61 protein-coding genes and 4 tRNA genes (1 of these 65 cut by a window edge) are annotated in these 53,871 nt (G+C 68.4%); 52 read left to right on the top strand and 13 right to left on the bottom strand.

Going from position 1 to position 53,871, the window contains the following annotated elements; translation table 11 throughout:
• Positions 1-549, top strand: partial view of a zinc metalloprotease HtpX gene (htpX, locus tag ACFV8T_RS06845; protein WP_385325273.1) — the 3' portion only. It extends 315 nt beyond the left edge of the window; only the last 549 of its 864 coding nucleotides appear in the window; its start codon lies beyond the left edge, outside the window; the stop codon is at positions 547-549.
• Positions 550-787: 238 nt separating this feature from the next.
• Here htpX and ACFV8T_RS06840 read toward each other — a convergent pair whose 3' ends face one another.
• On the bottom strand, positions 788-1,189 hold the full coding sequence (locus ACFV8T_RS06840; protein ID WP_072485811.1) for a YccF domain-containing protein: 402 nt from the start codon (positions 1,187-1,189) through the stop codon (positions 788-790).
• Positions 1,190-1,361: 172 nt separating this feature from the next.
• Between ACFV8T_RS06840 and ACFV8T_RS06835 the strand changes: the two genes are divergently transcribed.
• Both ACFV8T_RS06835 and ACFV8T_RS06830 read left to right on the top strand, forming a co-directional pair.
• The gene (locus ACFV8T_RS06835; protein ID WP_385325271.1) at positions 1,362-1,601 is read left to right on the top strand and encodes a hypothetical protein; all 240 of its coding nucleotides are present in this window, start codon (positions 1,362-1,364) and stop codon (positions 1,599-1,601) included.
• A 106-nt stretch (positions 1,602-1,707) separates the two neighbouring features.
• Positions 1,708-1,980 carry a GlsB/YeaQ/YmgE family stress response membrane protein gene (locus ACFV8T_RS06830; protein ID WP_266415556.1) on the top strand — a complete coding sequence of 91 codons (273 nt, stop codon included), beginning with the start codon at positions 1,708-1,710 and terminating at the stop codon, positions 1,978-1,980.
• On the opposite strand, the gene ACFV8T_RS06825 is transcribed toward ACFV8T_RS06830, so the two are convergent.
• From ACFV8T_RS06825 to ACFV8T_RS06815, 3 genes are all read right to left on the bottom strand, one after another.
• A complete protein-coding gene (locus ACFV8T_RS06825) occupies positions 1,941-2,654 on the bottom strand; it encodes an alpha-ketoglutarate-dependent dioxygenase AlkB family protein (protein WP_385325270.1) in 714 nt (237 codons plus the stop codon). The two genes, ACFV8T_RS06830 and ACFV8T_RS06825, sit on opposite strands and share 40 nt — an antisense overlap.
• Before the next feature lies 1 nt (position 2,655).
• On the bottom strand, positions 2,656-3,156 hold the full coding sequence (locus ACFV8T_RS06820; protein ID WP_385325269.1) for a methylated-DNA--[protein]-cysteine S-methyltransferase: 501 nt from the start codon (positions 3,154-3,156) through the stop codon (positions 2,656-2,658).
• A gap of 159 nt (positions 3,157-3,315) precedes the next feature.
• Positions 3,316-3,804 carry a YajQ family cyclic di-GMP-binding protein gene (locus ACFV8T_RS06815; protein WP_030926258.1) on the bottom strand — a complete coding sequence of 163 codons (489 nt, stop codon included), beginning with the start codon at positions 3,802-3,804 and terminating at the stop codon, positions 3,316-3,318.
• Between the two features lie 212 nt (positions 3,805-4,016).
• Between ACFV8T_RS06815 and ACFV8T_RS06810 the strand changes: the two genes are divergently transcribed.
• Together ACFV8T_RS06810 and ACFV8T_RS06805 are read left to right on the top strand one after the other, a co-directional pair.
• A tRNA-Tyr gene (locus ACFV8T_RS06810) sits at positions 4,017-4,098 on the top strand.
• A 101-nt stretch (positions 4,099-4,199) separates the two neighbouring features.
• Positions 4,200-4,649 (top strand): DUF523 domain-containing protein, encoded by a 450-nt coding sequence (locus ACFV8T_RS06805; protein ID WP_266415545.1) that lies wholly within the window; start codon positions 4,200-4,202, stop codon positions 4,647-4,649.
• Between the two features lie 67 nt (positions 4,650-4,716).
• Here ACFV8T_RS06805 and ACFV8T_RS06800 read toward each other — a convergent pair whose 3' ends face one another.
• Both ACFV8T_RS06800 and ACFV8T_RS06795 read right to left on the bottom strand, forming a co-directional pair.
• Positions 4,717-5,373, bottom strand: coding sequence for an SDR family oxidoreductase (locus ACFV8T_RS06800; RefSeq protein ID WP_385325267.1), 657 nt, complete (start codon positions 5,371-5,373; stop codon positions 4,717-4,719).
• Between the two features lie 34 nt (positions 5,374-5,407).
• On the bottom strand, positions 5,408-6,709 hold the full coding sequence (locus ACFV8T_RS06795) for an amidohydrolase family protein (protein WP_385325265.1): 1,302 nt from the start codon (positions 6,707-6,709) through the stop codon (positions 5,408-5,410).
• A 302-nt stretch (positions 6,710-7,011) separates the two neighbouring features.
• Between ACFV8T_RS06795 and ACFV8T_RS06790 the strand changes: the two genes are divergently transcribed.
• The 8 genes from ACFV8T_RS06790 to ACFV8T_RS06755 all read left to right on the top strand — a co-directional run bounded on the left by ACFV8T_RS06790 (position 7,012) and on the right by ACFV8T_RS06755 (position 11,750).
• Positions 7,012-7,084: transfer RNA gene (locus tag ACFV8T_RS06790), tRNA-Thr, on the top strand.
• 45 nt (positions 7,085-7,129) lie between these two features.
• Positions 7,130-7,202 (top strand) — tRNA-Met (locus ACFV8T_RS06785).
• 89 nt (positions 7,203-7,291) lie between these two features.
• The gene (rpmG, locus tag ACFV8T_RS06780) at positions 7,292-7,456 is read left to right on the top strand and encodes a 50S ribosomal protein L33 (protein WP_003956487.1); all 165 of its coding nucleotides are present in this window, start codon (positions 7,292-7,294) and stop codon (positions 7,454-7,456) included.
• A gap of 103 nt (positions 7,457-7,559) precedes the next feature.
• Positions 7,560-8,012: a MaoC family dehydratase N-terminal domain-containing protein gene (locus ACFV8T_RS06775; RefSeq protein WP_266415539.1), complete on the top strand. Its 453-nt coding sequence runs from the start codon at positions 7,560-7,562 to the stop codon at positions 8,010-8,012.
• Positions 8,012-8,440 (top strand): MaoC family dehydratase, encoded by a 429-nt coding sequence (locus ACFV8T_RS06770; RefSeq protein ID WP_385325264.1) that lies wholly within the window; start codon positions 8,012-8,014, stop codon positions 8,438-8,440. The genes ACFV8T_RS06775 and ACFV8T_RS06770 overlap by 1 nt, the downstream gene beginning before the upstream one ends.
• A gap of 129 nt (positions 8,441-8,569) precedes the next feature.
• On the top strand, positions 8,570-9,118 hold the full coding sequence (locus ACFV8T_RS06765) for a TetR/AcrR family transcriptional regulator (protein ID WP_385325262.1): 549 nt from the start codon (positions 8,570-8,572) through the stop codon (positions 9,116-9,118).
• A 75-nt stretch (positions 9,119-9,193) separates the two neighbouring features.
• Positions 9,194-10,624: an MFS transporter gene (locus ACFV8T_RS06760; protein WP_385325260.1), complete on the top strand. Its 1,431-nt coding sequence runs from the start codon at positions 9,194-9,196 to the stop codon at positions 10,622-10,624.
• 70 nt (positions 10,625-10,694) lie between these two features.
• The gene (locus tag ACFV8T_RS06755; protein ID WP_385325259.1) at positions 10,695-11,750 is read left to right on the top strand and encodes a UDP-N-acetylmuramate dehydrogenase; all 1,056 of its coding nucleotides are present in this window, start codon (positions 10,695-10,697) and stop codon (positions 11,748-11,750) included.
• Between the two features lie 21 nt (positions 11,751-11,771).
• Here ACFV8T_RS06755 and ACFV8T_RS06750 read toward each other — a convergent pair whose 3' ends face one another.
• Positions 11,772-12,407, bottom strand: coding sequence for an NAD(P)-dependent oxidoreductase (locus ACFV8T_RS06750; RefSeq protein ID WP_385325258.1), 636 nt, complete (start codon positions 12,405-12,407; stop codon positions 11,772-11,774).
• An 87-nt stretch (positions 12,408-12,494) separates the two neighbouring features.
• Here ACFV8T_RS06750 and ACFV8T_RS06745 point away from each other — a divergent pair, with 87 nt between their 5' ends.
• Positions 12,495-13,100 (top strand): TetR/AcrR family transcriptional regulator, encoded by a 606-nt coding sequence (locus tag ACFV8T_RS06745; RefSeq protein WP_385325257.1) that lies wholly within the window; start codon positions 12,495-12,497, stop codon positions 13,098-13,100.
• 23 nt (positions 13,101-13,123) lie between these two features.
• On the opposite strand, the gene ACFV8T_RS06740 is transcribed toward ACFV8T_RS06745, so the two are convergent.
• Positions 13,124-14,146: an adenosine deaminase gene (locus ACFV8T_RS06740; RefSeq protein ID WP_385325255.1), complete on the bottom strand. Its 1,023-nt coding sequence runs from the start codon at positions 14,144-14,146 to the stop codon at positions 13,124-13,126.
• 121 nt (positions 14,147-14,267) lie between these two features.
• A complete protein-coding gene (locus ACFV8T_RS06735) occupies positions 14,268-15,494 on the bottom strand; it encodes a pyridoxal phosphate-dependent aminotransferase (protein WP_385325254.1) in 1,227 nt (408 codons plus the stop codon).
• Between the two features lie 225 nt (positions 15,495-15,719).
• Here ACFV8T_RS06735 and ACFV8T_RS06730 point away from each other — a divergent pair.
• The 15 genes from ACFV8T_RS06730 (at position 15,720) to tuf (ending at position 34,342) form a co-directional block, all read left to right on the top strand.
• A tRNA-Trp gene (locus ACFV8T_RS06730) sits at positions 15,720-15,792 on the top strand.
• A gap of 106 nt (positions 15,793-15,898) precedes the next feature.
• Entirely contained in the window at positions 15,899-16,186 is a 288-nt protein-coding gene (gene secE / locus ACFV8T_RS06725) for a preprotein translocase subunit SecE (RefSeq protein ID WP_093540775.1), read from the top strand.
• 73 nt (positions 16,187-16,259) lie between these two features.
• Positions 16,260-17,129 (top strand): transcription termination/antitermination protein NusG, encoded by an 870-nt coding sequence (gene nusG / locus ACFV8T_RS06720; RefSeq protein ID WP_385325253.1) that lies wholly within the window; start codon positions 16,260-16,262, stop codon positions 17,127-17,129.
• A gap of 176 nt (positions 17,130-17,305) precedes the next feature.
• Positions 17,306-17,740, top strand: coding sequence for a 50S ribosomal protein L11 (gene rplK, locus ACFV8T_RS06715; RefSeq protein ID WP_006126872.1), 435 nt, complete (start codon positions 17,306-17,308; stop codon positions 17,738-17,740).
• Between the two features lie 82 nt (positions 17,741-17,822).
• A complete protein-coding gene (gene rplA, locus ACFV8T_RS06710; RefSeq protein WP_266415520.1) occupies positions 17,823-18,545 on the top strand; it encodes a 50S ribosomal protein L1 in 723 nt (240 codons plus the stop codon).
• A gap of 162 nt (positions 18,546-18,707) precedes the next feature.
• Complete coding sequence (locus ACFV8T_RS06705) at positions 18,708-19,601, top strand: hypothetical protein (protein ID WP_385325251.1); 894 nt, start codon at positions 18,708-18,710, stop codon at positions 19,599-19,601.
• 275 nt (positions 19,602-19,876) lie between these two features.
• Positions 19,877-20,407 (top strand): 50S ribosomal protein L10, encoded by a 531-nt coding sequence (rplJ, locus tag ACFV8T_RS06700; RefSeq protein ID WP_385325249.1) that lies wholly within the window; start codon positions 19,877-19,879, stop codon positions 20,405-20,407.
• 111 nt (positions 20,408-20,518) lie between these two features.
• Positions 20,519-20,902 (top strand): 50S ribosomal protein L7/L12, encoded by a 384-nt coding sequence (gene rplL / locus ACFV8T_RS06695; protein ID WP_114246089.1) that lies wholly within the window; start codon positions 20,519-20,521, stop codon positions 20,900-20,902.
• A 619-nt stretch (positions 20,903-21,521) separates the two neighbouring features.
• Positions 21,522-25,007 (top strand): DNA-directed RNA polymerase subunit beta, encoded by a 3,486-nt coding sequence (gene rpoB / locus ACFV8T_RS06690; protein ID WP_266415513.1) that lies wholly within the window; start codon positions 21,522-21,524, stop codon positions 25,005-25,007.
• A gap of 129 nt (positions 25,008-25,136) precedes the next feature.
• On the top strand, positions 25,137-29,036 hold the full coding sequence (locus tag ACFV8T_RS06685; protein WP_093540768.1) for a DNA-directed RNA polymerase subunit beta': 3,900 nt from the start codon (positions 25,137-25,139) through the stop codon (positions 29,034-29,036).
• Between the two features lie 199 nt (positions 29,037-29,235).
• On the top strand, positions 29,236-29,712 hold the full coding sequence (locus tag ACFV8T_RS06680) for a DUF1707 and DUF4190 domain-containing protein (RefSeq protein ID WP_385325247.1): 477 nt from the start codon (positions 29,236-29,238) through the stop codon (positions 29,710-29,712).
• Between the two features lie 263 nt (positions 29,713-29,975).
• Entirely contained in the window at positions 29,976-30,347 is a 372-nt protein-coding gene (rpsL, locus tag ACFV8T_RS06675) for a 30S ribosomal protein S12 (protein ID WP_003948652.1), read from the top strand.
• Positions 30,348-30,349: 2 nt separating this feature from the next.
• A complete protein-coding gene (gene rpsG / locus ACFV8T_RS06670) occupies positions 30,350-30,820 on the top strand; it encodes a 30S ribosomal protein S7 (protein WP_007445917.1) in 471 nt (156 codons plus the stop codon).
• Between the two features lie 38 nt (positions 30,821-30,858).
• Positions 30,859-32,988, top strand: coding sequence for an elongation factor G (gene fusA / locus ACFV8T_RS06665; protein ID WP_385325246.1), 2,130 nt, complete (start codon positions 30,859-30,861; stop codon positions 32,986-32,988).
• A gap of 160 nt (positions 32,989-33,148) precedes the next feature.
• Positions 33,149-34,342: an elongation factor Tu gene (gene tuf, locus ACFV8T_RS06660; RefSeq protein WP_266415496.1), complete on the top strand. Its 1,194-nt coding sequence runs from the start codon at positions 33,149-33,151 to the stop codon at positions 34,340-34,342.
• A 147-nt stretch (positions 34,343-34,489) separates the two neighbouring features.
• On the opposite strand, the gene ACFV8T_RS06655 is transcribed toward tuf, so the two are convergent.
• From ACFV8T_RS06655 to ACFV8T_RS06640, 4 genes are all read right to left on the bottom strand, one after another.
• Positions 34,490-36,538 (bottom strand): PIG-L family deacetylase, encoded by a 2,049-nt coding sequence (locus ACFV8T_RS06655; RefSeq protein WP_385325556.1) that lies wholly within the window; start codon positions 36,536-36,538, stop codon positions 34,490-34,492.
• 220 nt (positions 36,539-36,758) lie between these two features.
• A complete protein-coding gene (locus ACFV8T_RS06650; protein WP_385325244.1) occupies positions 36,759-37,217 on the bottom strand; it encodes a GNAT family N-acetyltransferase in 459 nt (152 codons plus the stop codon).
• A 23-nt stretch (positions 37,218-37,240) separates the two neighbouring features.
• The gene (locus ACFV8T_RS06645; RefSeq protein ID WP_385325242.1) at positions 37,241-39,484 is read right to left on the bottom strand and encodes a poly(A) polymerase; all 2,244 of its coding nucleotides are present in this window, start codon (positions 39,482-39,484) and stop codon (positions 37,241-37,243) included.
• A gap of 200 nt (positions 39,485-39,684) precedes the next feature.
• Entirely contained in the window at positions 39,685-41,355 is a 1,671-nt protein-coding gene (locus tag ACFV8T_RS06640; protein ID WP_385325240.1) for an RNA ligase family protein, read from the bottom strand.
• Positions 41,356-41,864: 509 nt separating this feature from the next.
• Between ACFV8T_RS06640 and rpsJ the strand changes: the two genes are divergently transcribed.
• The 23 genes from rpsJ to ACFV8T_RS06525 all read left to right on the top strand — a co-directional run bounded on the left by rpsJ (position 41,865) and on the right by ACFV8T_RS06525 (position 53,743).
• Positions 41,865-42,173 (top strand): 30S ribosomal protein S10, encoded by a 309-nt coding sequence (rpsJ, locus tag ACFV8T_RS06635; protein WP_003948644.1) that lies wholly within the window; start codon positions 41,865-41,867, stop codon positions 42,171-42,173.
• 13 nt (positions 42,174-42,186) lie between these two features.
• Positions 42,187-42,831 (top strand): 50S ribosomal protein L3, encoded by a 645-nt coding sequence (rplC, locus tag ACFV8T_RS06630; protein ID WP_072485542.1) that lies wholly within the window; start codon positions 42,187-42,189, stop codon positions 42,829-42,831.
• A 4-nt stretch (positions 42,832-42,835) separates the two neighbouring features.
• Positions 42,836-43,486, top strand: a complete 651-nt coding sequence (gene rplD / locus ACFV8T_RS06625) for a 50S ribosomal protein L4 (RefSeq protein ID WP_093540763.1) — start codon at positions 42,836-42,838, stop codon at positions 43,484-43,486.
• Positions 43,486-43,809 (top strand): 50S ribosomal protein L23, encoded by a 324-nt coding sequence (gene rplW / locus ACFV8T_RS06620; RefSeq protein ID WP_014154589.1) that lies wholly within the window; start codon positions 43,486-43,488, stop codon positions 43,807-43,809. Before rplD ends, rplW begins: the two co-directional genes overlap by 1 nt.
• A 39-nt stretch (positions 43,810-43,848) precedes the next feature.
• Positions 43,849-44,685 carry a 50S ribosomal protein L2 gene (gene rplB / locus ACFV8T_RS06615; protein ID WP_266415473.1) on the top strand — a complete coding sequence of 279 codons (837 nt, stop codon included), beginning with the start codon at positions 43,849-43,851 and terminating at the stop codon, positions 44,683-44,685.
• A gap of 12 nt (positions 44,686-44,697) precedes the next feature.
• Positions 44,698-44,979, top strand: coding sequence for a 30S ribosomal protein S19 (rpsS, locus tag ACFV8T_RS06610; RefSeq protein ID WP_003966956.1), 282 nt, complete (start codon positions 44,698-44,700; stop codon positions 44,977-44,979).
• A gap of 43 nt (positions 44,980-45,022) precedes the next feature.
• The gene (gene rplV / locus ACFV8T_RS06605) at positions 45,023-45,370 is read left to right on the top strand and encodes a 50S ribosomal protein L22 (protein ID WP_004571827.1); all 348 of its coding nucleotides are present in this window, start codon (positions 45,023-45,025) and stop codon (positions 45,368-45,370) included.
• Positions 45,370-46,212, top strand: a complete 843-nt coding sequence (gene rpsC, locus ACFV8T_RS06600; RefSeq protein ID WP_093540760.1) for a 30S ribosomal protein S3 — start codon at positions 45,370-45,372, stop codon at positions 46,210-46,212. The genes rplV and rpsC overlap by 1 nt, the downstream gene beginning before the upstream one ends.
• Positions 46,213-46,217: 5 nt before the next feature.
• A complete protein-coding gene (rplP, locus tag ACFV8T_RS06595) occupies positions 46,218-46,637 on the top strand; it encodes a 50S ribosomal protein L16 (protein ID WP_014047785.1) in 420 nt (139 codons plus the stop codon).
• Positions 46,637-46,861 carry a 50S ribosomal protein L29 gene (rpmC, locus tag ACFV8T_RS06590; RefSeq protein ID WP_124716937.1) on the top strand — a complete coding sequence of 75 codons (225 nt, stop codon included), beginning with the start codon at positions 46,637-46,639 and terminating at the stop codon, positions 46,859-46,861. The genes rplP and rpmC overlap by 1 nt, the downstream gene beginning before the upstream one ends.
• The gene (gene rpsQ / locus ACFV8T_RS06585; protein ID WP_030977953.1) at positions 46,861-47,145 is read left to right on the top strand and encodes a 30S ribosomal protein S17; all 285 of its coding nucleotides are present in this window, start codon (positions 46,861-46,863) and stop codon (positions 47,143-47,145) included. The genes rpmC and rpsQ overlap by 1 nt, the downstream gene beginning before the upstream one ends.
• A 107-nt stretch (positions 47,146-47,252) precedes the next feature.
• Positions 47,253-47,621: a 50S ribosomal protein L14 gene (gene rplN, locus ACFV8T_RS06580; RefSeq protein ID WP_003966950.1), complete on the top strand. Its 369-nt coding sequence runs from the start codon at positions 47,253-47,255 to the stop codon at positions 47,619-47,621.
• A 2-nt stretch (positions 47,622-47,623) separates the two neighbouring features.
• Positions 47,624-47,947, top strand: coding sequence for a 50S ribosomal protein L24 (rplX, locus tag ACFV8T_RS06575; protein ID WP_003966949.1), 324 nt, complete (start codon positions 47,624-47,626; stop codon positions 47,945-47,947).
• Positions 47,947-48,504 carry a 50S ribosomal protein L5 gene (gene rplE, locus ACFV8T_RS06570; RefSeq protein ID WP_093897251.1) on the top strand — a complete coding sequence of 186 codons (558 nt, stop codon included), beginning with the start codon at positions 47,947-47,949 and terminating at the stop codon, positions 48,502-48,504. Before rplX ends, rplE begins: the two co-directional genes overlap by 1 nt.
• A gap of 2 nt (positions 48,505-48,506) precedes the next feature.
• Positions 48,507-48,692: a type Z 30S ribosomal protein S14 gene (locus ACFV8T_RS06565; protein ID WP_003948630.1), complete on the top strand. Its 186-nt coding sequence runs from the start codon at positions 48,507-48,509 to the stop codon at positions 48,690-48,692.
• Between the two features lie 224 nt (positions 48,693-48,916).
• The gene (rpsH, locus tag ACFV8T_RS06560) at positions 48,917-49,315 is read left to right on the top strand and encodes a 30S ribosomal protein S8 (RefSeq protein WP_124716936.1); all 399 of its coding nucleotides are present in this window, start codon (positions 48,917-48,919) and stop codon (positions 49,313-49,315) included.
• Positions 49,316-49,336: 21 nt separating this feature from the next.
• Positions 49,337-49,876 (top strand): 50S ribosomal protein L6, encoded by a 540-nt coding sequence (gene rplF / locus ACFV8T_RS06555; protein WP_093540757.1) that lies wholly within the window; start codon positions 49,337-49,339, stop codon positions 49,874-49,876.
• 2 nt (positions 49,877-49,878) lie between these two features.
• A complete protein-coding gene (gene rplR / locus ACFV8T_RS06550; protein WP_093540756.1) occupies positions 49,879-50,262 on the top strand; it encodes a 50S ribosomal protein L18 in 384 nt (127 codons plus the stop codon).
• A 46-nt stretch (positions 50,263-50,308) separates the two neighbouring features.
• The gene (gene rpsE, locus ACFV8T_RS06545; protein ID WP_030914151.1) at positions 50,309-50,914 is read left to right on the top strand and encodes a 30S ribosomal protein S5; all 606 of its coding nucleotides are present in this window, start codon (positions 50,309-50,311) and stop codon (positions 50,912-50,914) included.
• Positions 50,914-51,096 (top strand): 50S ribosomal protein L30, encoded by a 183-nt coding sequence (gene rpmD, locus ACFV8T_RS06540; protein ID WP_018550611.1) that lies wholly within the window; start codon positions 50,914-50,916, stop codon positions 51,094-51,096. The genes rpsE and rpmD overlap by 1 nt, the downstream gene beginning before the upstream one ends.
• A gap of 1 nt (position 51,097) precedes the next feature.
• Positions 51,098-51,553 carry a 50S ribosomal protein L15 gene (rplO, locus tag ACFV8T_RS06535; protein WP_018550610.1) on the top strand — a complete coding sequence of 152 codons (456 nt, stop codon included), beginning with the start codon at positions 51,098-51,100 and terminating at the stop codon, positions 51,551-51,553.
• Between the two features lie 214 nt (positions 51,554-51,767).
• The gene (secY, locus tag ACFV8T_RS06530) at positions 51,768-53,087 is read left to right on the top strand and encodes a preprotein translocase subunit SecY (RefSeq protein ID WP_093540755.1); all 1,320 of its coding nucleotides are present in this window, start codon (positions 51,768-51,770) and stop codon (positions 53,085-53,087) included.
• Positions 53,087-53,743, top strand: a complete 657-nt coding sequence (locus ACFV8T_RS06525; RefSeq protein ID WP_385325237.1) for an adenylate kinase — start codon at positions 53,087-53,089, stop codon at positions 53,741-53,743. Before secY ends, ACFV8T_RS06525 begins: the two co-directional genes overlap by 1 nt.
• Positions 53,744-53,871 lie beyond the last annotated feature (128 nt).

Below are 53,871 nucleotides of genomic sequence, written 5' to 3'. Positions count from 1 at the left end.
AATCCGCGCAACGCCGCGGTCTGCTGCACCGAAGGCATCCTGCAGATCCTGGACGAGCGGGAGCTGCGCGGCGTACTGGGACACGAGCTGAGCCATGTCTACAACCGCGACATCCTGATCTCGTCCGTCGCCGGAGCGCTCGCCTCCGTCGTCATGTTCCTGGTCAACTTCGCCTGGCTGATCCCGGTGGGCCGGTCCAACGACGACGACGGACCCGGAATCCTCGGGATGCTGATGATCATGATCCTCGGCCCCATCGCGGCGTCCGTCATCCAGCTGGCCGTCAGCCGCTCCCGCGAGTACGAGGCGGACGCCTCCGGTGCCCAGCTGACCGGCGACCCGCTGGCCCTGGCCAGCGCCCTGCGCAAGCTCGACGCAGGAACGAAACAGCTCCCGCTCCCCCCGGAGCCGAGGATCGAGACCGCGAGCCACATGATGATCGCGAATCCGTTCCGCCCCGGCCAGGGCATGTCCAAGCTCTTCTCGACGCATCCGCCCATGGCGGAGCGCATCGCCCGGCTGGAGCAGATGGCGGGCCCCCGCCCCTGAGAGCCTGTCGGGTGACCTCCGACCGGGCGGACGCGGCCTGGTGCGCACGCTTCCCGCGTTGTCGTCGGTCGCCAACGCTCCGCGTCGACTCCCTCCTCCGCCTTGGAATCGCACGCACCAGGCCGCGTCCGCTATCCGATCTGAGGTCACCCGACAGGCTCTGAGGGCTCGGGACCCCATCGCCGCGCCGGCTCGTGCGAGCGGCCCCGGACGAGAAGTCCGGGGCCGCTCGGGGCGATCAGCGGGCGCCGAAGGCCTCGTCGCTCGGAACCACCTCGCGGCCCAGCGGCATCAGCGAGATGGGGATCATCTTCAGGTTCGCCCAGCCGAAGGGGATACCGATGATCGACACGAACAGCGGGATGCTGGTGATCAGGTGCCCCAGCGCGAGCCACCACCCGGCGAAGACGAGCCAGATCACATTGCCGACGCAGGACGGCGCACCCGCGTCGGGCCGCTCCACGGTCGTCCGCCCGAACGGCCACAGCACGTAACCGGCGATCCTCAGGGACGCGATGCCGAACGGGATCGTCACGATCAGCACGAAGCAGATGATCGCGGCGACGAGGTAGCCGAGGGCCATCCAGAACCCGCAGAACACCACCCACAGGATGTTCAGGATCAGCTGTATGAGCTTCATGGTCACTCGCCTTCCGAGGGTTTTGCCCGCCGTCGCTTTGCATGATCAGTATCAGCCCCGGTCACGGACAGCAGTAACCGGAACGGGCCCGTGGAGTGACGAGGAGCACAGGCGGACGGCCCGAGCCCCGCGGCCCCGCCCCACTGTCAGTGCCGTCATTCACCATGAACGCATGAACGACACCGAGCAGTTGCTCGCAGCCGCGGAGAAGACCGCCCGCACCGCCCCGCGCCGGGAGAGGCACCTCCTCCTGCTGGACGCCGATGCGCCGGGGCACGCCTGGTACGCGGATCAGCCCGACCTCGCCCGGCGGCTCGGCAGCTGGCTGGACGGCACCGCGTGGTACTCCGAGGAGTCCGAGGACGAGACGGCCGATCCGGCGCCCTGGCCGGAATTCAGCGCCCGCACCTGACCCATGGGCGGCCGGGGCGCCGCCCGCTCATGGAGCGCGCAGGCAACCACGTCACAGCCACGGGCGTCTTGGATTCCAGGAACGAGTGACGGGTAGGTTCGCACGCATGAGCATTATCGGATGGATCATTCTCGGACTGGTGGCCGGAGTCATCGCCAAGGTCCTGCTGCCGGGCCGCGACCCGGGCGGCCTGGTCGGCACCACCCTCATAGGCATCGTCGGCGCCTTCCTCGGCGGCTGGATATCGTCGCGCTTCCTCGACCGCCCCATTGCCAACGACTTCTTCGACACGGCCACGTGGATCGCCGCCATCGGTGGTTCGCTGGTCCTGCTGATCCTCTACCGGCTGCTGTTCGGGAACTCCCGCGAACGCCGCTGACGCCCGTCCGTGCCGAAGGCGCCCAACCCGGTCTCGCGCAGGGTCACATTGAGCCGACCGCGGCTCATCCCCGTCGCAGGGTCGGCGGTCCCGGGGCAGACCTTCGGCACGCCGTGGAACGCGAAACGTGACGGCCCGCCGAACACGAACAGATCGCCCGAGGCCAACTCCACGTCCGTGTAGGGCTTTCCGCGGTTCTCCGTGTTGCCGAAGCGGAAGACGCAGGTGTCGCCGATGCTGAGCGACACCACCGGAGCGCCGGACCGCTCCTCCTTGTCCTGGTGCATGCCCATCCGCGCCGCCCCGTCGTAGAAGTTGATGAGCGCGGTGTCCGGCGTGTACGTCCGTACCGGACTCTCGTCCCCGTACGCCGCGGTCAGCGCCTCGCGCCCCAACGCCGCCAGCCAGTCGGGGAATTCGGCCACCCGCGCGCCGTTCACATCGTCGGCCGTGCGCGCATACCGGTACGGCTGCCAGTGCCACCCCACGCAGACCGTCTGCACGGACATCACCCCGCCGCCCGGCAGGACCGTGTGCCGCAGGGGCACGGGTCCGCGCGCCCATTCCCGGCAGGCCGCCACCAGCTTCCGCCGGCGCTCCGGCGACAGCCACTCCGGCACATGCACGGCTCCCGGCGCGACGACGGTACGAGGCCTCGGGAAGAGTCCGGACATCTCAACGCACCGCCAAGGCGCCTTCCAGCCCCAGGAGCCGCTCCTTGCGCTCCACGCCGCCCGCGTAACCCCGCAGCGCCCCGTCCGCGCCGATCACCCGATGGCACGGCCGCACGACCAGCAGCGGATTGCGCCCGATCGCCGTCCCCACGGCCCGTACCCCCGCGCCCGGGGTGCCGACGTGTTCGGCGATCTGCCCGTAGGACACGGTCTCCCCGTACGGGACGGTGTCCAGGGCGGCCCACACCCGGCGCTGGAAGTCGGTGCCCACGCCGTCCGCGTACACGATGTCGAAGCGGGTCAGCCGCCCCGCGAAGTACTCCCGCAGCTGAGCGGCGATCCCCGCGAAGGCCTCCGGGGCGTGGATCCACCCGTCCTGGACGACCGCGGCGCCCTTCTGGCCGGGCAGCGAGAGCGAGGCGAGCGCCACCCCGCCGGTGATCTCCTCGCCGACCAGCAGCAGTTCACCCAGCGGGCTGTCGACCGTTGCGTACATGGTCATGACTCGTCCCTTTCCTGCACGTCATGCCGGGATTCGACTGGATCGTCGCCCGACATGGACAAGTCTGCGTTCCCTGCTCCGACATGACCGGCGGTTTTCGGACATCGCACCCCGGGTGCGGAGCGGAGTGTCCCACTCCGCACCCCGAAGGGGCGGGACTTACCGGTAGTTCACGAACTGCACGGCGAAGTCGAAGTCCTGGCCCTTCAGCAGCGCCTGCACGGCCTGCAGATCGTCCCGGCTCTTCGAGCTGACCCGCAGCTCATCGCCCTGGACCTGCGCCTTGACGCCCTTCGGGCCCTCGTCGCGAATGATCTTCGCCACCTTCTTGGCGTTCTCCTGGGAGATGCCCTCCTCGATCGTGGCGAAGATCTTGTACTCCTTGCCGGACAGCTGCGGCTCGCCCGCGTCCAGCGACTTCAGCGAGATGCCGCGCTTGATCAGCTTGGACTGGAAGATGTCGAGGATCGCCTTGACCCGCTCCTCGCCGTTCGCCTCCATCAGGATCTTCTCGCCGGACCAGGAGATCGAGGCGCCGGTGCCCTTGAAGTCGTAACGCTGCGAGATTTCCTTGGCGGCCTGGTTGAGGGCGTTGTCGACCTCCTGCCGCTCGACCTTCGAGACGATGTCGAAACTGGAGTCGGCCATGACGTGTGGCTCCTTGTATCGGGGGTTCGGAAACGGGGTGCATACGGGCGGCGGCGGGCCTGCCGGCCCCGCGTCGCCGATCAAAGCCTAGCCACCCGCGCCCGATCGGGCCGCTGATCAATCCGGTGGCGAAGCACCCCCGGGCATCGGGTATCGTTTACGTCGTTGCCAGGGAGCACCGCCGAAAAGCGGTTCTCACGGCAGCAATCCCTGGCGGTGTGCCCGAGTGGCCAAAGGGAGCAGACTGTAAATCTGCCGGCTCAGCCTACCCAGGTTCGAACCCTGGCGCCGCCACATGGTAAGGCCCCTGTCTCAGACAGGGGCCTTCTTTGTTTGCTGCCTTTGTTTGCTGCTGCGAGGCCGCGAGACCGTAGGACCACGAAAGGGCCGTGAACATGGAATCCGTACTGGTCAGCGCCTGCCTGCAGGGCGTGCCCTGCCGCTTCGACGGCCGCGGCAAGGCCTCTGCCGCGGTGACCGCGGCCATCGGTGACCGACGCCCTGTGGCCTTCTGCCCCGAGGTCTCCGCCGGACTGCCCACCCCGCGCCGCCCCGCCGAGATCACCGGCGGCGACGGCCACGACGTGCTGGACGGCCGCGCCCGCGTCGTCGACGACACCGGGCACGATGTGACGGAAGAGTTCGTGGACGGCGCGGAAAGGGCGCTGGAGGCCGCGCGCCGGACCGGGTGCACCGAGGCGCTGCTGATGGCGCGCAGCCCTTCCTGCGGGCGCGGAACGGTCTATGACGGTACGTTCACGGGCGAGCTCCGCGAGGGCGACGGCGTCACCGCCGCGCTGCTGGAGCGCCATGGCATCGCCGTCCGCCCGGCACCGGGCGCCTGAGTCCGAAAAGCCCGCGCGGCCGGGTCCGACGCCCCGCGGCGCCGGACGGCCGCCCCGGACGGCCCGGTCAGTTCCCCGCGATGTCCTTGACCGCGACCGCCACCGGCACGTTCCCCGAGATGAGCTCCAGCGTCAGCCCCGCCGTCGCCGGGGTCTCCAGCAGCTCCAGCAGCGCCGCCGCCACGTCGTCGCGCGGCACCGGCCCGCGACCGGTCGACGCGGTCAGCAGGACCGTCCCCTTGCCCGCGTCGTTCGTCAGCATGCCGGGGCGCAGGATCGTCCAGTCGAGCGCGGTCCTGGAGCGCACGTACGCGTCCGCCGCGCCCTTGGCCCGCAGATACGCGTCGAAGACCTCGTCGCCCCGGTGGTCGGGGTCGGCGCCCATCGACGAGACCACGACATAGCGCCGTACGCCCGCCCGTTCCGCCGCGTCCGCGAACAGCACCGCCGCCCCGCGATCCACCGTCTCCTTGCGTGCCGAGCCGCTGTCCGGGCCCGCACCGGCCGCGAATACCGCCGCGTCGGCGCCGCGCAGCACCTGCGCCACCTCCTCCACGGAGGCGGATTCGAGATCCAGGACGACCGGCTCGGCACCCGCCGCCCGGAGGTCCTCGCTCTGGTCCGGATTGCGGATGACGCCCACGGCTTCGTCCCCGCGCGCGGCGAGCAGCCGCTCCAGCCGCAGCGCGATCTGACCATGTCCACCTGCGATGACAATGCGCATGGTCACGACCGTACGCCGCGACGGCCCGCCGCGCTCAGGGCCCGCCGCAAGGACCGGAATCCGGTCTCTCCTGGTGGGGCAGACCGAGGGCGACGACGGTCTCGGAGTCGCCGTACTCGCGCACCGCGCTCGTCCGCGCCACCACCCGCCCGCGATGCACCACGATCCGGCTGTAGGCGAGCGAGAGCACGCCCGGGAGCTGCTCCCCGCGCACGGCGAGCAGCTCGGCCGGGAAGCCCGCCTCGACCCTGACGCCGGGCAGCCCCGTCGCCGCCCTGGCCACCGAGGACACCGCCTCGTACGCCTCCGTGGCCGGCAGTCCGTGCTGCGAGGCCAGCAGATAGGCGGCCTCCAGCGGATCGCCGCGGCCCACGGGGTTCGCGATGTCCCGCAGCGCCCCGCTGCCGGCCGCGACCCGCACTCCGGCCGCCCGCAGCAGCCGTACGGGCGCGGTGCCCCGGCCCTCCGTGCCGCAGCAGCCGCCCTGGGGGAGGCAGATCACCGTCACCCCGGCCGCGGCCAGCTGGTCGGCGGCGCGGGCGGCGGCCTGCGAGGGGAGCAGGGAGAGGCCGGCGCACGGGCCGAGGGAGACGCCGGGCCGCAGCCCGCCGGCCATGGCGGCCAGCCGGCCGAGCCGGGCCGGATCGTCGCCGTCGGTGTGCAGATCGACGGGGCAGCCCTGTTCGGCGGCGACCTCCAGGACGGCTTCCGCGTACCCCGCCGGGTCCGGATCGAGGTCCGGGCAGCCGCCGACCGCACCGACCCCCATCTTCACCGCGTCGCGCAGCATGGCCAGGTTGTCGGCTCCCGCGACGCCGGTGAGCAGCCGGGGCACGGCGACCGGGGTCAGGTCGGCCAGTCCGCTCAGCGAACGGCGTGCCTGCAGTACGGCTCCGAGCGAGGTGAGGCCCTGGACGTCCCCGATCCGCACGTGCGAGCGCAGCGCCGTGGCGCCGTGGCCGAGCTGCAGCAGGGCGGCCTCGATGGTGCGGCGCCGGATGTCCTCCGGGCGGTGCGACACCGGGCCCGGGGTGCCGGGGCCCGCGCCGTCGGCGGTGAGCGCGGTGTCGCTGTGGGCGTGGGGTTCGGCGGGGGCGGGGAGCAGCAGATAGCCGCGCAGGTCCATCCGGGGGCCGGGTGCGGTCAGGCTGCCCGCGGTGCCGACGGCCTCGATGCGGCCGCCGCCGAGCCGTACGTCCACGACGCGGCCGTCGGTGAGACGGGCGCCGCAGAGCACCAGGCCGGCCCCGGCCGAGGTGACGGTGTCGGGGCTGCTGGACGCATCGGCCGCGTCGGCGGCGTCGTCGTCCGGTTGCCACGGCTGGCTGTCGGGCATCGCGCTCCTGGGAAATGGGGACAAGATCACGCAGAGTGAATCGAGCCTAGGGGCGTGTTCGGCCGGGTTCGAGGAGGAGCGAAATAGTCGTACCGGTGTGGCCCTGGGGATGCGTGGGGCGCGGGTGCACGGTTGCGGCGGAGGGCGCCTCACGGGGAGGCCGAGGCGCTGCTCAGGCGGCCGGCGGACGGTCTCCAGGGCTGTCGGTCACGGGATCGGCGGGGTGTCGACCAAGGCTGCCGGATGGGCCTTCGAAACGGATTTGGGCGATCGGCGACAGCCGTGTAATGTCTTCATCGCTCGCCCCAATAGCTCAGTCGGTAGAGCGTCTCCATGGTAAGGAGAAGGTCTGCGGTTCGATTCCGCATTGGGGCTCTGGTGATCGGGAAACCCCGCTTCGGCGGGGGGACTCGTCATCAAAGCGGTGTAGCTCAGTCGGTAGAGCAAGCGGCTCATAATCGCTGTGTCACCGGTTCAAGTCCGGTCACCGCTACTTACGGTAGCCGATTGTGGGGTCGGTCCTTCGATCGGCTACTCTTTTTTGCGTTCATCCGTCCATCCGTCCGTCCAAGGAGCACTCACGTGGCTGCCACCGACGTCCGCCCGAAGATCACGCTGGCCTGCGTGGAGTGCAAGGAGCGGAACTACATCACCAAGAAGAACCGGCGTAACAACCCGGACCGTCTTGAGATGAAGAAGCACTGCCCGCGCTGCAACTCGCACACTGCGCACCGCGAAACGCGCTGAAACAGGCTCGTACACGAGGCCGTCCCCACTGGGGGCGGCCTCGTGTCGTTGTATGAAGGCTGTTCTTCGGCCTGTTCATCTTTCATCAGGAGGTAGCGAGCTCATGGCGCTCGACCAGTCCTTCGTGGGGCGGACCTATCCGCCCACCCCGCCGTACGAGGTCGGCCGGGAGAAGATCCGCGAGTTCGCCGAGGCGGTGGGCGACGCGAATCCGGTGTACGTCGACCCCGAGGCCGCCAAGGCGTTCGGCCACAGCGATGTGATCGCCCCGCCGACCTTCGTGTTCTCGATCACCTTCAAGGCCGCCGGGCAGGTGGTGCAGGATCCGCAGCTGGGCCTGGACTACAGCCGGGTGGTGCACGGCGACCAGAAGTTCGCCTATGTGCGCCCCGTCCGGGCGGGGGACCGGCTGACGGTCACCTCGACCATCGAGGGCATCAAGTCCTTGGCGGGCAACGACATCCTGGACATCCGTGGCGAGGTCCACGACGAGTCCGGTGAGCATGTGGTGACCGCGTGGACGAAGCTGGTGGCGCGCGCCGCCGAGGAGGCGTGATGACGGCGAAGGTCGCATACGAGTCGGTCGAGGTCGGTACGGAGCTGCCGGCGCATTCCTTCCCGGTGACCCGGGCGACGCTGGTGCAGTACGCGGGCGCTTCCGGCGACTTCAACCCGATCCACTGGAACGAGAAGTTCGCCCGCGAGGTCGGGCTGCCGGATGTGATCGCGCACGGCATGTTCACCATGGCCGAGGCGATCCGGGTGGTCACGGACTGGGTCGGCGACCCGGGCGCGGTCGTCGAGTACGGGGTGCGGTTCACCAAGCCGGTCGTCGTGCCGAACGACGACGACGGCGCCCTGATCGAGGTCAGCGCCAAGGTCGCCGCCCTGCTGGACGACAAGCAGGTGCGGGTGGATCTGACGGCCATGAGTGAGGGCAAGAAGGTGCTGGGCATGTCCCGCGCGGTGGTGCGGCTCGGCTGAGGCCGCACCGCGCGACGCAAGTAACGCGACATCAGTAAGGGCACGGTCCACGGGGCCGTGCCCTTGCTCGTGGGCGCGGACCGGTTGACCAAGTTAGTGATTGAGTACTAACTTTCTCGCATGGCAAGGATGAGTGCAGAAGAGCGGCGTGAGAGCGTCATCCACGCGGCGATCATCGAGTTCGCCCGCGGTGGGTACAGCGCCACCTCCACCGAGGCGATCGCCAAGCGCGTCGGTGTCTCGCAGCCGTACCTCTTCCGTCTTTTCCCCAACAAGCAGGCCATGTTCCTCGCGGCCGTCGAGCGGTGCTTCGCGGACACCCGCAAGGTCTTCGCCGAGGCCGCGGAGGGGCTTGAGGGTGACGCGGCGGTGACGGCGATGGCCGCCGCGTACCAGCGGCTCATCGTCGACGACCCCGAAAAGCTCCAGATGCAGATGCAGACGTACGCGGCCGTGGCGAGTGCCAGGGCCGCGGGGGATCATGAGTTCGGAGAGACGGTGCGCGCCGCCTGGGCCGAGATGTGGGGCGACGTCCACCTCGCACTCGGTGCCGACGTCGAGGAGACGACGACGTTCTTCGCGTACGGAATGCTCATCAACACGCTGGCCTCGCTCGGCTTCCCGGCCGAGCACCGGGTCTGGTCGGGGTTCTATGGCGCGGCCAGGCCGATCGCCTGAACAGTGCGACCCGGGTTCCGCCCGGTTTTCTGCCCAGAGAAGTTAGTCATTGATAACTAACCCCCAGGGGGAGCAGTGAACCAGCACACAGCAGGCCGCTCGGGAGCGGTCTGGGCCCTTGTCATCACCAGCGTCGCCGGATTCATGGCGGCCCTCGACAACCTCGTGGTCACCACCGCCCTGCCGTCCATCCGCAAGAGCCTCGGCGGCGAGCTCGCCGAGCTGGAATGGACGGTGAACGCCTACACCCTCACCTTCGCCGTCCTGCTGATGCTCGGGGCGGCCCTCGGCGACAGGTTCGGCCGCCGCCGGCTGTTCCTCGCCGGGCTCACCGTCTTCACCGGCGCCTCCGCCGCGGCCGCCCTCTCGCCGGGGATCAACGAACTGATCGCCTTCCGGGCGGTCCAGGGCGTGGGCGCCGCGATCATGATGCCGCTGACGCTCACCCTGCTCACGGCCGCCGTGCCGCCCGCCCGCCGCGGCGCCGCGCTCGGCATCTTCAGCGCGGTCACCGGACTGGCCGTGGCCAGCGGACCCCTGATCGGCGGCAGCCTCACCGAGCACCTGTCCTGGCAGTGGATCTTCTGGCTGAACGTCCCGGTGGGTCTGGCCCTGCTGCCGCTGGCACGGCTGCGCCTGACGGAGTCGTACGCGCCGGACGCGCGGCTCGACATCCCCGGCACGCTCCTGGTCAGCGGCGGACTGTTCGGCATCGTCTACGGCCTGGTCAACGCCAACTCCGACGGCTGGACCAGCCCCACCGTCCTCGGCGCGCTGATCGCGGGTGGAGCGCTCATAGCCGGCTTCATCCGCCACGGGTTCCGCGCGAAGCGCCCCATGCTGCCCATGCGGCTCTTCCGTGACCGCGCGTTCCTCGGGATCAACATGGCGAGCATGCTGATGTTCCTGGGCATGTTCGGTTCGATCTTCCTGCTCAGCCAGTACTTCCAGGGCGTGCTGGGCTACTCGCCCACCGAGGCCGGCCTGCGGATGCTGCCCTGGACCGGAATGCCGATGCTGGTCGCGCCCGTCGCGGGGATGCTCTCCGACCGGTTCGGCGGCCGTCCGGTGGTCGTGGCCGGACTCGTCCTCCAGGCGGTCGGCCTCGCATTCTTCGCGGCGATCATCGCGCCCGACGCCTCGTACGTCTCGCAGCTGCCCGGCCTGATCGTCGGCGGGGTCGGCATGGCCCTGTACTTCGCACCCGCGGCCAGTCTCGTGATGTCCAGCGTCCGCCCCGCGGAGCAGGGCATCGCCTCCGGCGCCAACAACGCCCTGCGCGAGGTCGGCGGAGCCCTCGGGGTCGCCGTGCTCGCCACGGTCTTCTCCTCGCAGGGCGGTTACGAGTCCGCCCAATCCTTCACGGACGGGACCGTTCCGGCAGTGTGGATCGGTGCCTCGGCGGTGGCTCTGGCCGCCCTCGCCGCCCTGCTGATCCCGGGCCGCCGCGGCACCTCGGCCCCGGAGTCCGCGGTGGTCGAGAAGCGTGCCGCCGTCGCCGCCTGAGCCGCGCTTCCGCGCGCACGGTCCGTGGCCCCGCCCGAGCGGCGGGGGCACGGACCGTACCCTTGTCCCCGTGCAGGAACTCCATGACGCCCCCCTCGCCCCCCTGACCACCTTCCGGCTGGGCGGCCCCGCCGCCCGCCTCCTCACGGCGACGACCGACGCCGAGGTGATCGAAGCCGTGCGTGAGGCCGACGGGAGCGGCACCCCGCTGCTCGTCATCGGCGGCGGCAGCAATCTGGTCATCGGCGACAAGGGCTTCGAAGGCACCGCCCTGCGCATCGCGACCAAGGGCTTCGCACTGAACGGCACGGCACTGGAACTCGCCGCCGGTGAGATCTGGACGGACGCCGTGGCCCGCACCGTCCAAGCCGGTCTCGCGGGCATCGAGTGCCTGGCCGGAATCCCGGGCTCCGCCGGTGCGACCCCGATCCAGAACGTCGGCGCGTACGGCCAGGAGGTCTCCTCCACCATCACGGAGGTCGTCGCCTACGACCGGTACACCCGGGAAACGGTCACCATCCCGAACGTCGACTGCGCGTTCTCGTACCGGCACAGCCGCTTCAAGGCCGAACCCGACCGTTTCGTGGTGCTGCGTGTCCGCTTCGAGCTGGAGGACGCGGGCGGCCTGTCCGCGCCGCTGCGGTACGCCGAGACGGCCCGCGCCATGGGCGTCGAACAGGGCGAGCGCGTGCCCGCGGCGGCCGCCCGGGAAACGGTGCTCGGGCTCCGCGCCGGCAAGGGCATGGTGCTGGACCCGGAGGACCACGACTCCTGGTCGGCGGGCTCCTTCTTCACCAACCCGATCCTGGAGGAGGCGGAGTACGAGGCGTTCCTCGCCCGCGCCAAGGACCGGCTCGGCCCCGAGGTGACGCCCCCCGCCTTCCCCGCGGACGGGGGACGCATCAAGACCTCGGCGGCCTGGCTCATCGACAAGGCCGGATTCACCAAGGGGTACGGCACCGGGCCGGCCCGTATCTCCACCAAGCACACCCTCGCCCTCACCAACCGCGGGGAGGCGACCACCGAGGACCTCCTCGCGCTCGCCCGCGAGGTCGTCTCCGGAGTCCGCGAGGCATTCGGCGTCACGCTCGTCAACGAACCCGTGACGGTCGGCGTGAGCCTCTAGGGTCTCCCGCGGCCGCGCCGCTCAGTACGCCAGGCCCACGCCCTGCTTCACCGACGCCGGATCGTCGACCAGCGCCAGCATCGCGTGTGCCACATCGGCGCGCGAGATGGTCCGGCCGCTGCGCGGAGTGCTGCCGACGGCCGTGCGGTACTTCCCCGTCAGCGGCCCGTTGGTGAGCTTCGGCGGCCGTACGGACGTCCAGTCCGTCGCGCTCCGGGCCAGCGCGGCCTCCATCCGCGTCAGATCCGCGTAGACCTCCTTGAGGATCGCTCCGACCACCTTGCGGACCAGCCGGTCCAGCAGCGGGTCGTCGGCCGGCCGGGGGCCGACCGGGGCCGCGCTGACCACCAGCAGCCGCCGCGCCCCCTCGGCCTCCATCGCCGTCAGGACCGACCCGGTGAGCCGCTCGGCGACCCCGTCCGCCTTCCGGCCGCGCGAACCGAGCGCGGAGAGCACCGCGTCCCGGCCCGCGACCGCCTCGCGCAGCGCCTCCGGCTCGTCCATGCGCGCGGCCGTGTGGACCTGTACGTCGGAGAGCAGGACGGGCAGCCGCGCCGGGTCACGGACCACCGCCGTCACCTCGTGGCCCGCCGCCACCGCCTGGCGGACGATCTCCTGACCGACGCCACCCGTCGCGCCGAACACCGTGATCCTCATTGCGCACCCTCCCAGGGTGGGTAAGTACTCACTCACCCATAGAGTGAGTGGATACTCACCAACTCGTCAAGCTTCGCTGGAGTGCACATGGAGCAGAAGCCGGCCCGCGTCCGCATCATCGACGCCGCCCACCAGCTGATGCTCACCATCGGCCTGGCCCGCGCCACCACCAAGGAGATCGCCAGAGCCGCGGGCTGCTCCGAGGCCGCGCTCTACAAGCACTTCGCGAGCAAGGAAGAGCTGTTCGTGGCCGTGCTCAAGGAACGGCTGCCCAGGCTCAACCCGCTGCTGAAGCGGCTCATCGCCTCCCCGGGATCGGGGGAGCGCACCGTCGAGCAGAACCTCACCGAGATCGCCCGCCAGGCCGCACTCTTCTACGAGCAGAGCTTCCCGATCGCCGCCTCGCTGTACGCCGAGCCCAGGCTCAAGGAACGCCACAACGAGGCGATGAGAGAACTCGGCACCGGCCCGCACATGCCCATCCGCGGCCTGGACGCCTACCTCCGCTCCGAGCAGGCGGCCGGCCGGGTGCGGGCCGACGCGGACACCTACGCGGCCGCCTCGCTGCTGCTGGGGGCCTGCGTGCAGCGGGCGTTCGCCTACGAGGCCACGGCGGGCGGTGCGCCGCCGCAGTCCCTCGACGCGTTCGCCGCGTCCGTGGCGAGCGTGCTGATGCGGGGCGTCGGGGTCTGAACTCCCCGGGGGCCGGACCGGTCCTATCCCGCGGGCTTCGCCAGCCAGTCGTCGACGCCCGCCAGGAGCTCCGCCCGTACCGGGGCGGGCGCGGCGGAGCCCCGTACCGACTGGCGGGCCAGCTCCGCGAGCTCCTCGTCCGTGAACGCGTGATGGCGTCGCACGAGGTCGTACTGCGCGGCCAGCCGGGAACCGAAGAGCAGCGGATCGTCCGCGCTCAGCGCCATCGGCACCCCGGCGTCGAACAGTTTGCGCAGGGGTACGTCGGCGGGCTTCTCGTAGACGCCCAGCGCCACGTTCGACGCCGGGCAGACCTCGCAGGTCACTCCGCGCTCCGCCAGCCTGCTCAGCAGCCGCGGGTCCTCGGCGGCCCGTACGCCGTGCCCGATCCGGGCCGCGTCGAGATCGTCCAGGCAGTCCCGCACACTGGCGGGGCCGGACAGCTCACCGCCGTGCGGCGCCGCCAGCAGACCGCCCTCGCGGGCGATGGCGAAGGCCCGGTCGAAGTCCCGGGCCATCCCGCGGCGCTCGTCGTTGGAGAGCCCGAACCCGACCACGCCCCGGTCCGCGTACCGCACCGCGAGCCGGGCGAGGGTGCGGGCGTCCAGCGGATGCTTCATCCGGTTGGCCGCGATCACCACCCGGATCGGCAGACCAGTCGCGCGCGACGCGCTGTCCACCGCGTCCAGGATGATCTCGATCGCCGGGATCAGCCCGCCGAGCAGCGGGGCGTACGAGGTGGGGTCGACCTGGATCTCCAGCCAGCCGGAGCCGTCCGCGACGTCCTCCTGGGCCGCCTCGCGCACCAGCCGCTGAATGTCCTCGGGGGACCTGAGGCAGGACCGGGCGATGTCGTAGAGCCGCTGGAAGCGGAACCACCCGCGCTCGTCCGTGGCCCGCAGTTTCGGCGGCTCGCCGCCGGTCAGGGCATCCGGCAGATGCACGCCGTACTTGTCGGCGAGTTCGAGCAGGGTCGTCGGCCGCATCGACCCGGTGAAATGCAGGTGCAGGTGGGCCTTGGGCAACAGCCGTACATCACGCTCCATCCCAAGATCCTGCCGCACACGTGGGGTCGAGCGGTAGCCGCTTTCCCCATCGAGTTGACGCCCGAACGGAGAAGCGACCCCCGGCGGGAGCGGGGGTTCGCCACCGAATGTGCGGGACGCGCTACGCCTTGGCCTCGGCCAGCAGCTTCTGGAGCCGCGAGACGCCCTCGACGAGGTCGTCGTCACCCAGCGCGTACGAGAGCCGCAGGTAGCCCGGCGTACCGAAGGCCTCGCCCGGTACGACCGCGACCTCGGCCTCGTCCAGGATCAGCGCCGCCAGCTCCACCGAGGTGGCCGGACGCTTTCCGCGGATCTCCTTGCCGAGCAGCTCCTTCACCGAGGGGTACGCGTAGAACGCGCCCTCGGGCTCCGGGCACAGCACCCCGTCGATCTCGTTGAGCATCCGGACGATGGTCTGCCGGCGCCGGTCGAAGGCGGTACGCATCTCGGCGACCGCGTCCAGGTTCCCGGAGACGGCGGCCAGCGCGGCGACCTGGGCCACGTTGGAGACGTTGGACGTGGCGTGCGACTGGAGGTTGGTCGCGGCCTTGACGACGTCCTTCGGGCCGATGATCCAGCCCACCCGCCAGCCGGTCATCGCGTACGTCTTGGCGACACCGTTGACCACGATGCACTTGTCGCGCAGCTCGGGCACGATCGCGGGCAGCGAGGTGAACTTCGCGTCGCCGTAGACCAGGTGCTCGTAGATCTCGTCGGTCAGCACCCACAGGCCGTGCTCGACGGCCCAGCGGCCGATCGCCTCGGCGTCGGCCTCGCTGTACACGGCGCCGGTGGGGTTCGACGGCGAGACGAACAGGACGACCTTCGTGCGCTCGGTGCGCGCCGCCTCCAGCTGCTCGACGGAGACCCGGTAGCCGGTGGTCTCGTCGGCCACGACCTCCACCGGGACGCCGCCGGCCAGCCGGATCGACTCGGGGTAGGTGGTCCAGTACGGAGCGGGGACGATGACCTCGTCGCCCGGGTCGAGGATCGCGGCGAACGCCTCGTAGATGGCCTGCTTGCCACCGTTGGTCACCAGGATCTGCGAGGCGTCGACCTCGTAGCCGGAGTCGCGCAGCGTCTTCTCGGCGATGGCGGCCTTGAGCTCCGGGAGCCCTCCTGCCGGGGTGTAGCGGTGGTACTTCGGGGTGCGGCAGGCCTCGACCGCGGCGTCGACGATGTAGCCGGGGGTGGGGAAGTCGGGCTCACCGGCACCGAAGCCGATCACCGGACGGCCGGCGGCCTTGAGGGCCTTGGCCTTGGCGTCGACGGCGAGGGTGGCGGATTCGGAGATCGCACCGATGCGGGCGGAGACCCGGCGCTCGGAGGGGGAAGTTGCAGCGCTCATGGCCCCCATGGTCCCAGACCGTGATCCCTGTCGGCACAGGGGTTTCAGGGACCGGACACCACTCGGACAGCATGCGGACAAGATGCGACCAGGAGCGGTCGGGAGCTATCTGTTCGACGCCGGGCCGCTGAACACGTACACTCACCTGTCGTTGGCCTTCACCAGCCGCACCGTTTCCGCATCGGAACCATCCGGGGAGATGCGGTAGGTTGGTGGAAACCACAAAGGGTCGTAGCTCAATTGGTAGAGCACTGGTCTCCAAAACCAGCGGTTGGGGGTTCAAGTCCCTCCGGCCCTGCTACACACTCCTTCGCCAGGATGTGTGCGCATGTACGTACTTCAATGCACCGCCGTGCGGCTCCACCGGGCGCGGCACGGCCATGACCCGGAATCAGGTGAGAAGCGTGACGGACGCCGTGGGCTCCATCGACATGCCTGATGCCGAGGATGAAGTACCCGAGTCGAAGAAGAAGACCCGGAAGGGCGGCAAGCGCGGAAAGAAGGGCCCTCTGGGCCGTCTCGCGCTGTTCTACCGCCAGATCGTCGCCGAGCTGCGCAAGGTCGTCTGGCCGACTCGCAGTCAGCTGACGACTTACACCACAGTGGTGATTGTCTTCGTCGTCGTCATGATCGGTCTGGTTACCGTGATTGACTTCGGATTCCAGCGGGTCATCAAGTACGTCTTCGGCTGATCCCGCGGAGGGCGCCTCATGGGCGCCCCTTTCGCATGTTCCACCCATTTGTATCCAGGAAGAAGCAGCCACCGTGTCTGACCCGAACCTGAACGACGCCGTCGAGCCGACGGCGGGCGCCTTCGAGTCCGCCGAGGACGAGCTCGACATCGTCGAGGCGGCGGACGCCGAGGAGCCGGACCAGGCCGAAGCTGCCGACGCCGCCGCGGGTGAGCCCGCCGAGCAGGCCGCCCTGCACGTCGAGGACGAGGAAGAGGCCGCGGAGGCCGAGGCCGACTCCGAGAGCGACGAGGACGACGAGGAAGAGGCCGAGCCGGCCGCCCCCGTCGACGCCGTCACGGCCCTGCGCGACGAGCTGCGCGGCCTTCCCGGCGAGTGGTACGTCATCCACACGTACGCCGGTTACGAGAAGCGCGTGAAGGCCAACCTGGAGCAGCGCGCCGTCTCGCTCAACGTCGAGGACTTCATCTACCAGGCCGAAGTGCCCGAGGAAGAGATCGTCCAGATCAAGAACGGCGAGCGCAAGAACGTCCGCCAGAACAAGCTCCCGGGCTACGTCCTGGTGCGCATGGACCTGACGAACGAGTCCTGGGGCGTCGTCCGCAACACCCCCGGCGTCACCGGCTTCGTGGGCAACGCCTACGACCCGTACCCGCTGACCCTGGACGAGATCGTCAAGATGCTCGCCCCGGAGGCCGAGGAGAAGGCCGCCCGCGAGGCCGCCGAGGCCGAGGGCAAGCCGGCTCCGGCCCGCAAGGTCGAGGTCCAGGTGCTCGACTTCGAGGTGGGCGACTCGGTCACCGTCACCGACGGCCCGTTCGCGACGCTGCAGGCGACGATCAACGAGATCAACGCCGACTCGAAGAAGGTCAAGGGTCTCGTCGAGATCTTCGGCCGCGAGACCCCGGTGGAGCTCAGCTTCGACCAGATCCAGAAGAACTAGCGGCTTCCCGCCAGTTTCTGGACACATGCCTACCGAGCAGGTCAGACCGGCTGTGAAGCCCGTCTGACCTGCTCGGTTTTTGGTCGCGCAGCTATACCCGTTATCGTTGTGCGGTATGCCTCCATCCGGATGATCGGACGGCGGCGAAACACTCTCACTAGGACCCGGAGAGAGCAATGCCTCCCAAGAAGAAGAAGGTCACGGGGCTTATCAAGCTCCAGATCAACGCCGGCGCGGCCAACCCGGCCCCGCCGGTCGGCCCCGCGCTCGGCCAGCACGGCGTCAACATCATGGAATTCTGCAAGGCCTACAACGCCGCGACCGAGTCGCAGCGCGGCATGGTCGTGCCGGTGGAGATCACGGTCTACGAAGACCGTTCCTTCACCTTCGTCACCAAGACTCCGCCGGCCGCGAAGCTGATCCTCAAGGCCGCGGGCGTGGAGAAGGGCTCCGGCGAGCCGCACAAGACCAAGGTCGCCAAGCTGACGGCTGCCCAGGTCCGTGAGATCGCCACGACGAAGCTCCCCGACCTGAACGCCAACGACCTCGACGCCGCGTCGAAGATCATCGCTGGCACCGCCCGTTCCATGGGCATCACGGTCGAAGGCTGATTCAGCCCCTCAGATCCTCAGTGGTAGGGCCAAGCGCTGGCCCGCACCACGACTCCACACCCTGAAACCAACAGGAGTAGAAGTGAAGCGCAGCAAGAACCTCCGCGCTGCGGACGCCAAGGTCGACCGGTCGCGCAACTACGCGCCGCTCGAGGCCGTCCGTCTCGCCAAGGACACCGCCTCCACCAAGTTCGACGGCACCGTCGAGGTCGCGTTCTGCCTGGGTGTCGACCCGCGCAAGGCCGACCAGATGGTCCGTGGCACCGTGAACCTCCCGCACGGCACCGGCAAGACCGCCCGGGTCCTGGTCTTCGCGACCGGTGACCGTGCTGCGGCCGCGGAAGCCGCGGGCGCCGACATCGTCGGCGCCGACGAGCTCATCGACGAGGTGGCGAAGGGCCGTCTGGACTTCGACGCCGTCGTCGCGACCCCGGACCTCATGGGCAAGGTCGGCCGCCTCGGCCGGGTGCTCGGTCCGCGTGGTCTGATGCCGAACCCGAAGACCGGCACCGTCACCCCCGATGTCGTGAAGGCTGTCAACGACATCAAGGGCGGCAAGATCGAGTTCCGCGTCGACAAGCACTCGAACCTGCACTTCATCATCGGCAAGACCTCGTTCGACGAGACCAAGCTGGTGGAGAACTACGCAGCGGCGCTGGAGGAGATCCTCCGTCTGAAGCCGTCCGCCGCCAAGGGCCGCTACATCAAGAAGGCCACCCTGGCCACCACGATGGGCCCCGGCATCCCGCTGGACGCCAACCGCACCCGTAACCTCCTCGTCGAGGAGGACCCGGCCGCCGTCTGAGCCCTCGCGCTCGGCAGCAAGCCGCGTCACGTGTGACATTGACGGGCCCCGCAACCTTTCGAGGTGCGGGGCCCGTCCTCGTATCCGTATTGCCGGGGGCTGTGTCCGAGCCGTGCGTTAGCGTGAGGCCCCGACAGAGCCGAACGAGGGGTGGAAGCGGACATGAGGACCAATACCGTGCGACGCGTGTGTCTGTCGGTGGCGGCGGCAGCGGCGCTGACGTCGGTCGCGGCCTGCAGCGGATCGGACAGCGGTAAGAGCGGCGGCGGCGTCGTGAAGGCCGACCCGATCGCCGCGCTGCTCGACGTACAGAAGAAGACCGGTGGGGAGAGCTCGGCGAAGGTCGAGGGCACTACCCAGATGGGCACCACCATGTCCATGAACCAGAGCGGCACCATCGACTGGACCGACGGTCTCACCGGCGCCATGGAGATCACCTACACCGGCGGCAGCATGGCGGACGCCATGAAGCAGACCGGCGGCACCGGCACGATGCAGGCCCGCTACTTCAAGGACGGCTACGTCGTCAACATGGGCGACGGCTTCGCGAAGCAGACCGGCGGCAAGCACTGGATCAGCTACGGCTACGCCGACCTCGCCAAGATAGCGGGCGCCTCCGGCGAGGCCATGAAGCAGCAGATGCAGAACACCACCCCCGACCAGGGCGTGAAGTCGCTGCTGGCCTCCGGCGACGTGAAGAAGGTCGGCAAGGAGGACGTACGGGGCGTCTCCGCCACGCACTACTCCGGCACCGTCGACGTCGCCGCTCTGACCGCGAAGAACTCCGAGCTCGACGCCGACCAGCTGGAGCAGCTGAAGAAGCAGCTGAGCGACGCCGGCATCACCACGGAGACGGTCGACATCTGGGTCGACGACAACGATCTGCTGGTCAAGAAGACCGAGCGCGGCCAGATGAAGACCGGCGAGCTCAACTCGACGGTGTACTACAGCGACTACGGGACGAAGGTCTCGGTCGAGCAGCCCCCGGCCGCCGACACGGTCGACTTCGCCGAGCTGCTGAAGCAGCAGCAGGGAGCCGGTTCGGGCGCGTCCTGAACCTCCCGGGCCGCCCCGAGCGGGACGGATTTGCTCGGCGCGACTTCGGTCGCGTACTCTCCTACAGAAGCCAAAGACCGCTGGTCGTTGCTGCGCTCTCGCAAGGGGGAACAGTGACCGAAGGATCCGTTGAGTACGGGCGACCTGCGCAGGTGACTGTGGAAAGCTCCCGGACTTCGTTCGGTCGAGCTACGCCCTGGCGCCTGCGCCGGGGCGTTTCGTCTTTCCCGGCCCCTTCTGAGCGGTCCTCATCACCCGGAAGGAGGCCGACGCTCATGGCAAGGCCCGACAAGGCTGCCGCGGTAGCCGAGCTGACGGACCAGTTCCGCAGCTCGAACGCCGCCGTGCTGACCGAGTACCGGGGTCTCACCGTGGCACAGCTCAAGCAGCTGCGCCGTTCGCTCGGTGAGAACGCCCAGTACGCCGTGGTGAAGAACACGCTGACCAAGATTGCGGCCAACGAGGCCGGGATCACTTCGCTGGACGACCAGTTCACTGGTCCGACGGCGGTTGCCTTCATCACCGGTGACCCGGTGGAGTCGGCGAAGGGTCTTCGTGACTTCGCCAAGGAGAACCCGAACCTGATCATCAAGGGCGGTGTCCTTGATGGCAAGGCGCTGTCCGCCGATGAGATCAAGAAGCTTGCGGACCTCGAGTCCCGCGAGGTTCTGCTCAGCAAGCTGGCCGGTGCCTTCAAGGGCAAGCAGTCCCAGGCTGCTTCGCTCTTCCAGGCGCTGCCGTCGAAGTTCGTCCGCACTGCGGAGGCGCTTCGCGTCAAGCTCGAAGAGCAGGGCGGTGCCGAGTAACTCGGCTCGCGCATTGATCGTCGCCCGCTAGGGAGACGGTCGCAGCGGGCCGAACGTACGCCCGCCTACATGTACATCCGGCACCTGCCGAATTAGTGGAAGGACGCCATCATGGCGAAGCTGTCCCAGGACGACCTGCTCGCGCAGTTCGAAGAGATGACCCTCATCGAGCTCTCCGAGTTCGTGAAGGCCTTCGAGGAGAAGTTCGACGTCACCGCCGCCGCGGCCGTCGCCGTCGCCGGTCCGGCCGGCCCGGGTGCCGTTGCCGAGGCCGTCGAGGAGAAGGACGAGTTCGACGTCATCCTCACCGGCGCCGGCGAGAAGAAGATCCAGGTCATCAAGGTCGTGCGTGAGCTGACCTCGCTGGGTCTGAAGGAGGCCAAGGACCTCGTCGACGGCACCCCGAAGCCGGTCCTCGAGAAGGTCGCCAAGGAGGCCGCCGAGAAGGCTGCCGAGTCCCTCAAGGCCGCCGGCGCTTCCGTCGAGGTCAAGTGACTCAGGGAGTCTGCTGACTCCTTCTGGCGCCCCGTGCCGCACGGCACGGACGTCATCTGACGAAGGGCGATCACCCATCCGGGTGGTCGCCCTTCGGCGTACCCGAGGCGGCTGCCTTGCTCTTCCCGCGCCGACGAGTATGGTGATCTTCGCCGTTGCCTCTCGGGGGCGGCCGACCGGCGCCGGGAGGCGGTCGGGTGGGGACCTCGGGGCTTTGTCCCCGCAGGGGGGCCTTGACGAACCGCACGCGGCGCGCAATTCTCAGGACGCGTCGTCACATCGATCCGAATCCGAGGCATGGATCGTGGGCGAAGCGGGCAGTAAAGAAGAGCGCACCACGCGCAAGGGCTAGCCATAGAGGTTGAGAACAGCTGTTGAGAGCAACGTGGGTCTCTGAGAACCCCGACTGGACATCAGTGTGCCGTTTGGCTACACTGACCCTTTGCGCTGCCTGTTAGCTGCCTCCTGCCCGTCACCAGGGGCATGCCCTCGCTTGAGCACCGATGACTGATCGTCTCTGACCTGGCCTTCTTCGGTCGAATCAGGAACCGACTGTCATCGTGTCCGGCTTGGGACCGGTACGCGCGTAGTGAGTCCGAGCCCTCGGAAGGACCCCCTCTTGGCCGCCTCGCGCAACGCCTCGACCGCGAATACGAACAACGGTGCCAGCACCGCCCCGCTGCGCATCTCCTTTGCAAAGATCAAGGAGCCCCTCGAGGTTCCGAACCTCCTCGCGCTGCAGACCGAGAGCTTTGACTGGCTCCTCGGCAATGCCGCATGGAAGGCTCGCGTCGAGGCTGCTCTGGACAGTGGACAGAACGTCCCCACCAAGTCCGGCCTGGAAGAGATCTTCGAGGAGATCTCGCCGATCGAGGACTTCTCCGGGTCGATGTCGCTGACTTTCCGCGACCACCGCTTCGAGCCCCCGAAGAATTCGATCGACGAGTGCAAGGAGCGCGACTTCACGTTCGCCGCCCCGCTCTTCGTCACCGCCGAGTTCACCAACAACGAGACCGGCGAGATCAAGTCCCAGACGGTCTTCATGGGCGACTTCCCGCTCATGACCAACAAGGGCACCTTCGTCATCAACGGCACCGAGCGTGTCGTCGTGTCGCAGCTGGTCCGCTCGCCGGGTGTCTACTTCGACTCCTCCATCGACAAGACGTCCGACAAGGACATCTTCTCCGCCAAGATCATCCCGTCCCGGGGTGCCTGGCTGGAGATGGAGATCGACAAGCGCGACATGGTCGGTGTCCGCATCGACCGCAAGCGCAAGCAGTCCGTCACCGTTCTCCTGAAGGCTCTCGGTTGGACGACCGAGCAGATCCTGGAGGAGTTCGGCGAGTACGAGTCGATGCGCGCCACCCTGGAGAAGGACCACACCCAGGGCCAGGACGACGCGCTGCTCGACATCTACCGCAAGCTGCGTCCGGGCGAGCCGCCCACCCGTGAGGCCGCTCAGACGCTGCTCGAGAACCTCTACTTCAACCCGAAGCGCTACGACCTCGCGAAGGTCGGCCGCTACAAGGTGAACAAGAAGCTCGGCGCCGACGAGCCGCTGGACGCCGGTGTGCTCACCAGCGACGACGTCATCGCGACGATCAAGTACCTGGTCAAGCTGCACGCCGGTGAGACCGAGACGGTCGGCGAGTCCGGTCGCTCGATCATGGTCGAGACCGACGACATCGACCACTTCGGCAACCGTCGTATCCGCAACGTCGGCGAGCTGATCCAGAACCAGGTCCGTACGGGTCTCGCCCGTATGGAGCGCGTCGTGCGCGAGCGCATGACCACCCAGGACGTCGAGGCGATCACGCCGCAGACCCTGATCAACATCCGGCCGGTCGTCGCCTCCATCAAGGAGTTCTTCGGCACCAGCCAGCTGTCCCAGTTCATGGACCAGAACAACCCGCTGTCGGGCCTGACGCACAAGCGTCGTCTCAACGCCCTCGGCCCGGGTGGTCTCTCCCGTGAGCGGGCCGGCTTCGAAGTCCGTGACGTGCACCCGTCGCACTACGGCCGCATGTGCCCGATCGAGACGCCGGAAGGCCCGAACATCGGTCTGATCGGCTCGCTGGCCTCCTACGGCCGGATCAACGCGTTCGGCTTCATCGAGACGCCGTACCGCAAGGTCGTCGAGGGCCAGGTCACCGACGAGGTCGACTACCTGACCGCCGACGAGGAGGACCGCTTCGTCATCGCGCAGGCCAACGCGCCGCTGACCGACGAGCTCCGGTTCGCCGAGTCCCGCGTGCTGGTCCGCCGCCGTGGCGGCGAGGTCGACTACGTGCCCGGCACGGACGTCGACTACATGGACGTCTCGCCGCGCCAGATGGTGTCCGTCGCGACCGCGATGATCCCGTTCCTGGAGCACGACGACGCCAACCGTGCCCTCATGGGCGCGAACATGATGCGGCAGGCGGTGCCGCTGATCAAGTCGGAGGCCCCGCTCGTCGGCACCGGCATGGAGTACCGCTGCGCCACCGACGCCGGCGACGTGCTCAAGGCCGAGAAGGACGGTGTGGTCCAGGAGGTCTCCGCGGACTACATCACCGTCACCAACGACGACGGCACGTACACCACGTACCGCATCGCCAAGTTCATGCGCTCCAACCAGGGCACCTCGGTCAACCAGAAGGTTGTCGTCTCCGAGGGCGACCGGGTCGTCGCCGACCAGGTCCTCGCCGACGGTCCGGCCACCGAGTTCGGTGAGATGGCCCTCGGCAAGAACCTGCTCGTGGCGTTCATGCCGTGGGAGGGTCACAACTACGAGGACGCGATCATCCTGTCGCAGCGCCTCGTGCAGGACGACGTCCTCTCCTCGATCCACATCGAGGAGCACGAGGTCGACGCCCGTGACACCAAGCTCGGCCCGGAGGAGATCACCCGGGACATCCCGAACGTCTCCGAAGAGGTCCTCGCCGACCTCGACGAGCGCGGCATCATCCGTATCGGTGCCGAGGTCGTCGCCGGTGACATCCTCGTCGGCAAGGTCACGCCCAAGGGTGAGACCGAGCTGACCCCCGAGGAGCGCCTGCTCCGCGCGATCTTCGGTGAGAAGGCGCGCGAGGTGCGCGACACCTCGCTGAAGGTGCCGCACGGTGAGATCGGCAAGGTCATCGGCGTCCGCGTCTTCGACCGCGAAGAGGGCGACGAGCTGCCGCCGGGCGTGAACCAGCTGGTCCGCGTCTACGTCGCGCAGAAGCGCAAGATCACCGACGGTGACAAGCTCGCCGGCCGTCACGGCAACAAGGGCGTCATCTCGAAGATCCTGCCGATCGAGGACATGCCGTTCCTGGAGGACGGCACCCCGGTCGACATCATCCTCAACCCGCTGGGTGTCCCGTCCCGAATGAACCCGGGACAGGTCCTGGAGATCCACCTCGGCTGGCTCGCCAGCCGCGGCTGGGACGTCTCCGGCCTCGGTGACGAGTGGGCCAAGCGCCTGCAGGCCATCGGCGCCGACCAGGTCGCCCCCGGCACCAACGTCGCCACCCCCGTCTTCGACGGTGCGCGCGAGGACGAGATCTCCGGTCTCTTCGAGGCCACGATCCCGAACCGCGACGGCGACCGCCTGGTACAGCCCTCCGGCAAGGCCAACCTGTTCGACGGCCGCTCCGGCGAGCCGTTCCCGGACCCGGTCTCGGTCGGCTACATGTACATCCTGAAGCTGCACCACCTCGTCGACGACAAGCTGCACGCTCGTTCGACGGGCCCGTACTCCATGATCACCCAGCAGCCGCTGGGTGGTAAGGCTCAGTTCGGTGGACAGCGATTCGGTGAGATGGAGGTGTGGGCCCTTGAGGCTTACGGCGCCGCATACGCCCTCCAGGAGCTCCTGACGATCAAGTCCGACGACGTGACCGGCCGCGTGAAGGTCTACGAGGCCATCGTCAAGGGCGAGAACATCCCCGAGCCGGGTATCCCTGAGTCCTTCAAGGTGCTCATCAAGGAAATGCAGTCGCTCTGCCTCAATGTGGAGGTGCTGTCCTCGGACGGCATGTCCATCGAGATGCGCGACACGGACGAGGACGTCTTCCGCGCGGCGGAGGAGCTCGGTATCGACCTGTCCCGGCGCGAGCCGAGCAGCGTCGAAGAGGTCTGACGGGTTGGCCGGCCGGATCCCAGTGATCCGGCCGGCTCTCCCCGGACCCGTTCAGACCATTGCTGAAGTGCCCCGATTTCTCGCCTGACGCGAGGGGGCTCGAACCCCCGAAAGAGGGATTGACGACAAGTGCTCGACGTCAACTTCTTCGACGAGCTGCGGATCGGCCTTGCCACCGCGGACGACATCCGGACCTGGTCCCACGGCGAAGTGAAGAAGCCGGAGACCATCAACTACCGCACGCTCAAGCCCGAAAAGGACGGACTCTTCTGCGAGAAGATCTTCGGTCCGACCCGGGACTGGGAGTGCTACTGCGGCAAGTACAAGCGTGTCCGCTTCAAGGGCATCATCTGTGAGCGCTGTGGCGTCGAGGTCACGCGCGCCAAGGTGCGTCGTGAGCGCATGGGCCACATCGAGCTTGCCGCTCCCGTCACCCACATCTGGTACTTCAAGGGCGTCCCGTCGCGCCTGGGCTACCTCCTCGACCTCGCGCCGAAGGACCTCGAGAAGGTCATCTACTTCGCCGCGTACATGATCACGTTCGTGGACGAGGAGCGCCGTACGCGCGACCTGCCGTCGCTGGAGGCGCACGTCTCCGTCGAGCGTCAGCAGATCGAGAACCGCCGCGACGCCGACCTCGAAGCCCGCGCCAAGAAGCTCGAGACCGACCTGGCCGAGCTGGAGGCCGAGGGCGCCAAGGCCGACGTGCGCCGCAAGGTGCGCGAAGGTGCCGAGCGTGAGATGAAGCAGCTGCGCGACCGTGCGCAGCGCGAGATCGACCGCCTCGACGAGGTGTGGAGCCGCTTCAAGAACCTCAAGGTCCAGGACCTGGAGGGCGACGAGCTGCTCTACCGCGAGCTGCGTGACCGCTTCGGCACGTACTTCGACGGCTGCATGGGTGCCGCCGCCCTGCAGAAGCGCCTGGAGTCCTTCGACCTCGACGAGGAGGCCGAGCGCCTCCGCGAGATCATCCGTACCGGCAAGGGCCAGAAGAAGACCCGTGCGCTCAAGCGCCTCAAGGTCGTCTCCGCGTTCCTGCAGACCAGCAACAAGCCCAAGGGCATGGTGCTCGACTGCGTGCCGGTCATCCCGCCGGACCTGCGTCCGATGGTGCAGCTGGACGGTGGCCGCTTCGCGACCTCCGACCTGAACGACCTGTACCGCCGCGTGATCAACCGCAACAACCGCCTCAAGCGTCTCCTTGACCTCGGTGCCCCCGAGATCATCGTGAACAACGAGAAGCGGATGCTGCAGGAGGCCGTCGACGCGCTGTTCGACAACGGCCGCCGCGGTCGCCCGGTCACCGGTCCCGGCAACCGCCCGCTCAAGTCCCTCAGCGACATGCTGAAGGGCAAGCAGGGTCGATTCCGTCAGAACCTTCTCGGTAAGCGTGTGGACTACTCCGCGCGTTCCGTGATCGTCGTCGGCCCGCAGCTCAAGCTGCACCAGTGCGGTCTGCCGAAGGCCATGGCGCTGGAGCTCTTCAAGCCGTTCGTGATGAAGCGCCTGGTCGACCTGAACCACGCGCAGAACATCAAGTCGGCCAAGCGCATGGTCGAGCGCGGCCGCACGGTCGTGTACGACGTCCTGGAAGAGGTCATCGCCGAGCACCCGGTTCTCCTGAACCGTGCGCCGACGCTGCACCGCCTCGGCATCCAGGCCTTCGAGCCGCAGCTGGTCGAGGGCAAGGCCATCCAGATCCACCCGCTCGTCTGCACCGCGTTCAACGCGGACTTCGACGGTGACCAGATGGCCGTGCACCTGCCGCTCTCCGCGGAGGCGCAGGCCGAGGCCCGCATCCTGATGCTGTCCTCGAACAACATCCTGAAGCCGGCCGACGGTCGCCCCGTCACCATGCCGACCCAGGACATGGTGCTGGGCCTGTTCTTCCTCACCACGGACGAGGAGGAGCGCAAGGTCATCGGCCAGGGCCGTTCCTTCGGTTCGACGGCCGAGGCGATCATGGCCTTCGACGCCCGCGAGCTGTCGCTCCAGGCGAAGGTCGACATCCGCTTCCCGGTGGGCACCATCCCGCCGCGCGGCTGGGTGCCGCCGGTCGCCGAGGAAGGCGAGCAGGAGTACCAGCAGGGCGACACGTTCCGGCTGCGTACGTCCCTGGGCCGCGCGCTCTTCAACGAGCTGCTGCCCGAGGACTACCCGTTCGTCGACTACTCGGTCGGCAAGAAGCAGCTCTCCGAGATCGTCAACGACCTCGCCGAGCGCTACCCCAAGGTCATCGTGGCGGCGACGCTCGACAACCTGAAGGCGGCGGGCTTCCACTGGGCGACCCGTTCCGGTGTCACCGTGGCCATCTCCGACGTCGTGGTCCCCGAGGCCAAGAAGGCGATCGTCGCCGGCTACGAGGCGCAGGACGAGAAGGTCCAGAAGCAGTACGAGCGCGGTCTGATCACCAAGGACGAGCGCACGCAGGAACTCATCGCGATCTGGACCAAGGCGACCAACGAGGTTGCCGAGGCGATGAACGCGAACTTCCCCAAGACGAACCCCATCTTCATGATGGTTGACTCGGGTGCCCGAGGAAACATGATGCAGATGCGGCAGATCGCCGGTATGCGTGGTCTGGTGTCCAACGCCAAGAACGAGACGATCCCGCGTCCCATCAAGGCGTCCTTCCGTGAGGGCCTCACCGTTCTGGAGTACTTCATCTCCACGCACGGTGCCCGTAAGGGTCTGGCGGACACCGCCCTGCGTACCGCCGACTCGGGTTACCTGACCCGTCGTCTGGTGGACGTCTCGCAGGACGTGATCATTCGCGAGGAGGACTGCGGCACCGACCGCGGCCTCAAGCTGAAGATCGCCGTCAAGGGTGCGGACGGTGTGCTCCGCAAGACGGAGGACGTCGAGACCTCGGTCTACGCCCGCATGCTCGCCGAGGACGTCGTCGTCGACGGCAAGGTCATCGCGCCTGCCAACGTCGACCTCGGTGACGTCCTGATCGACGCCCTGGTGGGCGCCGGCGTCGAGGAGGTCAAGACCCGTTCGGTCCTGACCTGTGAGTCCGCGGTCGGCACCTGTGCCTTCTGCTACGGACGCTCGCTCGCCACCGGCAAGCTGGTCGACATCGGTGAGGCGGTCGGCATCATCGCCGCCCAGTCCATCGGTGAGCCCGGTACCCAGCTGACGATGCGTACCTTCCACACCGGTGGTGTGGCCGGTGACGACATCACCCAGGGTCTGCCCCGAGTCGTCGAGCTCTTCGAAGCCCGTACGCCCAAGGGTGTCGCCCCGATCTCGGAGTCCGCCGGCCGGGTCCGGATCGAGGAGACCGAGAAGACCAAGAAGCTCGTGGTCACGCCGGACGACGGCAGCGACGAGATCCCCTTCCCGATCTCGAAGCGCGCCCGTCTGCTGGTGGGCGAGGGCGACCACGTCGAGGTGGGCCAGAAGCTCACCGTGGGTGCCACCAACCCGCACGACGTGCTGCGGATCCTCGGGCAGCGCGCGGTCCAGGTCCACCTGGTCGGCGAGGTCCAGAAGGTCTACAACTCGCAGGGCGTGTCGATCCACGACAAGCACATCGAGATCATCATCCGGCAGATGCTGCGCCGCGTGACGATCATCGAGTCCGGCGACGCGGAGCTGCTGCCGGGCGAGCTCGTCGAGCGCTCGAAGTTCGAGACCGAGAACCGTCGTGTGGTCACCGAGGGCGGTCACCCCGCCTCCGGCCGTCCGCAGCTGATGGGTATCACCAAGGCCTCGCTGGCGACGGAGTCGTGGCTGTCCGCGGCTTCCTTCCAGGAGACGACCAGGGTCCTGACGGACGCGGCGATCAACGCCAAGTCCGACTCCCTGATCGGCCTCAAGGAGAACGTCATCATCGGTAAGCTCATCCCGGCCGGTACGGGTCTGTCCCGCTACCGCAACATCCGGGTCGAGCCGACCGAGGAGGCCAAGGCCGCGATGTACTCGGCCGTCGGCTACGACGACATCGACTACTCGCCGTTCGGCACGGGCTCCGGCCAGGCCGTTCCGCTGGAGGACTACGACTACGGTCCGTACAACCAGTAAGCGAGTCGCTTGACCGACGGAGGGCGGTCACCCCGTTTCGTACGGGGTGGCCGCCCTCCGGCGTACGCGCGAAGGCGCAAACTCGTTCCCCTCACCTCCGCAGTGACGGATGATGGGGGGATACAGATCGTCCGGGGGAGTTGGTTGTGTCGTATCCGCCGAGGCAGCCGGACCGGCTGCCTCGGCGCAGAGCCCGTCGATGCTGGCCTCGCACGCGGAGCGCGAGCGCGCTGTCGATGTGCTGCGGGCCGGTTTCGCCGAGGGGCGTCTTGATGACGGAGAGCTGGAGAAGCGGGTCGCGCGGGCCCACGAGGCCCGGACCGTGGGGGAACTGAGCCTTCTCGTCGACGACCTGCCCCAGGGCCCTTTCTTCTCCGGGCCCGCCCCCGCCGGCCACTACGGCCCCGCTGTGCCGGCGACCTTCCTGCCCGCGCCGCAGCTCAGGACGAACGGCAAGGCCAAGGGTGCGCTGGTCTTCGGCGTCCTGGCCCCGGTGACCGCGGTGACGGGGGTGCCCGCGGTCGTTCTCGGGCACATGGCGCGCAAGGAGATACGGCGCAGTGACGAGCAGGGCGACGGCCTGGCGGTCGCCGGGCTCGTGCTGGGATGGGCGTCGATCATCGGCTGGATATTGCTCGTGGCTGGGTTCGTCACCGCCGTGATCGTCACGCGCTGAGGTCGTCGGCGTGCGGCGTGTGGAGGCGCGCCGCATTTGTTTTGACCGGAGTCGATGAGGTAGGTACGCTCAGACCTTGTGCCTGGGGTGTGCCTGGGCTCGTGTGCGTGTCCTCAACCGCATGGCGAGTCCGTCATTGGCTACCGCAATCTGCGCTCCTTCTGCCTTGCGGCAGAAGCCTGCAGTATTCGACACACCCGACCGCGTGGGTCGGTGACGTTCCAGGTTAGTTTCACGAACGGCACACAGAAACCGGAGAAGTAGTGCCTACGATCCAGCAGCTGGTCCGGAAGGGCCGGCAGGACAAGGTCGAGAAGAACAAGACGCCCGCGCTCGAGGGTTCGCCCCAGCGCCGCGGCGTCTGCACGCGTGTGTTCACGACCACCCCGAAGAAGCCGAACTCGGCACTCCGTAAGGTCGCGCGTGTGCGTCTGACCTCCGGTATCGAGGTCACGGCCTACATCCCGGGTGAGGGACACAACCTGCAGGAGCACTCGATCGTGCTCGTGCGTGGTGGCCGTGTGAAGGACCTGCCGGGTGTTCGTTACAAGATCATCCGCGGCTCGCTCGACACCCAGGGTGTCAAGAACCGCAAGCAGGCCCGCAGCCGCTACGGCGCCAAGAAGGAGAAGTAAGAATGCCTCGTAAGGGCCCCGCCCCGAAGCGCCCGGTCATCATCGACCCGGTCTACAGCTCTCCTCTTGTCACCTCGCTGATCAACAAGATCCTGCTGGACGGCAAGCGTTCCACCGCCGAGCGGATCGTGTACGGCGCCATGGAAGGCCTCCGCGAGAAGACCGGCAACGACCCGGTCATCACGCTGAAGCGCGCGCTTGAGAACGTCAAGCCCTCGCTCGAGGTCAAGTCCCGCCGTGTCGGTGGCGCCACCTACCAGGTGCCGATCGAGGTCAAGCCCGGTCGTGCCTCCACCCTCGCCCTGCGCTGGCTCGTGGGCTACTCCCGCGCCCGCCGCGAGAAGACCATGACCGAGCGCCTCATGAACGAGCTGCTCGACGCCTCCAACGGTCTTGGCGCTGCCGTCAAGAAGCGCGAGGACACCCACAAGATGGCCGAGTCCAACAAGGCCTTCGCGCACTACCGCTGGTAGTCGCTACCCACATCGAGACCGAGAGAAGATTGAGCCTTATGGCCACCACTTCGCTTGACCTGGCCAAGGTCCGCAACATCGGGATCATGGCCCACATCGACGCGGGCAAGACGACCACCACTGAGCGGATCCTGTTCTACACCGGCGTCTCGTACAAGATCGGTGAAGTCCACGACGGCGCTGCCACGATGGACTGGATGGAGCAGGAGCAGGAGCGCGGCATCACGATCACGTCCGCCGCGACGACCTGTCACTGGCCGCTCAATGATGTTGACCACACCATCAACATCATCGACACCCCGGGTCACGTCGACTTCACCGTCGAGGTGGAGCGTTCGCTCCGCGTCCTCGACGGTGCCGTCACCGTGTTCGACGGTGTCGCCGGCGTCGAGCCGCAGTCCGAGACCGTCTGGCGTCAGGCGGACCGCTACGGCGTGCCGCGTATCTGCTTCGTCAACAAGCTCGACCGCACCGGTGCCGAGTTCCACCGCTGCGTCGACATGATCGTCGACCGCCTCGGTGCGGTTCCGCTGGTCATGCAGCTCCCCATCGGTGCCGAGGCCGGCTTCCGTGGCGTCGTCGACCTCGTGTCGATGAAGGCCTTTGTGTGGCCGGAAGAGGCCCTCAAGGGCGAGATGTACGACACGGTCGACATCCCGGACACCCACATCGAGGCAGCCAACGAGTGGCGCGGCAAGCTCCTCGAGGCCGTCTCCGAGAACGACGACCAGATGATGGAGCTGTACCTGGAGGGCGAGGAGCCCACCCAGGAGCAGCTGCACGAGGCGATCCGCCGGATCACCCTCGCATCGAAGGGCGGCGCCGACTCCGTCACCGTCACCCCGGTGTTCTGTGGCACGGCGTTCAAGAACAAGGGCGTCCAGCCCCTGCTCGACGCGGTCGTCCGCTACCTGCCTTCCCCCCTGGACGTCGAGGCCATCGAGGGCCACGACGTCAAGGACCCCGAGGTTGTCGTCAAGCGCAAGCCCTCGGACGACGAGCCGTTCTCCGGCCTGGCGTTCAAGATCGCGAGCGACCCGCACCTCGGCAAGCTCACCTTCGTCCGGATCTACTCCGGTCGCCTCGAGGCCGGCACCGCGGTGCTGAACTCGGTCAAGGGCAAGAAGGAGCGCATCGGCAAGATCTACCGCATGCACGCGAACAAGCGTGAGGAGATCGCGTCGGTGGGCGCCGGCGACATCATCGCCGTCATGGGCCTGAAGCAGACCACCACCGGTGAGACGCTGTGTGACGACAAGAACCCGGTCATCCTGGAGTCCATGGACTTCCCGGCGCCGGTCATTCAGGTCGCCATCGAGCCCAAGTCCAAGGGTGACCAGGAGAAGCTGGGTGTCGCCATCCAGCGCCTCTCCGAGGAGGACCCGTCCTTCCAGGTGCACTCCGACGAGGAGACCGGCCAGACCATCATCGGTGGTATGGGCGAGCTTCACCTCGAGGTGCTCGTCGACCGCATGAAGCGCGAGTTCCGCGTCGAGGCGAACGTCGGCAAGCCGCAGGTCGCGTACCGCGAGACGATCCGCAAGGCCGTCGAGCGCATCGACTACACGCACAAGAAGCAGACTGGTGGTACCGGCCAGTTCGCGAAGGTGCAGATCGCCCTTGAGCCCATCGAGGGTGGCGACGCGTCCTACGAGTTCGTCAACAAGGTCACCGGTGGCCGCATCCCCCGTGAGTACATCCCCTCGGTGGACGCGGGTGCCCAGGAAGCCATGCAGTTCGGCATCCTGGCCGGCTACGAGATGGTGGGCGTCCGCGTCACCCTTCTCGACGGTGGTTACCACGAGGTCGACTCCTCCGAGCTCGCCTTCAAGATCGCCGGTTCGCAGGCGTTCAAGGAGGGTGCTCGCAAGGCGTCCCCCGTGCTCCTGGAGCCGATGATGGCCGTCGAGGTCACCACGCCCGAGGACTACATGGGCGATGTCATCGGCGACCTCAACTCCCGCCGTGGCCAGATCCAGGCCATGGAGGAGCGCAGCGGCGCTCGCGTCGTGAAGGGCCTCGTGCCCCTCTCGGAGATGTTCGGCTACGTCGGAGACCTCCGCAGCAAGACCTCGGGTCGCGCAAGCTACTCGATGCAGTTCGACTCCTACGCCGAGGTTCCGCGGAACGTCGCCGAGGAGATCATCGCGAAGGCCAAGGGCGAGTAACTCTCCCGAGCTCACGCTTTAGGCTTGTCACCGGAGCCTGGTGGGGCATTCGTCGCAGAGCGCAAGCAATGCGGTGAATGCCCCCGGCCCCGGCATCCCAGCAAAGATCACCTGGCGCCGATGAAGCAAGGCGTACAGAACCACTCCACAGGAGGACCCAGTGGCGAAGGCGAAGTTCGAGCGGACTAAGCCGCACGTCAACATCGGCACCATCGGTCACATTGACCACGGTAAGACGACCCTCACGGCCGCCATTACCAAGGTGCTGCACGACGCGTACCCGGACCTGAACGAGGCCTCGGCCTTCGACCAGATCGACAAGGCTCCCGAGGAGCGCCAGCGCGGTATCACGATCTCGATCGCGCACGTCGAGTACCAGACGGAGTCGCGTCACTACGCGCACGTCGACTGCCCGGGTCACGCCGACTACATCAAGAACATGATCACGGGTGCCGCGCAGATGGACGGCGCCATCCTCGTGGTCGCCGCCACCGACGGCCCGATGCCGCAGACCAAGGAGCACGTGCTCCTGGCCCGCCAGGTCGGCGTTCCGTACATCGTCGTCGCCCTGAACAAGGCCGACATGGTGGACGACGAGGAGATCCTGGAGCTCGTCGAGCTCGAGGTCCGTGAGCTCCTCTCCGAGTACGAGTTCCCGGGCGACGACCTGCCGGTCGTCAAGGTCTCGGCGCTCAAGGCGCTCGAGGGCGACAAGGAGTGGGGCCAGACCGTCCTCGACCTGATGAAGGCCGTCGACGAGAACATCCCGCAGCCCGAGCGTGACGTCGACAAGCCGTTCCTGATGCCGATCGAGGACGTCTTCACGATCACCGGTCGTGGCACCGTCGTCACCGGTCGTATCGAGCGTGGCATCCTCAAGGTCAACGAGACCGTCGACATCGTCGGTATCAAGACCGAGAAGACCACCACCACGGTCACCGGCATCGAGATGTTCCGCAAGCTGCTCGACGAGGGCCAGGCCGGTGAGAACGTCGGTCTGCTCCTCCGTGGCATCAAGCGCGAGGACGTCGAGCGCGGCCAGGTCATCATCAAGCCCGGTTCGGTCACGCCGCACACCGAGTTCGAGGCCCAGGCCTACATCCTGTCGAAGGACGAGGGTGGCCGTCACACCCCCTTCTTCAACAACTACCGCCCGCAGTTCTACTTCCGTACCACGGACGTGACGGGCGTTGTGACCCTTCCCGAGGGCACCGAGATGGTCATGCCGGGCGACAACACCGTCATGAACGTCTCGCTGATCCAGCCCGTCGCCATGGAAGAGGGCCTGAAGTTCGCCATCCGTGAGGGTGGCCGGACCGTGGGCGCCGGCCAGGTCACCAAGATCGTCAAGTAATTACCTGACTGTCTGACCTGGTTGCTCCGCACAGAGCACCGAGAAGGGCCCCGGCCCGCCGCGCAAGCGGTGGACCGGGGCCCTTCGTCATCTGTACGGGCGGGGCGCAGGGGCGGTGCGGCCCTGATCCGCCGCGCCGGCCCTTCCTCAGGGGCGCCAGAGCCAGGGCAGGGCGTCGGGCCCCAGGGCCACCACCGTCGGCCGGCCGTCCTTCCCGATGTGCAGGACCGGCCCGTCCAGCGCCACCGGACCGCGCCGTCGCACGAAGAGCCTTCCCGGCGTACGGAGCTGGAGCAGGCCCTTGGCGGTGCGGCCGAGCAGCACCGGGGCGCCCGGTGTCCCGGCGGCGGCCACCGGGCCGTACCCGTCGAAGCCCGCCCGGTCCCGGATCAGGCGCCCGTATCCGTCGATGCCGGTCTCGTCCGCCGTCTCCCCGGTCCGTACGGTCGTCAGGGCGGCCTTCGCCGCCGCGCGGTAGAACAGCTCGATGCTCCCGTCCGCCCCCGGCAGCGCCGCCGGACCGTCCCCGGGCACCGGCACCCCGGTGATCTGGGTGCGCGCGGTCAGCGCGTCGCCGGGCGTGTCCTGCGTCCAGTGATGCACCGCGAAATGGCCTGCCGCGAAGACATGGACACAGCCCTCGGCGTCCACCACGGCACTCAGCCCGTCCTGGATCTCGCCGCCGCCCATGTCCAGCCACCCGCTCCACCGGCCGGTCGTGTCCCGTACCCGGGTACTGAGGCCCTTCTCCGCGTTCCGCACGAAGAGATGCACCCGCCCGTCGGGCGCGGCGACCGCGACCGGGACACCGATCCGGCGCCCGCCGTCGTGGTCGCGCACCGGGTTCCCCAGTCCCTGCCAGGCGCGGAAGGAGCCGCCGGGGGAGCGCTGCTCCAGCGCGACGATCTCGCGTTCGTTGTCCGCGCCGTGCCCGCTGAGCGCCGAGAACCGCAGCCCGAAGAGCAGATGGCGCCCGTCCGGCAGCGTCGCGCTGCCCAGGACCGGGGCGAGCGGGCCGCCGCCGAGGTCGTCCGGCGCGTCCCACTCCCCGCTGCCCGGTGCGCTCTCGCGCCGGCGCACCGCCCGCAGGCCCAGCACCCCGTACGTGACGAGCCGGCCGTCCGGTTCGGCGGCGACGGTGGGCCGGGGGCCCGGGTAGCGGTAGTGGGTGGACCGTACCCAGCCCTTCCGGTTGGTCAGTGGCCGGTTGCCGCCCACGCCGTAGTCCCCGCAGCCCGCCGGGTTGCCGCACCGCCAGTCGGCCGAGCCGCCGTACGGCACCAGGTGCGAGGCCTTCTCGGCCAGCACGGCGGGCGGCAGGTTCTTCGGCCAGTGCCGGTTGTAGTAGCCCCGGAACGCGGTGGTGGCGAAGCTCGGCACCTCGCCGCCGCTCTTGGTGGTCCCTGCCACCCACCGGATCAGCGACGCCCAGGTGAACAGCGCGGTGGCGGTGTGGTCGGGATGGTCGGAGTAGCCCCGCTGCTCGCTGTCCCGGCGGCGGACCGCCTCGCTGCTGTGCTGGATGTCGGGGTCCGGGTCCATGGTGTGCAGGATGCTCGGCCGGTACCGGTCGAACAGCCCGACCAGGACATCGATCAGCCCGTCGTAGGTGTACGAACCCACTTTCTTCAGCGGGGAGCCTTCGGCGACGACGGTCGGCAGGACCAGGCGCCGGTCCTGCCAGAGGCTGGGCAGTCCGAGACGCCCGTACGAGGTGTGCATGGCGGTGTTGATGAAGATCAGCTCGACCCTGCGGCCCCGGTATCGGAGGGTGTTGATCTCGGCGCGGTGGCCGCCGTGCAGCTCGATGACGGACTTGTGCCACGGGGTGAACCTGCCGAGGCCGAGCAGGGTCGCGTACGCCTGGCGGAGCCCCTGGTGACGCGCGGAGGAGTACGCGGCCTTGTTCGGCGCGGGCAGCGGGCGGCCCGGCGCGCGATTGATGCCGGTGGCCTCACCGCCGGTCAGATAGACGCAGACCAGCGGGGTTCCGGCGTCGAGGGCCTGCTGGGTGTCCGGGTTCATGAAGTACAGGTCGTCGTCCGGGTGGGCGAGGATCTGCATCATCTGGGCCGGGTGCGAGGTGCTGATCGGCAGTCCGGGCATCGGGTCCGCGGCGGGATCGCGGCGGCGGGGCGGCGAGGGCGCCGTGCAGGCGGTGAGGGCCGCCAGGCCGGTCGCGCCGGCCGCCGCCATCACAGTGCGCCGCGGCACTCCCGACCGGGATGCGCGCAACGAGGGTCGATCCGTCACACCGTGCTCCGTCCACTTCCCCCGCAGCGGGCGGCTGTGCGGCCCTGTGCTGCGTGCCGAATCCGTGCAGGTCGCGGCGGGGGGCGAGCCGCTGCTGCGGGGGGAGAGACGGAGATTTCCGGGGGCGGGTTGCCTGGGTATCCACGGGTGTGACCCGAACAGCTCAACTCGCGGGTGTACGCACCATGAACACGTCGACCGGGTCCTGCCGCTCCTCGGTGAACCCGTGCCGTTCGTAGAGCGCGCGGGCGGCGCTGCCCTGCAGCACGTCCAGCCGTACGGTCGCGCCCTCCTCGTCGGCCCGCGCGAGCAGCGAGCGGAGCACCGCGGTGCCGATGCCGCGCCCCTGGAGGGCGGTGGAGAGATAGAAGTTCTCCAGCCACAGCCCGCCCTCGACCGGGCGCAGGGTGACGCAGCCCGCGAGCTCCCCGTCCACGACGACGACCGAGGTGTGCTCCGGCGCGTAGTTGTCCCGCAGCCGCTGTCGTACGCGGTGCTCGTCGTAGCGCCCGAGCCGCTCCAGGTCGGGGCGCATCACGGCGGCCCTGAGCTCGGCGATCACCTCGACGTCCTCGGGCCGGGCGGGGCGCAGGGTCCAGGCCGCGGTGGTGCTTGTCGTCATGGACGGATTCTCGCCGACCGCCGTCACCGCAGGTCCGGCGCCTCCCCGCGGTCCACCCGGCGCAGCCCCGCCTCCGGGATGCCGCGCAGCAGCCGCGCGCCGATCTCCGAGAGCCGGGCCCCGTCGGGCGGGGTGCGGCCCAGGCCGATGGCGTACTGGACGTGGGACGCGTCGGAGCCGCACGGGCGGGGCCAGGCGTGCGCGTCCGGGGAGCCCGCTTCCGCGAGGGCGGCGAGCAGGGCCAGGAGGCGGCCGCGGAGGCGCCCCTCGTCCGCGCCGTGCCGCACGGAGACGATCGCCCAGGCGGCGTGCCGCGCGTGCAGCGGCGGCGGGGCGCAGAGCAGGGCATGCGGTACGGAGCCGGAGTCGGCGGCGGACTCCAGGATCTCCCAGGCGCGGAAGAGCTCCTCGGCGACGAGGTCGCGGCCGGCGGCGGAGACCTGCGTGGTGCAGGAGCGGACCGGGTCGGTCGGGGTCAGCACGGTGAAGGGGAGCGCGGTGGTCCCGACTGCTCCGCCGGGGCCGACCGCGCGGTCCCAGTCCCAGGTGGCCCAGGTCGCGAAGAACTGCCTGAGCAGGGGGAGCGGCGGCAGGTCGCCCGACTCGTGGGCGGTACGGGCCGCGAGCACGGACCAGGCGAGGCCGGGCAGTCCGCCGCACGGGGCGGAGTCCAGGCCGCGGGCCCGCGCCCATGCCTTCACCGAGCGGGCGAGCCGGGTGAACGCCGCCCGGTGCGGGTCCGCCGCCGCGAGCACGGCATCCGCGTCGCTCACCGCGCTGAGCGCCGTGGCCGCCGCCTCGCCCAGCTCGGCGCGCCGGGCCACCGCCTCGGCCGGGGGGAGGGCACCCGTCGCCACGGTCACCAGGTCCACCCCGAGCCCGCCGAGCGAGAAGCGCAGCCCGGGTACGCGGGCACCGGTCACCTCGCGCAGGCCGACGGCGTCCGGCAGGGCAACGGCCAGCCGCTCCCGTACCCCCGGCGGATCCACCGCGCCCGGCAGCGCCGCGACCAGGTCCACGTCCGCGCCGGGCAGCGCACAGCCCATCCGCCGCGAGCCGGCCGGATGGACATGCCCTCCGGGCAGCGCGGCGGCCACCCGGCGCACGGCATCGGTCGCGAACGCCTCCTCCGCCGCGTCCGCGCGGATTTCTTCCGCCACCTCGGCGGCCAGCTCCACCCGCACCCCGAAGTGGTCCGAGACGTACAGCCCGTCCGGCGTCGGCACGTCGCCCAGCAGCACCGCCGAGACGGGCCGCAGCCGCTCCGGGCGGACCAGCACCCGGTCCAGCCGGGACACCCGCCCGGTCAGGGAGGAGACGGCGGCCAGCGGGTTGACCGACGGGTCGAAGGTGGGCGTCCGGTCGTCCGCGCCGTGCACCCGGCTCCAGGCGTCCGTCATCCCCAGCCGGTCCTGCGGGGTGTCCCCGCCGTCGTTGAAGTCGCCGAGCAGCGTCACATCGCCCTCGATCGCCGCCAACCCCGCGGCCAGATCGGCCAGTTCGGCATCGCGCCGACCGGCGCCGTTCGCCGAGTGGTCGCTGCTGAGATGGGTGGCGGCGACCGTGACCGGTCCTTCCGCGGTCTCCACGACGACGGCCGCGACCGCCTTGTGCGGGCCGAGCGCGTGCAGACCCGCCTCGCGCACCGGGACCCTGCTGAGCAGCAGCAGACCGCAGTCGGCGACATCCCGGCCGGCCGGGTCGGCCCAGAGCGTGTAGCCCCCGCGGACCCAGGGCGCCGCCAACAGCAGGGCGAGCAGGGCGGGTTCGGCCTCCTGGAGCGCGATGACATCGGCGTTCGCGGCGCACAGGGCGTCGAGCAGGAGCGGCCGGCGCCGGGCGGTGTCGATGCGGTCGCTGTCGTAGCGGTCCCAGAGGGTGTTCCAGGTCAGCAGCGTCAGAGGGCCGGAGGCCGGGGCGGGCACCGGTACGTCCTCGGGCGCGGGCGTCCAGGCGGCATCGGACACCGAGAACGCGTGCGGCGTGCGGGAGACGAAGTACGGGGACGGCAGCCGGCGCGGGGCGCGCACCCGCCCGGCGTCCGTCGCGTCGATCCGGTCCACGCCCGAGGACCGGTCCCACACCAGCTCACCGTCCGCCTCGAAGAACAGCACCCGGTGCCAGGGGATGTCCCCGCCGGGCGTGAAGCGGGGCAGCGGCACCCGCTTGGGCACGGTCCCGCGCTGCGCCACGCCCAGTACGAAGCGCGCCGGGTCGAACCGGGCGTCCCAGCGGACCCGGTGGTAGATCTCCTCGCTGGTACGCATTCAGGGCCTTCCGTCTGGATCCTGCCGGGCTCGCGTGCCCCGGTGCCGCGCCTCGCGGCGTTGTCGTCACTCGCCATGGCTCCCTCCCCAAGCTCTCGGCTCCGCTTGAGCAGGGGAGACCCCATCGACTCCCTCCTCCGCCTTGCGATTCACGGCACCGGACCCCGCTCCCTGATCCGGCCTGATCCAGACGGAAGGCCCTACGCCCTGTCCTCCACGGTTCCGCTCGCGCCGATGTACCAGGTGCGGTGCGCCTGGCCGGGGTACGGGGGCACGAACCTGTGCAGCTGCGAGGTCAGCACCTCGGCCGGCACGGGGTGGCTGCGACATCCGTTGCGGCGGATCAGCTCCGCGTCGCCGACCAGGGCCACGGCGTGGGTGAGCAGCGCGTCCCTGCGCCGGGCGACCGCGTGCACCAGGGAGCGCTGGTGCGCGTTGAGCGAGGTGGCGTCCCAGACGACCGTGGAGCCAGCCGTGAGCGCCGCGTCCAGCCGGTCGAGCCCCTCGCGCAGCACGTCCCCGTTGGCCTTCTGGTCGGCGCGCGAACCCCGGGCCAGACGCAGATCGTCGAGCGAGAGGTAGGTGTCGACGCCGGGCAGCGCACGCCCGAAGGTGCTCTTGCCGCTGCCGGACGGGCCGACCAGATGGATCAGGCGCGGGAAGTCCCCGGCCCGCCAGCGCCAGGTCGCGGCGACCGCCTCCTCGGCGGTGGCGACCCGGCCCAGGGCGTACGCCTCACGGGCCTGCGCCCAGCAGCGGTCGGCGCTCTCCGGGTCCAGCCCCGCGAAGGCCTCCCGCAGCCCGGCCGGTTCCGCCAGGCCCTCCGCGTGCAGCGCGGACCACTCCACCTGCTCGCGCGCCCCGGCGGTGTCCGCCACCGTGGCGGCCAGCGCGTGCAGCAGCGGCAGATCGGCGCCGAACGACATCCGGACCAGCCCGGTGCGGCGCTCCTCGTCCGGGTACGGGCGGTGCAGCGCGGGGTGCAGTCCGACGAGGTCCGCGACGCGGCGGGCGAGCGGCATCCCCAGCGCCGGTGCCAGCGCGGGTGCGAGTCCGGTGCGGCGGGAACGGTGCAGCAGGGCAGCCAGCACCCCGGTCAGCCGGTTCTCGCCCGTCCGGCCCAGTGCGTCGAGGGCGTCGCCCATCGCGCGCGCGGCCCCGGCGTCCCCCGCGTCCGTGCCCGTGGCGGTGGCCAGGGCCGCCGCGTCGACCGGCGCTCCGGACCGTACGGCCCACAGGGCGGCGGCCGGGCCGAGCCCGTTCTCCACGACGGCGGCGTGCATCCAGTGCGTATCGGTCTGTACGTGGCCGGGCCGCACCCACTTGGCCACCAGGCGCCCGAAGTCCGGTGCGCCGAAGCCGTCCACGGGCCGTACGACGTACCCCTCCTGCCGTCCGGTGTCCGGCTTCAGCGCCCGCAGCAGCTTCTCGGCACGGGCGTCGAGGACCCCGCGCCACAGCACGGGCGGCACCGGTATCCCCAGCCCCCGCAGGAACGCCACGGTCCGGTCCCAGCCCAGGCAGCGCTCCCCGTCCCAGACGGAGAAGCCGTAGAAGAAGCTCTCCAGGCCGTCGTACGGGATCGAGTGGCGCGCGAACATGTTCTCGCCGCAGATCCGCCACCCGTCGGGGATACGCGCCCCGACCCGCCCCTGGAGCGCCTTCACCCAGCCCCGCGAGGGGTGGTGCGCGGAGTCGAGGGAGCGGGCGTGGAGCCCGTCGGCGTAGAGGGTGGTGTTCTCGCCGTCCAGCTTCTCGGTGACGACGACCTCGCGGCCGGTCAGCGCGGAGAGGTCCGTGATCCGTACGTCGTCCGAGGTGGCTCCGGGGGACCAGGGCAGATGCGCGGTGCGCGGATAGTGCGTACGCATGATCGATGCCCCTGGTGACGACGGTTTGCCCGGCCGATCACCTTAGGCACGGGGGTCCGGATCGTTCGACCCGATTACGATGAGCGGCGCCCGGCACGGCTCCCGCTGCGCGCCCGCGTTTGACCGAGCGAGCACGGCGGGTAAGATCCTCCGCCCGATTGGCCAGGCTCACACCCCGTATGGCACACTGACCAGGTTGCTCGGTTGAGTGTCAATGCTGCGCGCCTCCCGCCGGGAGGACCGGAAGCGAGTCCCACAGTACTCGTCGATCCCTCGCGGGTCGGACGTACGGGAATCTTCCGGGAAGCGTCAGTGGGGCACCGGCCAGGCGCCCGGTGGGTGTTTCGCCCCCGGTCCTGCGGTCCTCGGGCCCGCACCCCCTTGGTTGGGAAATCCTTCGGGAGATCTGCGTAGAGGGGATGCGACACGCCCGACCGCGTGGGTCGGAGGTGGAGTCATGAGAGCCCCCGGGTTCCAGAGCGTTACGAGAGACAGGACTACTAGTAGCCATGGCGGGACAGAAGATCCGCATCCGGCTCAAGGCCTACGACCACGAGGTCATCGACTCCTCGGCGAAGAAGATCGTCGAGACGGTGACCCGCACTGGTGCGTCGGTCGCAGGCCCGGTGCCGCTGCCCACTGAGAAGAACGTGTACTGCGTCATCAAGTCGCCGCACAAGTACAAGGACTCGCGCGAGCACTTCGAGATGCGCACGCACAAGCGCCTCATCGACATCCTCGACCCCACGCCGAAGACGGTTGACTCGCTGATGCGTCTCGACCTGCCGGCCGGCGTCGACATCGAGATCAAGCTCTGAGGTGACGCGCGAGATGGCTAAGAACATTAAGGGCGTCCTGGGCGAGAAGCTCGGCATGACCCAGGTCTGGGACGAGAACAACCGGGTCGTCCCGGTGACCGTCGTCAAGGCCGGGCCCTGCGTCGTCACCCAGGTCCGCACGAACGACAACGACGGCTACGAGGCAGTCCAGATCGCCTTCGGCGAGATCGACCCCCGCAAGGTGAACAAGCCCCTCAAGGGCCACTTCGCCAAGGCCGACGTGACCCCGCGCCGCCACCTGGTGGAGCTCCGCACCCCTGACGCCAGCGAGTACACGCTGGGCCAGGAAGTCACTGCCGAGGTGTTCGAGTCCGGCGTCAAGGTCGACGTCACGGGCAAGAGCAAGGGCAAGGGCTTCGCCGGTGTGATGAAGCGTCACAACTTCAAGGGTGGCAAGGCGTCCCACGGTGCCCACCGTGTGCACCGTATGCCTGGCTCCATCGGTGGCTGTGCCACCCCCGGCCGTGTCTTCAAGGGCATGCGCATGGCGGGTCGCATGGGCAACGAGCGTGTCACCACCCAGAACCTGACCATCCACGCGGTTGACGCGGAGAAGGGTCTGCTCCTCATCAAGGGCGCAGTCCCCGGTCCGAACGGCGGCCTCGTCCTGGTCCGTACCGCGGCCAAGGGGGCTTGAGGTAATGAGCACCATTGACATCCTTTCGCCGGCAGGCGACAAGGCCGGTACCGTCGAGCTCCCCGCGGAGATCTTCGACGCGAAGACCAGCGTTCCGCTGATCCACCAGGTCGTTGTCGCGCAGCTGGCAGCTGCCCGTCAGGGCACGCACAAGACCAAGACCCGCGGCGAAGTCCGTGGTGGTGGCCGCAAGCCGTACCGCCAGAAGGGCACCGGCCGCGCGCGCCAGGGTTCGACCCGTGCGCCGCAGTTCGCCGGCGGTGGCGTCGTCCACGGCCCGCAGCCGCGTGACTACTCGCAGCGGACCCCGAAGAAGATGAAGGCCGCCGCCCTGCGCGGTGCCCTCTCCGACCGGGCACGCCACTCCCGCATCCACGTCGTCACCGGCGTGGTCGACGGTGCAGTCTCCACGAAGGCCGCCAAGACGCTGTTCGGCAAGATCTCGGAGCGCAAGAACCTGCTCCTGGTCGTCGACCGTGCCGACGAGGCCGCGTGGCTGTCCGCCCGCAACCTGCCCCAGGTGCACATCCTGGAGCCGGGCCAGCTGAACACGTACGACGTGATCGTCTCTGACGACGTGGTCTTCACCCAGGCCGCCTTCGAGTCCTTCGTGTCTGGCCCCCAGACCGCTGAGACCGAAGGGAGCGACGCCTGATGAGCGAGGCGACCGTTACCAGCAAGACCTACTCGGACCCGCGCGACGTTCTCGTCAAGCCGGTCGTGTCCGAGAAGAGCTACGCGCTGCTCGACGAGAACAAGTACACGTTCATCGTCGCGCCCGGCTCCAACAAGACCCAGATCAAGCAGGCCGTGGAAGCGGTCTTCTCGGTCAAGGTCACCGGGGTCAACACGATCAACCGGCAGGGTAAGCGCAAGCGCACCAAGACCGGTTTCGGCAAGCGCGCTGACACCAAGCGCGCCATCGTGACCCTCGCCGAGGGCGACCGTATCGACATCTTCGGCGGCCCGACCTCCTGACGGAGGTCGAGTCGTCCGGAATCGGACGAGGACTGAGAAATGGGTATCCGCAAGTACAAGCCGACGACCCCGGGCCGTCGTGGCTCCAGCGTCGCCGACTTTGTCGAGATCACGCGGTCCACGCCGGAGAAGTCGCTGGTCCGCCCCCTGCACAGCAAGGGCGGCCGTAACAACGCCGGTCGTGTGACCGTTCGCCACCAGGGCGGTGGCCACAAGCGCGCCTTCCGAGTGATCGACTTCCGTCGTCACGACAAGGACGGCGTGCCGGCCAAGGTCGCGCACATCGAGTACGACCCGAACCGCACCGCGCGCATCGCGCTCCTGCACTACGCGGACGGCGAGAAGCGCTACATCATCGCGCCGCGTGGCCTGACGCAGGGCGACCGTGTCGAGAACGGCCCGGCCGCCGACATCAAGCCCGGCAACAACCTGGCGCTGCGCAACATCCCGGTCGGTACGACCATCCACGCCATCGAGCTGCGGCCCGGCGGCGGCGCGAAGTTCGCCCGTTCCGCGGGTGCCTCCGTGCAGCTGCTGGCGAAGGAGGGCACCATGGCCCACCTTCGTATGCCGTCGGGTGAGATCCGCCTGGTCGACGCCCGCTGCCGCGCCACCATCGGTGAGGTCGGCAACGCCGAGCAGTCGAACATCAACTGGGGCAAGGCCGGCCGCATGCGCTGGAAGGGCGTCCGCCCGACCGTCCGCGGTGTCGCGATGAACCCGGTTGACCACCCGCACGGTGGTGGTGAAGGCAAGACCTCCGGTGGTCGCCACCCGGTCTCGCCGTGGGGTCAGAAGGAGGGTCGTACTCGTTCGCCGAAGAAGGCATCGAACAAGTACATCGTCCGCCGCCGCAAGACGAACAAGAAGCGCTAGGAGCGGGTTTAGATGCCGCGCAGTCTCAAGAAGGGGCCCTTCGTCGACGGCCACCTCATCAAGAAGGTGGACGTACAGAACGAGGCAGGCACCAAGAACGTCATCAAGACCTGGTCCCGTCGCTCGATGATCGTCCCGGCCATGCTGGGTCACACCATCGCGGTGCACAACGGCAAGATCCACGTCCCGGTGTTCGTCACCGAGTCGATGGTCGGCCACAAGCTCGGCGAGTTCTCGCCGACTCGCACCTTCCGCGGCCACGTCAAGGACGACCGGAAGTCGAAGCGCCGCTAACCGCGGGGTGGAAACGACTATGACTTACACCGAAGGGACAACCATGGAAGCCAGGGCCCAGGCGCGGTACATCCGCGTCACGCCCATGAAGGCCCGCCGCGTGGTGGACCTCATCCGTGGCATGGATGCCACGGAGGCTCAGGCGGTCCTGCGTTTCGCCCCGCAGGCCGCGAGCGTGCCGGTTGGCAAGGTGCTGGACAGCGCCATTGCCAACGCCGCACACAACTACGACCACACCGACGCCTCTTCGCTGGTCATCAGCGAGGCGTACGTGGACGAGGGCCCGACCCTGAAGCGGTTCCGTCCGCGTGCTCAGGGCCGTGCCTACCGGATCCGTAAGCGGACCAGCCACATCACCGTGGTCGTCAGCAGCAAGGAAGGAACCCGGTAATGGGCCAGAAGGTAAACCCGCACGGGTTCCGGCTCGGCATTACCACGGACTTCAAGTCCCGTTGGTACGCCGACAAGCTGTACAAGGACTACGTCAAGGAAGACGTCGCCATTCGTCGCATGATGACGAAGGGCATGGAGCGGGCCGGCATCTCGAAGGTCGAGATCGAGCGCACCCGCGACCGCGTCCGCGTTGACATCCACACCGCCCGTCCGGGCATCGTCATCGGTCGCCGTGGCGCCGAGGCCGACCGCATCCGTGGCGAGCTGGAGAAGCTGACCGGCAAGCAGGTCCAGCTGAACATCCTCGAGGTCAAGAACCCCGAGGTGGACGCTCAGCTGGTGGCCCAGGCCGTCGCCGAGCAGCTCTCCTCCCGCGTCTCCTTCCGTCGTGCCATGCGCAAGAGCATGCAGAGCTCGATGAAGGCCGGCGCCAAGGGCATCAAGATCCAGTGCGGTGGCCGCCTCGGCGGCGCCGAGATGTCCCGCTCGGAGTTCTACCGCGAGGGCCGTGTGCCCCTGCACACGCTCCGCGCGAACGTCGACTACGGCTTCTTCGAGGCCAAGACGACCTTCGGCCGCATCGGCGTGAAGGTCTGGATCTACAAGGGCGACGTCAAGAACATCGCCGAGGTCCGCGCCGAGAACGCCGCTGCCCGCGCCGGCAACCGCCCGGCCCGTGGCGGCGCTGACCGCCCGGCCGGCCGTGGTGGCCGCGGTGGCGAGCGTGGCGGTCGCGGTCGCAAGCCGCAGCAGCAGTCGGCTCCGGCTGCCGAGGCCCCCAAGGCCGAGGCTCCCGCCGCTGCCGCTCCGGCTGCCGAGAGCACCGGAACGGAGGCCTGACCGAAATGCTGATCCCCCGTAGGGTCAAGCACCGCAAGCAGCACCACCCGAAGCGCAGCGGTATGTCCAAGGGTGGCACGCAGGTTGCGTTCGGCGAGTACGGCATCCAGGCGCTGACCCCGGCGTACGTGACGAACCGCCAGATCGAGGCTGCTCGTATCGCGATGACCCGCCACATCAAGCGTGGCGGCAAGGTCTGGATCAACATCTACCCGGACCGTCCCCTGACGAAGAAGCCGGCCGAGACCCGCATGGGTTCCGGTAAGGGTTCTCCCGAGTGGTGGATCGCGAACGTCAAGCCGGGTCGGGTGATGTTCGAGCTGTCCTACCCGAACGAGAAGATTGCTCGTGAGGCGCTTACCCGCGCTGCTCACAAGCTTCCGATGAAGTGCCGGATCGTTCGGCGCGAGGCAGGTGAGTCGTGATGTCGGCCGGTACCAAGGCGTCCGAGCTGCGCGAACTGGGCGGCGAGGAGCTCCTCAACAAGCTCCGCGAGGCCAAGGAAGAGCTGTTCAACCTCCGCTTCCAGGCGGCGACCGGGCAGCTCGAGAACCACGGTCGGCTCAAGTCCGTCCGTAAGGACATCGCCCGGATCTACACCCTGATGCGCGAGCGCGAGCTGGGCATCGAGACGGTGGAGAGCGCCTGATGAGCGAGAAGACTGTGACTGAGACGAACACCGACCGCGGTTTCCGCAAGACCCGTGAGGGTCTGGTCGTCAGCGACAAGATGGACAAGACCGTCGTCGTCGCTGTCGAGGACCGTGTCAAGCACGCGCTGTACGGCAAGGTCATCCGCCGTACGAACAAGCTCAAGGCGCACGACGAGCAGAACGCCGCAGGCGTCGGCGACCGCGTCCTCCTGATGGAGACCCGGCCGCTGTCCGCCACGAAGCGGTGGCGCGTCGTCGAGATCCTCGAGAAGGCCAAGTAATTCCTGAGGGGCATTCCCCTCAGGCAAGTTCCGCCAGGCTCGGCGGGGGCTCGCTCCGGTGACGGAGTGGCCCCCGCCGGGAACCGGCAGACGATCAGGAGATAGACGTGATCCAGCAGGAGTCGCGACTTCGCGTCGCCGACAACACGGGTGCGAAGGAAATCCTCACCATCCGTGTTCTCGGTGGTTCGGGTCGCCGCTACGCGGGCATCGGTGACGTCATCGTCGCCACCGTCAAGGACGCGATCCCCGGTGGCAACGTGAAGAAGGGTGACGTCGTCAAGGCCGTCATCGTTCGCACCGTCAAGGAGCGTCGCCGTCAGGATGGCTCGTACATCCGCTTCGACGAGAACGCCGCCGTCATTCTGAAGAACGACGGTGACCCCCGCGGCACCCGCATCTTCGGCCCGGTGGGCCGGGAACTGCGCGAGAAGAAGTTCATGAAGATCATCTCGCTCGCGCCGGAGGTGCTGTAAGCATGAAGATCAAGAAGGGCGACCTGGTTCAGGTCATCACCGGTAAGGACAAGGGCAAGCAGGGCAAGGTCATCGTGGCCTACCCCGCTCAGGACCGCGTCCTCGTCGAGGGTGTCAACCGGGTCAAGAAGCACACCAAGGCCGGTCAGACCGCTCGCGGTTCGCAGACCGGTGGCATCGTCACGACCGAGGCCCCCATCCACGTGAGCAACGTTCAGCTCGTCGTGGAGAAGGACGGCAACAAGGTCGTCACGCGCGTCGGTTACCGCTTCGACGACGAAGGCAACAAGATCCGCGTTGCCAAGCGGACGGGTGAGGACATCTGATGGCTACCACCACCACTCCGCGTCTGAAGACGAAGTACCGCGAGGAAATCGCCGGCAAGCTGCGTGAGGAGTTCTCGTTCGAGAACGTCATGCAGATCCCCGGTCTGGTCAAGATCGTGGTCAACATGGGTGTGGGCGACGCCGCCCGCGACTCCAAGCTGATCGACGGCGCCGTGCGCGACCTCACCACGATCACCGGTCAGAAGCCGGCCGTCACCAAGGCCCGCAAGTCCATCGCGCAGTTCAAGCTGCGTGAGGGCCAGCCGATCGGCTGCCACGTCACCCTCCGTGGTGACCGGATGTGGGAGTTCCTGGACCGTACGCTGTCGCTCGCGCTGCCGCGTATCCGTGACTTCCGTGGTCTGTCGCCGAAGCAGTTCGACGGCCGTGGCAACTACACCTTCGGTCTCACGGAGCAGGTCATGTTCCACGAGATCGACCAGGACAAGATCGACCGGGTCCGGGGCATGGACATCACCGTGGTCACCACGGCGACCAATGACGACGAGGGTCGTGCCCTCCTTCGTCACCTCGGCTTCCCGTTCAAGGAGAACTGACCGTGGCGAAGAAGGCTCTGATCGCTAAGGCCGCCCGTAAGCCGAAGTTCGGCGTCCGCGGGTACACCCGCTGCCAGCGCTGCGGCCGGCCCCACTCCGTCTACCGCAAGTTCGGCCTGTGCCGCGTGTGCCTTCGTGAGATGGCTCACCGTGGCGAGCTGCCGGGCGTGACCAAGAGCTCCTGGTAAATCTCCTTCGCCCTTTGGGCGTTGGGTTTACCCGGAGACTCTCGGTAAGCATCTGGTCGGCAGGAGCCCGCCCTCACATGCCGTAGGCTTGTGGGGTTGGGCGCCTGCCGCCCAAGACCGACTTACTACGCCGTAGGTCCCCGCACCGCACCCGTCCTGCCTCTGAGTGGGGAGAGGGATGGCGCATACAGGAAACCCCGGCGAGAGAGGCCGAAGGCCAACTCATGACCATGACTGATCCCATCGCAGACATGCTCACGCGTCTGCGCAACGCGAACTCGGCGTACCACGACGACGTCGCGATGCCGCACAGCAAGATCAAGTCGCACATCGCGGAGATCCTCCAGCAGGAGGGCTTCATCACCGGCTGGAAGGTCGAGGACGCCGAGGTTGGCAAGAACCTCATCCTCGAGCTGAAGTTCGGCCCGAACCGCGAGCGCTCGATCGCCGGCATCAAGCGAATCTCGAAGCCGGGTCTGCGTGTATACGCAAAGTCCACCAACCTGCCGAAGGTCCTCGGCGGCCTGGGCGTGGCGATCATCTCCACGTCCCACGGTCTCCTGACCGGCCAGCAGGCCAGCAAGAAGGGCGTAGGTGGGGAAGTCCTCGCCTACGTCTGGTAGTCGGGAACGGAGGAATAGCTCATGTCGCGAATCGGCAAGCTCCCCATCCAGGTTCCCGCCGGTGTGGACGTCACCATCGATGGCCGCACGGTCGCGGTGAAGGGGCCCAAGGGCACCCTCTCGCACACCGTCGCGTCGCCGATCGAGGTCACCAAGGGTGAGGACGGCTTCCTCAGCGTCACCCGCCCGAACGACGAGCGTCAGAACAAGGCCCTTCACGGCCTGTCCCGCACGCTGGTGGCGAACATGATCACCGGTGTGACCCAGGGATACACCAAGGCGCTCGAGATCAGTGGTGTCGGTTACCGCGTCCAGGCGAAGGGCTCCAACCTGGAGTTCGCCCTGGGCTACAGCCACCCGATCCTGATCGAGGCCCCGGAGGGCATCACCTTCAAGGTGGAGTCCCCCACGAAGTTCTCCGTCGAGGGCATCGACAAGCAGAAGGTCGGCGAGACCGCGGCCAAGATCCGCAAGCTGCGGAAGCCTGACCCGTACAAGGCCAAGGGCGTCAAGTACGCCGGCGAGGTCATCCGCCGCAAGGTCGGAAAGGCTGGTAAGTAGCCATGGCATACGGCGTGAAGATCGCCAAGGGCGACGCCTACAAGCGTGCCGCCCTCAAGCGTCGCCACATCCGCGTCCGCAAGCACATCTCCGGTTCGCCGGAGCGTCCGCGCTTGGTCGTGACACGGTCCAACCGCCACATGGTGGCTCAGGTCATCGACGACATCGCGGGCCACACGCTCGCGTCGGCGTCGACCCTGGACGTCTCCATCCGTGGTGGCGAGGGCGACAAGAGCACCCAGGCCAAGCAGGTCGGCGCCCTGGTCGCTGAGCGCGCCAAGGCCGCAGGCGTCGAGGCCGTCGTGTTTGACCGCGGTGGTAACCAGTACGCCGGGCGGATTGCCGCTCTGGCTGACGCCGCCCGTGAAGCCGGTCTGAAGTTCTGAGCCCGGTTCCTACGCACAGCGGACGTAACAGAGAGAGGTAAATCCAATGGCTGGACCCCAGCGCCGCGGAAGCGGTGCCGGTGGCGGCGAGCGGCGGGACCGGAAGGGCCGTGACGGCGGCGCAGCTGCCGCCGAGAAGACCGCGTACGTTGAGCGCGTTGTCGCGATCAACCGCGTCGCCAAGGTTGTGAAGGGTGGTCGTCGCTTCAGCTTCACCGCGCTGGTCGTGGTGGGCGATGGTGACGGCACCGTCGGTGTCGGTTACGGCAAGGCCAAGGAAGTTCCCGCGGCCATCGCCAAGGGCGTGGAAGAAGCCAAGAAGAACTTCTTCAAGGTTCCGCGCATCCAGGGCACCATTCCTCACCCGATCCAGGGCGAGAAGGCTGCGGGCGTCGTCCTGCTGAAGCCTGCTTCCCCCGGTACCGGTGTTATCGCCGGTGGCCCGGTGCGCGCCGTTCTGGAGTGCGCCGGCGTTCACGACATCCTGTCGAAGTCGCTCGGCTCCGACAACGCGATCAACATCGTGCACGCGACCGTGGCGGCCCTCAAGGGCCTGCAGCGTCCCGAGGAGATCGCGGCTCGCCGTGGTCTGCCGCTCGAGGACGTCGCCCCTGCGGCTCTGCTTCGTGCACGTGCGGGAGCGGGTGCGTAATGGCTCGCCTCAAGATCACGCAGACGAAGTCGTACATCGGCAGCAAGCAGAACCACCGCGACACCCTGCGTTCGCTCGGGCTCAAGCGCCTGCACGACGTGGTTGTCAAGGAGGACCGCCCCGAGTTCCGCGGAATGGTGCACACCGTCCGCCACCTCGTGACGGTTGAGGAGGTCGACTGACATGGCGGAGAACAAGCCGCTGAAGGCCCATGACCTCCGGCCCGCCCCGGGCGCCAAGACCGCCAAGACCCGTGTGGGTCGTGGTGAGGCGTCCAAGGGTAAGACCGCCGGTCGTGGCACCAAGGGCACGAAGGCCCGTTACCAGGTTCCGGAGCGCTTCGAGGGTGGGCAGATGCCCCTCCACATGCGTCTCCCGAAGCTCAAGGGCTTCAAGAACCCGTTCCGCACCGAGTACCAGGTCGTGAACCTGGACAAGCTCGCGACGCTCTACCCCGAGGGTGGAGAGGTCACCGTGGCCGACCTGGTCGCCAAGGGTGCGGTGCGCAACAACCACCTCGTCAAGGTCCTCGGACAGGGCGAGATCTCCGTGGCACTGCAGGTTTCGGTTGACGCCGTCTCCGGCTCCGCCAAGGAGAAGATTGCCGCCGCGGGCGGCACCGTCACCGAGCTCGTCTGAGACAACTCGATGGCCTGAACATCCGACCGGGGATGCCTCTCATATGGGGCATCCCCGGTTGGTCGTTCCTAGGGGGGCATGGTCGCCGGTAAGGTGGCGTGCGTCGTTGTGTGGTAACCCCTGGGCGCCCGCCCGGGGACTTTGACTGTTTACGTATTCGTCGATCCTCAAGACCGTCACCTCTACGCTTTGCGCGGGGGTCGCAGGAGGCACCGTGCTCACCGCGTTCGCCCGGGCGTTCAAGACGCCCGACCTGCGCAAGAAGCTGCTCTTCACGCTCGGCATCATCGTGCTCTACCGGCTCGGGGCACACATCCCGGTACCGGGAGTGAGCTACGAGAACGTCCAGACCTGTGTTGATCAGGCCAGCAAGGGCAACAACAGCCTCTTCGGCCTGGTGAACATGTTCAGCGGTGGTGCACTGCTGCAGATCACGATCTTCGCGCTCGGCATCATGCCGTACATCACGGCCAGCATCATTCTTCAGCTGCTGACCGTGGTCATCCCCCGACTCGAGGCGCTCAAGAAGGAGGGGCAGTCCGGCCAGGCCAAGATCACGCAGTACACGCGTTATCTGACCGTCGCGCTCGCCATCCTCCAGGGCACCGGCCTGGTGGCCACCGCCACCAGCGGCGCCCTCTTCAGCGGCTGCCCGGTCGCCGACCAGATCGTCCCGAACCAGTCGATCTTCACGACCATCGTGATGGTCATCACGATGACCGCGGGTACCGCGGCCGTCATGTGGCTCGGTGAGCTCATCACCGACCGCGGCATCGGCAACGGCATGTCGATCCTGATGTTCATCTCGATCGCCGCCAGCTTCCCCGGCGCCCTGTGGGCCATCAAGACCAGCGGCAAGCTGGCCGACGGCTGGATCGAATTCGGCACCGTCATCCTGATCGGCTTCGTGATGGTGGGCCTCGTCGTCTTCGTCGAGCAGGCCCAGCGCCGCATCCCGGTGCAGTACGCGAAGCGAATGATCGGCCGCAGGTCGTACGGCGGTACCTCGACGTACATTCCGCTGAAGGTCAATCAGGCGGGTGTGATTCCCGTCATCTTCGCTTCTTCGCTGCTCTACATCCCCGCCCTGATCGTCCAGTTCTCCAACTCCACTGCGGGCTGGGCGACCTGGATCAAGGACAACTTCGTCAAGGGCGACCACCCGTACTACATCACGGCGTACTTCCTGTTGATCGTTTTCTTCGCCTTCTTCTATGTGGCGATTTCGTTCAACCCCGAGGAAGTCGCTGACAACATGAAGAAGTATGGTGGCTTCATCCCGGGTATCCGGGCTGGTCGACCTACTGCCGAGTACCTGAGCTACGTGCTCAACAGGATCACTTGGCCGGGCTCGCTGTACTTGGGTCTGATCGCTCTTGTGCCGACGATGGCGTTGGCCGGCTTCGGTGGTGCGAACGCCAACTTCCCGTTCGGCGGGACGAGCATCCTGATTATCGTGGGTGTGGGGCTGGAGACCGTGAAGCAGATCGAGAGTCAGCTCCAGCAGCGCAATTACGAAGGGTTCCTCCGCTGATGCGAATCGTCCTCGTCGGGCCGCCCGGTGCCGGCAAGGGAACGCAGGCTGCGTACCTTGCCAAGAACCTGTCGATTCCGCAGATCTCCACGGGCGATCTCTTCCGCGCCAACATCAGCCAGGGCACCGACCTTGGCAAGCGGGCCCGCGCCTTCATGGACGCGGGTCAGTTGGTGCCGGACGAGGTCACCATCGGGATGGCCAAGGACCGCATGTCCCAGCCGGATGCCGAGAACGGCTTCCTGCTGGACGGCTTCCCGCGCAACGTGGGTCAGGCCGAGGCCCTTGACGCCATGCTCAAGGACGAGGGCACCAAGCTCGACGCGGTCCTGGACCTGGAGGTCCCCGAGGACGAGGTGGTCAAGCGCATCGCCGGCCGCCGGATCTGCCGGAACGACGGCTCGCACGTCTTCCACGTGACGTACAACCCGCCGAAGGCCGAGGGCGTCTGCGACGTCTGCGGCGGCGAGCTGTACCAGCGCGACGACGACACCGAGGACACGGTTCGTACGCGGCTGGAGGTCTACCACACGCAGACCGAGCCGATCATCGACTACTACCGGGCCCAGAACCTGGTGGTCACCATCTCCGCGCTCGGCAAGGTCAACGATGTGACCGAGCGGGCGATGGAGGCTCTCAAGTCCGACCAGGGCTGAGCGAAAACACCCGCAGTGCTTGTGCAGTCGGGCGGGGGGGGAGAGGGAGACGAGGCACAAAAAGCTCGCCGGCGCGGCGGTTTGGTGGGGAGAAGGAGATCCAAAACGCTAACATATCAACTCTCCAG

Source organism: Streptomyces sp. NPDC059832 (genome assembly GCF_042731715.1).
Taxonomy (GTDB): domain Bacteria; phylum Actinomycetota; class Actinomycetes; order Streptomycetales; family Streptomycetaceae; genus Streptomyces.
This window is presented reverse-complemented; position numbering and strand designations above follow the sequence as displayed.

What these genes read in the sequence shown, in the direction of transcription:
- ACFV8T_RS06840 (WP_072485811.1), bottom strand. Translation starts at nt 1,189, where the DNA reads ATGAAGCTCATACAGCTGATCCTGAACATCCTGTGGGTGGTGTTCTGC.
- ACFV8T_RS06835 (WP_385325271.1), top strand. Translation starts at nt 1,362, where the DNA reads ATGAACGACACCGAGCAGTTGCTCGCAGCCGCGGAGAAGACCGCCCGC.
- ACFV8T_RS06830 (WP_266415556.1), top strand. Translation starts at nt 1,708, where the DNA reads ATGAGCATTATCGGATGGATCATTCTCGGACTGGTGGCCGGAGTCATC.
- ACFV8T_RS06825 (WP_385325270.1), bottom strand. Translation starts at nt 2,654, where the DNA reads ATGTCCGGACTCTTCCCGAGGCCTCGTACCGTCGTCGCGCCGGGAGCC.
- ACFV8T_RS06820 (WP_385325269.1), bottom strand. Translation starts at nt 3,156, where the DNA reads ATGACCATGTACGCAACGGTCGACAGCCCGCTGGGTGAACTGCTGCTG.
- ACFV8T_RS06815 (WP_030926258.1), bottom strand. Translation starts at nt 3,804, where the DNA reads ATGGCCGACTCCAGTTTCGACATCGTCTCGAAGGTCGAGCGGCAGGAG.
- ACFV8T_RS06805 (WP_266415545.1), top strand. Translation starts at nt 4,200, where the DNA reads ATGGAATCCGTACTGGTCAGCGCCTGCCTGCAGGGCGTGCCCTGCCGC.
- ACFV8T_RS06800 (WP_385325267.1), bottom strand. Translation starts at nt 5,373, where the DNA reads ATGCGCATTGTCATCGCAGGTGGACATGGTCAGATCGCGCTGCGGCTG.
- ACFV8T_RS06795 (WP_385325265.1), bottom strand. Translation starts at nt 6,709, where the DNA reads ATGCCCGACAGCCAGCCGTGGCAACCGGACGACGACGCCGCCGACGCG.
- ACFV8T_RS06775 (WP_266415539.1), top strand. Translation starts at nt 7,560, where the DNA reads ATGGCGCTCGACCAGTCCTTCGTGGGGCGGACCTATCCGCCCACCCCG.
- ACFV8T_RS06770 (WP_385325264.1), top strand. Translation starts at nt 8,012, where the DNA reads ATGACGGCGAAGGTCGCATACGAGTCGGTCGAGGTCGGTACGGAGCTG.
- ACFV8T_RS06765 (WP_385325262.1), top strand. Translation starts at nt 8,570, where the DNA reads ATGAGTGCAGAAGAGCGGCGTGAGAGCGTCATCCACGCGGCGATCATC.
- ACFV8T_RS06750 (WP_385325258.1), bottom strand. Translation starts at nt 12,407, where the DNA reads ATGAGGATCACGGTGTTCGGCGCGACGGGTGGCGTCGGTCAGGAGATC.
- ACFV8T_RS06745 (WP_385325257.1), top strand. Translation starts at nt 12,495, where the DNA reads ATGGAGCAGAAGCCGGCCCGCGTCCGCATCATCGACGCCGCCCACCAG.
- ACFV8T_RS06740 (WP_385325255.1), bottom strand. Translation starts at nt 14,146, where the DNA reads ATGGAGCGTGATGTACGGCTGTTGCCCAAGGCCCACCTGCACCTGCAT.
- ACFV8T_RS06735 (WP_385325254.1), bottom strand. Translation starts at nt 15,494, where the DNA reads ATGAGCGCTGCAACTTCCCCCTCCGAGCGCCGGGTCTCCGCCCGCATC.
- rplK (WP_006126872.1), top strand. Translation starts at nt 17,306, where the DNA reads ATGCCTCCCAAGAAGAAGAAGGTCACGGGGCTTATCAAGCTCCAGATC.
- ACFV8T_RS06705 (WP_385325251.1), top strand. Translation starts at nt 18,708, where the DNA reads ATGAGGACCAATACCGTGCGACGCGTGTGTCTGTCGGTGGCGGCGGCA.
- rplJ (WP_385325249.1), top strand. Translation starts at nt 19,877, where the DNA reads ATGGCAAGGCCCGACAAGGCTGCCGCGGTAGCCGAGCTGACGGACCAG.
- rplL (WP_114246089.1), top strand. Translation starts at nt 20,519, where the DNA reads ATGGCGAAGCTGTCCCAGGACGACCTGCTCGCGCAGTTCGAAGAGATG.
- ACFV8T_RS06680 (WP_385325247.1), top strand. Translation starts at nt 29,236, where the DNA reads ATGCTGGCCTCGCACGCGGAGCGCGAGCGCGCTGTCGATGTGCTGCGG.
- rpsG (WP_007445917.1), top strand. Translation starts at nt 30,350, where the DNA reads ATGCCTCGTAAGGGCCCCGCCCCGAAGCGCCCGGTCATCATCGACCCG.
- fusA (WP_385325246.1), top strand. Translation starts at nt 30,859, where the DNA reads ATGGCCACCACTTCGCTTGACCTGGCCAAGGTCCGCAACATCGGGATC.
- ACFV8T_RS06655 (WP_385325556.1), bottom strand. Translation starts at nt 36,538, where the DNA reads ATGGCGGCGGCCGGCGCGACCGGCCTGGCGGCCCTCACCGCCTGCACG.
- ACFV8T_RS06650 (WP_385325244.1), bottom strand. Translation starts at nt 37,217, where the DNA reads ATGACGACAAGCACCACCGCGGCCTGGACCCTGCGCCCCGCCCGGCCC.
- ACFV8T_RS06645 (WP_385325242.1), bottom strand. Translation starts at nt 39,484, where the DNA reads ATGCGTACCAGCGAGGAGATCTACCACCGGGTCCGCTGGGACGCCCGG.
- ACFV8T_RS06640 (WP_385325240.1), bottom strand. Translation starts at nt 41,355, where the DNA reads ATGCGTACGCACTATCCGCGCACCGCGCATCTGCCCTGGTCCCCCGGA.
- rpsJ (WP_003948644.1), top strand. Translation starts at nt 41,865, where the DNA reads ATGGCGGGACAGAAGATCCGCATCCGGCTCAAGGCCTACGACCACGAG.
- rplC (WP_072485542.1), top strand. Translation starts at nt 42,187, where the DNA reads ATGGCTAAGAACATTAAGGGCGTCCTGGGCGAGAAGCTCGGCATGACC.
- rplD (WP_093540763.1), top strand. Translation starts at nt 42,836, where the DNA reads ATGAGCACCATTGACATCCTTTCGCCGGCAGGCGACAAGGCCGGTACC.
- rplW (WP_014154589.1), top strand. Translation starts at nt 43,486, where the DNA reads ATGAGCGAGGCGACCGTTACCAGCAAGACCTACTCGGACCCGCGCGAC.
- rplB (WP_266415473.1), top strand. Translation starts at nt 43,849, where the DNA reads ATGGGTATCCGCAAGTACAAGCCGACGACCCCGGGCCGTCGTGGCTCC.
- rpsS (WP_003966956.1), top strand. Translation starts at nt 44,698, where the DNA reads ATGCCGCGCAGTCTCAAGAAGGGGCCCTTCGTCGACGGCCACCTCATC.
- rplV (WP_004571827.1), top strand. Translation starts at nt 45,023, where the DNA reads ATGGAAGCCAGGGCCCAGGCGCGGTACATCCGCGTCACGCCCATGAAG.
- rpsC (WP_093540760.1), top strand. Translation starts at nt 45,370, where the DNA reads ATGGGCCAGAAGGTAAACCCGCACGGGTTCCGGCTCGGCATTACCACG.
- rplP (WP_014047785.1), top strand. Translation starts at nt 46,218, where the DNA reads ATGCTGATCCCCCGTAGGGTCAAGCACCGCAAGCAGCACCACCCGAAG.
- rpmC (WP_124716937.1), top strand. Translation starts at nt 46,637, where the DNA reads ATGTCGGCCGGTACCAAGGCGTCCGAGCTGCGCGAACTGGGCGGCGAG.
- rpsQ (WP_030977953.1), top strand. Translation starts at nt 46,861, where the DNA reads ATGAGCGAGAAGACTGTGACTGAGACGAACACCGACCGCGGTTTCCGC.
- rplX (WP_003966949.1), top strand. Translation starts at nt 47,624, where the DNA reads ATGAAGATCAAGAAGGGCGACCTGGTTCAGGTCATCACCGGTAAGGAC.
- rplE (WP_093897251.1), top strand. Translation starts at nt 47,947, where the DNA reads ATGGCTACCACCACCACTCCGCGTCTGAAGACGAAGTACCGCGAGGAA.
- rpsH (WP_124716936.1), top strand. Translation starts at nt 48,917, where the DNA reads ATGACCATGACTGATCCCATCGCAGACATGCTCACGCGTCTGCGCAAC.
- rplF (WP_093540757.1), top strand. Translation starts at nt 49,337, where the DNA reads ATGTCGCGAATCGGCAAGCTCCCCATCCAGGTTCCCGCCGGTGTGGAC.
- rplR (WP_093540756.1), top strand. Translation starts at nt 49,879, where the DNA reads ATGGCATACGGCGTGAAGATCGCCAAGGGCGACGCCTACAAGCGTGCC.
- rpsE (WP_030914151.1), top strand. Translation starts at nt 50,309, where the DNA reads ATGGCTGGACCCCAGCGCCGCGGAAGCGGTGCCGGTGGCGGCGAGCGG.
- rpmD (WP_018550611.1), top strand. Translation starts at nt 50,914, where the DNA reads ATGGCTCGCCTCAAGATCACGCAGACGAAGTCGTACATCGGCAGCAAG.
- rplO (WP_018550610.1), top strand. Translation starts at nt 51,098, where the DNA reads ATGGCGGAGAACAAGCCGCTGAAGGCCCATGACCTCCGGCCCGCCCCG.
- ACFV8T_RS06525 (WP_385325237.1), top strand. Translation starts at nt 53,087, where the DNA reads ATGCGAATCGTCCTCGTCGGGCCGCCCGGTGCCGGCAAGGGAACGCAG.